We start from the raw sequence: 55,126 nt of genomic DNA on the forward strand, positions 1-55,126 counted from the left end.
CTCCGGCATCGGGATGGTGCCCGCATAGATGAACGGCCACCGGCTGATCTTCGAAGTGTCGAAGCCTCGAAGGAGATCAGCACGATGACCGCACCTGACAGTCTGCCCCTGCACGCCCTCGCGGAAGACAACCTCGCCACGGCGAGTCCGGATCTGCTGCGCGCGATGGTCAAGACGTTCGCCGACGCCCTCATGTCCGCGGAGGCTGATGCCCTGTGCAACGCCGAATACGGGCAGGTCAGCGACGACCGCGTCAACCACCGCAACGGCTACCGCCCACGCGAGTGGGACACGAGGGCCGGCACCGTCGAACTGGCCGTTCCCAAGCTGCGCCAGGGCAGTTACTTCCCGCACTGGCTCCTCGAGCGACGCCGCCGGGCCGAACAGGCCCTCATCTCGGTGGTCGCCACCGCCTACCTGCTCGGCGTGAGTACGCGCCGGGTCGAGAAGCTCGCCGCCTCCCTCGGTGTCACCCAACTGTCGAAGTCCCAGGTCAGCGCGATGGCCAAACACCTGGACGAGCAGGTCGCAGCCTTCCGCAACCGGCCCCTGGACCAAGGCCCCTACACGTTCGTCTGGGTCGACGCGCTGACCCAGAAGGTCCGCGAGGGCGGCCGCATCATCAACATCCACGCACTGATCGCGGTCGGCGTGAACGCCGACGGCCACCGCGAGATCCTCGGCATCGACGTCGCCTCCAGCGAGGACGGCGCCGGCTGGCTCGCCTTCCTGCGCTCACTGATCGCCCGCGGCCTGTCCGGCGTCCAACTGGTCATCTCCGACGCCCATGCCGGCCTCGTCGACGCGATCGGTGCAGTTCTGCCCGGAGCTTCGTGGCAAAGGTGCCGCACCCACTACGCCCGCAACCTGCTCAGCCAGGTTCCGAAATCGGCCCAGCCCTGGGTGGCCACCTTGCTGCGGACCGTCTTCGAACAGCCCGACAGCGACGCGGTCCAGGCCCAGATGCGGCACGTTCTGGACGCGTTGGAGGCCAAGTTCCCCAAGGTAGCAGCCCACTTGGACACCGCCCAGCACGATCTGCTGGCGTTCACCGCGTTCCCGCGGGAGATCTGGCGGCAGGTCTGGTCGAACAATCCGCAGGAGAGGTTGAACAAAGAGATCCGCCGTCGCACCGACGTGGTCGGGATCTTCCCCGACCGCACCGCAGTGATCCGGCTCGTCGGCGCGGTGCTCGCCGAGCAGAACGACGAGTGGACCGAGGCCCGCCGCTACATGGGACTCGACCTCCTCGCCAAAACCCGCCTCCACCCGATCGAGTCAGAAACCGACGACACCGCCTTGCCCACCGAACTCACCGCATAGCCTCAAATCGAGATCACCGAGTGGCCGTCAATACACCACTCCAGCGGACGTGACCCTGAATGTGTGTGTTCCTTGGTCGGAGCACATGTTCAGACGAAGGCCGCCTTCATGTCCGGCAGATACCAAACCGAGTGATCAAGTTCGACGGACCATTCGACGCCGCACGTTAAAGATCAAGCTAAAAGCGTGTTACATAAGGGTGTGGGTGGGCAGGTTGAGCTGCGGTTCGGAGCCTTGCTGGTCATGCCGTGAGGGCGAGGTTGTGCATACGGGCGATGGCCTGGACAGCGTGGTGGAGACTGTCGCCGCACTGCCGGCAGTCGCGGAGGATCTTGTAGTTCTTGATGCGGGCGAAGGCGAGCTCGACGCGGGCGCGGACCTTGCGGTGCTCGGCGTTGTCCGCTTCCTCGCCCGCGAGGAAGCGGACAACCTGGGCGTTTGCGGTGCGGGACGACGAGCCCGGTGTTGATGTAGGCGCCGTCTGCCAGCACGGTCAGGTTTAGGCCGTGTTCGGCCAGGCCGGATTCTCTCCACACGCGGGTGTCTGCCCGGTTGCCGGGCGCGGGACGAGCTGTGGCGATGACCATTTTCGTGGCGGCGTCGATGATGACCTGCACATTCGCCGAGAACCGTCGGTTGCGGCTGGAGGCGCCGACCTGCCGGTCACGGACCAGGATCAGCGTGCCGTCCACGATCCACAAAACCGGTCCGTGGCATCGGCCGGGCGTCGGACCGGCTCGATGGCCAGCACACGACCGAGTCGCTCAATCACCCGGCACACAGTCGCCGGCGAGACGCCGAACAGCGGCGCGAGCTGCCGCATGGTGAGGTTCGTGCGGTAATAGACACCCACCACCAGCACCCGGTCCGCCAAAGGCAGGCACCACGGACGACCAGTCCGCGGACCATCACCACCTCGTTCCCGGACAGCTCTCAGCAGCCCTTCGAACTGCCGCATCCGCAACCCGGTGAACGTCTCCACCCACAACGGCTCAGCCCTCAACACCGCACCCATGCAAGGGAAATGCCCGGCCCAAAGCCTTCTGCAACACGCCTTCAAACGGGTGGCGTCGGCGACCCGTGAGGGTGCCATGGCTATCCGCCTCGTGCACGAGCACCGGGAAAAGAGGGGCAACCTGGTCCGCACCGCGGGCCTCGAGGGCCCCGGCCGGTGGCGGGCCATAGAGAGGCACTCGGCATCGTGCTGGTGTCGGACGAGGGGACGCAACCATTGCGGTGTGAGCAGGAACGCCGCAGTGACATGGACGAGCAGGAACAGCCCGGCGTAGAGGCAGTGATGCCCATGAACAAGGTGATCACGGAGACGAGGTTGAACAGGAGGCGGGCCTGCTGCCGATCGATCTCGTCGCGGTGCCCGGGCTGGCGCGGAGCGGGTGTTCGCGGTGGCGCACGCAACCGTGGCCCGATGGTGGAGCAGGCCCTGCACAGGGAGCACGAGGAAATCTGACCGTACCGCCTGCACCTGCTGGCAGGGGCCAGCGTGTCACGCGGCGTCGGCGATACCTCGGGGGCATCCTGTGGGCACGGGCGGTCGGGGGCAGCCGACGAGAAGGGTCCAGCCATGCGGGTGTCGTCTCAGGGCGTTACGGTCGTAGCTCTCCTGGCGGATCCGGATGCGCCGACGGAGATCGCGCAGCGCATGGCCCAGACACTTACTGCTCGGCTCGCCGACAAGTCGGGCCAGGGGCGACGGTTCGACGTCGAGGTGGTCAGTGAGCCCTTCACCGCAGCGACCGAGGACTTGCCCACCTTGATACGCCGGATCATGGAGCGCGGAAGTTCGGAGGATTGGGACATCGTCGTGGCCCTCACCGACCTTCCGCTGCACACACACGGGCGCAAGCTCGTTGTGAATCTGAGTCACGAACACGGCTTGGCGCTGTTGTCTCTTCCCTCTCTGGGGGGCTTTCGGCTGTATACGAGGGCTCGGCGGGCCGTGGAAGAAGCCGTGCTGGGCTTGGCAGGTCCGAAGGCTACTGCTGAAGGACCTCCGCAGAGTCAGCCGCTGCTAGGGCCCTTTGCCGGTCGACTCGCGCCCATCCACCCGGTCCCGGTCGGTGAGGAAGAGACCGCCGACCTTCGGTACGTCGTCAGCGGGCCGCGCGGTTACCTGCGGGTGCTCGTCGGTATGGTCCGCGCCAACCGACCGTGGCGGTTGGTCCCGGGTCTGTCGAAAGCCCTGGCGGCCGCACTTGCCACGGGAGCAGTCGCCACCGTGAACTCCACTGTCTGGAGCCTGGCCGAGGCCCTGAGCGCGCCGCGCCTCGTGATCGCCATGGTCGGGTCCGTCGGGGTCATGATCGGCTGGCTGATCGTAGACGCGCAGCTATGGCATCGCTCAGCAGAGGGCTCGCTGGAGGCGAGGCAGAGGGCGAGACTCTACAACGCCTCGACGGTCGTGACCGTGGGTCTCGGGGTGCTCGTCTGCTACGTGGGCTTGATGGTCATCAACTTGGTGTGGGCGCTGTTTATCCTCAACGACCAAGTGTTCGCTTCCATGACACGAACCCCGCTGCACGCAACGGGCTACTGGACGTTGTCATGGTTCGTCGCTTCGGTCGCAACGGTGGGCGGCGCACTGGGATCGGGCTTGGAGAGCGACGAGGCGATCCGGGCAGCCGCCTACTCCAAGCGCGAACAGGAACGTCGCCTCATGCTCCAGGACGACCAAGGTGACTATTTAGCATAGTGACCTGAGCCGGAGATGCGTCGCTGGCTTATGGTCGTCCGCGTCCGAAGATTCTGCTGATTGATCGGTGCGTGGCCGTGAAGCGTGGGGGCCCAGCCTGCGCCTTCGCCGACCTCGACCTGGCCCCTGGCCAGGTCCTCCAGCACCTCGACAAGATCGCCTGCGGACTCGAGCACTACATCGCCACCTGTGTCTACGCCGTCTACGACACCCATGATCACCGCTGCCGCATCGATGGAGTCGGACTTGCCGTGCCGGCGTCGGGCGCCTTTGTCGGGTTGGTTGACCTCGGTGACCGTGATGCCTTCTTGGTGCAAATAGCGTGTAAGGGCGGCTCCGTAGGAGCCGGTGCACTCCACTACGGCCTGCCGTAACCGCCCGAAGGCACGTGCCCAGGACAGCAGTTGGCGATAGCCCTCCCGGGTCCTGGGGAAGCTTCGCGTGTCCAGCAGAAGACCGGTGCTGGTGATGACCGCCGCCACGTGGACATCTTCGTGCGTATCGACTCCGAGCAGGACCTGTTCGTGCTGATCAGTTGTGTCGTGACGCGGATGCCTCTGCTGAGTCTTGCTCGGCATGGTCGCCTGTCTCCTGATCGCCTCGGGAACACCAATGGCCGACGCCGGAACGGTGTGGCGGTCAGGACTGTGAAGGTGTCTGTCACGAAGGCCTCTATCGGGACACGCCCACCGTTTCGGTGACAGCACGCACCGCCTCAGGCAGCAGTCTCCGGGCAGACATAGTCGAGGTCGAGGTACTGATGTCGCTGAATTCCGCGAGCAGGTCGCTGGCACGCCTGCCTACGTCCTTGGTTGAAGCGAAAAGACGGCCGCAATAAACGGGCGGAATCCGGGTAAATCAGCCAGCGTTGTCCGCTGTGGTGAACCCGAAACGCGCCCAACTCAATCGTGTTGCCCGCACCGCTGCTCTTCGCGAGCAGAGCCGACGTCCCGTTCCAGGGGTGTGCGGGTCACCGCCGTCGCGAGGTCCTCCAAGGCCCGCTTCTGCAGTTCCGCCCCACGCCGCACCACCGGGCTCCGGTCCCCGTCGGCAGCACCCTCCCACGCGTGGAGCGCCTCCTCCACACGCCCCCAGTCCGGATTCCTGTGCTCGCACACGTCGACTGCCGCCTGCGCGGTGTCCGCCTCCATCTCCAGCACGTTGGCCTGCGAGCCGGCCGGTCCTCGCCACAGGGGACGCAGCCGGATCCCGGGGAACAGCTCACGGACCGGGGCTTCGTCGACAGAGACGAAGGTGTAACCCTCCTGCGCGAGGATCTCAGGGTGCATGCCTGCAACAGTGCCGTGCACGGGCCGCGGCAGGACAGAGACTGCGATGACATCACGGGCTACTTTCCTGCCATGCATCGCGTGGTGGCCCTGGTACGGCCGGTGCAGTCGGTCTTCGAGCTCGGCTGCGCCGTCGAGGTCTTCGGCACCAAGCGGCCCGGGGTGCCGCAGCACTACGAATTCGAATCGTGCACGGAGACACCCGGCTCAGTGCCGACCACGGGCGGGTACGCGATATCCGTGTCACAGGGCCCATCGCGCGGAGCGGTAGATGGTCGATTTGCCGACGCCCCAACGTGGTCTTCTCCGAACTGCCTCAGGACAGCGTCTACGTCGGCGGAAAACCAGGGACGCCCCTCCTGATCGGCGGCTGGGCACGCCGCGGCCACCCGCAGGAGGAAACGACGCGCTTGGCACTCGAACTGTCGGCAGCCGCATCCCGCATCACCGGGATACCCGAGCACGACATCCTGGTGGTGATCCAGGACGGTCCCGCGCGCTCCGCTGTCGAAGCCGGCCAGGTCCTGCCCGACCCGGGTCAGGAGAAGGAATGGCTGAGCCAGCACGAGGAGTAAAACCGGGCCGGTGCGAGGGCCCGCGGGTCCTTGGACAGAGTTCCCTTCGGAGCCATTTGGGAGCCGACCCGCTCCCCGCTTCCCAAGACCACGCGAACCTCTGTGAACCACGAGGGGTTTTTAGGACGCTTCGCGCGCGAGTTCCCCGCATCGACGTTCGAGCCACACCTGGTTCCGCTTCTTCTGGCACCCGTGATTGCCCTGTTTAGGACTGGATAGCAAAGGGTGATCGTGTACGGAAGCGCAAGGCGTGGCGTGTGAACGCCTGCCGCACACGTCACGACGAAGCCCCCGTCCAGACTGGTCGAGGGCTCGATAGCGTGCAGTTACGGTCACCGCTCCTCGCGCTAGCCGGACCGATGACCGCGCATCGAGACCGCCGACCGGCCACCAAACTCGGGAGACTCGACTGGAGACGCGGGCAGGTTGGGGCCGTGGGGCAGCCCGGCGGCGAGGGACTCGCCAAGAAGGTCGGCCACCTCACCAGAGCTCAGCGGGCGCTGGCCGACGGCCCATCAGGTCGAAGCGCGGCCTGCAACTCTTCGAGGGCCGGAGGACCGGGGTCACGGACGGGACGGCCAACGTCGGACGACCAATTAGGACGGAAGCGTTCAACGAAGTCTGCGAAGTCGTGACGCAAATACCGAGAATCGGCCGGCTTCAGCCGGATCTGCTGGCGGCTGTCAGCCCACCAGATCTGGAACTCACCAACTGAGCCTTCCGTCGGCCAGTCCTCACTCTGGTCCGGAAGCAACGCAGCATCGACGAAGCCTCCGACAGTCAGGCCGATGTCTACGAAGATCCCGATCGCACCGGGCCGAGGAACGTTCACGACGGTGCCCTCGAAGACCTGCCCGAAGCGCAGGCACCTGCGAATCCGAACCCACTCGGCGTCTGCTACCACGAACGCATCATCGCACCTTCGCTCGAATCGCGAGCGACTGACTTGGGAAGCAGAGTCCCGCCACGGACATGATCGACCCGTCCGTCTCGACGACACAGGCACTGCCGTCACATCTCGAGCTCTGGCTCATTTTCCGTGATCGGTCACTGAGAGTGTCCGGTGCTGGGAAGAAGCAAACTCCGTAGTACGGCGGCGACTCTGCCGGGCTGGCTGATGAAGGGTGAGTGGCTCGTGTGCCACGTCAATGTGCTGGAACAGCGCCTGCTCATCTCCCTCTGCAGGTCGGGTTCAACCGCGCGATCCTGAGTGCAGATGACGTAGGTGGAAGGCGTGTTCTGCCACGATTGGCGTTCCGGTACGCCGCGTCCACATCCCGGCTTCTGGGGTCGCAGCAACGATGCTGCCCAGGTCGCACGTTCGATCGAGGCGTCGGCGTAGAACACTTCTACGGCAGCTGCGGGATCCACGTGGGTCACGCCGTCTCCGTCGTGCACGATGGAGGAGGCGAGGAGCTTGGTCGAACCACCGAGGCGGGCCGCACTCTCGCCTTCAGCAGGCACAAAGGCTGCCAGGTACACCAAATGAGCAGCACCTGTCAGGCCGGTGGTGACTGACCCGCCGTAAGAGTGGCCTAGAACCAGGGGCGGCTGTTCCATAGCGTCGACGACTGCTTGCACCGCTTCAGTGTCGGCCTGAAGCGAGCCACGATGCAGTTCCGGAACAGCGACCTCGACTCGGGCAGCAGCCAACTCCCCCAAAACCAGGTCGAAGTGCTGGGGGTCGTGGTACAGGCCGTGTACCAACACCACACCACTCACGAAGATCCCCCCATACGGAAGTGATTCTGGCTGGCCTCAGGGTTCGAGGGGTGGCGGTGCCTTATCCCTGATTGCTCATGGCGTGACTGATCGCGGAGGCGACGTCTTTGGCGACGTGGGTTGGGGCCTCCCCCTGAGTGGTGGACACGCTGATACTGGATCTGCTTGATCCGGAGGAAGCGAGAAGACCGCCGATGGCGATGAAGGACTACTCGGACGAGTTCAAGGCCGATGCCGTGGCCCTGTACGAGTCCACACCCGGGGCGACCTACAAGAGCATCGCCGCTGACCTGGGCGTCAACCGGGCGACCCTGCGTGAGTGGGTGCTGCGGGACCGCGAACGCCGTGGCGCCGGCGCCGCGGCTGCGAAGCCGGGCACCCGGCCTCGGGAGGCGGTGCCGTCCGCTGATCCGGACGAGCGGGTCCGGCAGCTGGAGGCCCGGGTGGCCGAACTCGAGGCGAGTGAGCGCAAGCTGGCCACCGAGCGGGACATCCTCCGCAAGGCGGCCAAGTATTTCGCCGGAGAGACGAACTGGTGAGGAGCCGCTTCCAGTTCGTTGACGACCACCGGGACACCTACGAGGTGAAGCGGCTCTGCCAGGTCCTGGACGTGAACCGGTCCAGCTACTACAAGTGGCTCGCCGGCGCCGAGGCCCGGGCCACCCGGCAGCACCAGGACCGGCTCCTGGCCGAGGAGATCCGCGAGGTCCACGGCGAGTCCGGCGGCGCCTACGGCTCCCCGCGAGTGACCGCCGAGCTCCGCGAGAAAGGACGGCGGGTCAACGAGAAGCGCATCGCCCGGATCATGCGGACGTTCTCCATCACCGGTATCCGCCTGCGCAGACACGTGCGCACCACCGTCCCGGACCCGGCAGCCTCACCGGTCCCGGACCTGTTCCAGCGGGACTTCACCGCCACCGGACCCGGACTGAAATACATGGGCGACATCACGTATCTCCCCCTGGAAAACGGGCAGTTCCTCTATCTGGCGACCGTGCTGGACTGCTTCAGCCGCAAGGTCGTCGGCTGGTCCATCGCCGACCACATGCGCACCAGCCTGGTCGCCGACGCACTGCGGATGGCAGCGGCGACCCGCGGCAGCCTGGAGGGCGCCGTGTTCCACTCCGACCACGGGGCCCAATACGGCTCCCGGGCCTTCGCCGGCCTCTGCGACCAGCTCGGGGTCACCCGGTCGATGGGCGCGGTCGGCACCAGTGCCGACAATGCGGCCTGCGAAAGCTTCCACGCCTCCCTGAAACGCGAGACCCTCCAGGGCGCCCACGACTACGGCGACTCCGGCACCTGCCGCAGGACCGTCTTCGCCTGGCTGACCCGCTACAACACCCGCCGCCGGCACTCCGCCAACGGCCACCTCAGCCCCAACGAATACGAACACCGACACCACACCGCTAAACTCACGCTCGCCGCGTGATCAATAACCGCGTGCCCACCTTCACGGGGGAAGGCCCGTTGGCTGGTAGGAGTCCTGGGACCAGGGGCGGCCATCCGTCACCCACACGCTTCGAAGCCCGAGTGCTTCGGCGCCGGCGATGTCAGCATGCGGTGAATCGCCGATCACCCACGCACCAGGTAGAGGAATGCCGACGGTTGCTGCTGCCGCATGGAAGATTTCCGGTTCGGGCTTCTTGTGACCGATGGTCTCGGAGACCACCCAGCCCTGGACGAGTTGGTCGAGCCCGGTGTTACGGATCTTCGCTTCCTGCTGGACAGTGCGGCCGTTGGTGACGATCACGCAGGTCCAGCCGTCGGCCTGGGCCTTCCTCAACGCCTCGCGGGAGGAGCGCGTCAACGCGACGTGGTCGGCGACGCCGTTGTCGAGAAGGGTACGGATAGCGGCGGTTGACACCAGGTCGCCGTATCGGTCGCTCAAGGCTGCGGCGACTTCGTGCCGCGTGGCATAGCCACTGGCGTCGATAGTCGTCACCCAGGTGAGGTCGGAGTCGGGCAGGCCGTGCCGGGCCAGGAAGCCAGCGGCAGCGGCACGGAAGGCCGCATCGCGGTCGACCAGGGTGTTGTCGAGGTCCAGCAGTAACAACGGCATGACCAGCAGTAGATCACGCGCACTGTTTTCGAGCGGGTGGGTTTCCCGCCCCTACATCGATGTGATCGGCTACACGGAACTCGACCGCTACGGTGTCGAACCCTTCTTCCAGCGAGTTCAGTCTCGACGGCCCGCCGCCCTCACGGGCGGCGGGCCGTCCCATGCACTGACGTCATTTCTCGTGAACATTCCCGAGCCTGTCGATCTACATCTGCCGCCCAAAGTGCCGGACAAACGCGGCTGCTGAAAGTGAACGAAGCCAAGCGCCCGGAACGAAAGGAGGACGTCATAGAGCGCGCCGTGCCCGGCGGTGCTCGGCCAGCAGCGTCAGGTCCACCGGCGATGCGTACAGCCGCCCGCCACCACAAGAAGGGCACGGAACCCCGGCACACCGAGGAACGGCAAACTTGACGGCCTGGGCCATGTGCAGCGGGCACGAGGCCGAAAGACTTCATGGGGTGCACCAGTGGATCTCAGCTCAGTGATCATCGCGGTGGCAGGCGTCGCTGGAACCTTAGGAGGATCACTACTCACCCAACGCGGCTCCGAACGAGCGAAGCGTCGGGAGATAGAGCTCGTTCGTGATCATGAAGAGGTCCGCGAGAACCGTGCGCTCCGACGTACCTGCTACGTGGAACTCAACCGAGAGGCCCGGCAGTTCACCACAGCACTCAACCACCACCTGCACGTCATGAGGGAACGAGGCGCGGAGGACGCCGACAGCGACGCACTCGACGAGGCGAAGACCGCGCACCGCGATCGATACTCCGAAGCACAGATGATCGCCCCCGAAGAAGTACTCATGCGAGCGGGCGTCGTCAACCAAACCCTGAACAAGGTATACGGCCAGGTCAAGCGCCTCGAACGCGGTGCACCCGAACCAGGCGAAACGATGGAGACCGCGGCCCAAGCCCAGTACGAGATCTGGGACATGCTCCGAACCATGAGAACCACTATGCGTCACGACCTCGGTGTCGCATGACGATTGAGAGCTGGCACTCAGCTCCATGTGGCCTCTCCTATCTGCCTCGACCAGCCGAAAGCTGACCGAGGCAGAGACTAAAACTCAAGCTGATCTCGAGTCTTAACCTCTGGCTGGCTCCCCGCTCCAGCAGAGCCATGCCTCATCGCCGTCAATGTGCAGGAGGAGTCGGCCGCTGGGGACCGACCGTGATAAGTACGTCAACTCCTGGCATCACGAGGCTTCCACACATCTCGGGTGCTCCGGGAAGGACGGTTGCGGAACATCTGCGGGCCGGCCTGCTGGTGCCCTGGTGTTCCGGAACCTCTTGTCGTCCGCCCCGGATCGGGCAGAACCGGCGGGGGACACCGCGTAGACGAGGCGAGCCAGTCGGTCGGGCTTCACTCCTGCTGAGGCAGCACCCGAGACAGTGGTGAGGGCACAGGTTCAGCCACTGGCCGACGGCGTGCCTTCGGGGGCGCTCAGCATGGCCTGCGGCAGGTAGGCAGATTGGACGCGCAAGTCCCAGCCGTGTGCTTGGACTGCCAGGGCGGCCAGGGCGATGGTCTTGTGCGGCAGGAGGCTGCGGGGCGCCGCATCGGAGGGTGCGCTCTCCCGGTGCTGGACAAGACGATGCTCCAGGGCTTGTTCGAAGGCCAACTGGTCATCCTCCAAAAGCACGTGCAGGAGGCGCTGATCTGGCGTCAGCGCACCGAGAGTATCCAGCTGCCGCTTTGCACCGGTGCGCTCACCGGCATTCGGCTTGCACAGCGTTACCGACGGCCAGTGCCGGGGCAGATGCCCTTCGGCCTGGGTGAGGTAGCCGCACAAAGCGTCCATCTCCGCCAGCTCGCCCGGGTCCGACTTCGATTCCAGCTTCGAGTGCGGCACACCGTTACGGATGTCAGGCGCATAGTCGCCGCGCAGCAGCAGCCCGATGACCAGGCGCTGTTCCCAGACCATGCCGCTGATCACAGACAAAGCGAATGCGTCCAGCCAGGTCCTCGCGGTGGCCGCCTGCTCCACCACAGCCTCGAAGGCTATGTCTTCGCTGCTGAGCTTCTCGTCAATGAGGGTGAAGGAGATCTCTTGGTCGCCGTTGGGGTAACAGCCCAAGCTCAGGAGTCCCAGGGCGCACTCGGCCGCGGTGCGCAGGACGATGCGTGACGGGGCGGTGCCAGGCTCGGGGTCCGCCACCGTGCGGGCGGCTAGGTGGTCGAGGAGTTCGTCGCGCATTCCCTGCAGCTCCTCATCGGAGTAGCAGTCGTATTGCATCGTGTGCCAGCGGCTGCCGGCCCGCCGCCGGACGTTCTCCAGCGCCTGTTCGATCCGCCGCTCACTCACGTCATGCCGGGCTACGTCCTTGATCGTCATAAGCGTCATCCTGGCAGCCGCCACTGACACCGCAGGTACGCCAGCCATGACCACGCCCGAGAAGCCTGATAGTTGCAGGGAGCAGCTCCGCGCGGCTCGCGAACCAGGCAGAGGTTAAAACTCAAGCTGAGTACCTGTGCGAGAACTGCCGGCTGTCTACCTGATCTGGGCTGAAGCCTGCACGACGAAGGAGTTGAGGGACGCCCGCGCCTCGACCGACCTCGTCCGCAGTTCTTCGCGGTCTGTTGCGCGGTGAAGAGCACCGATCATCCCGATGGTCTGCTCGGCCCGCGCATGCAGGTCGCCGTTGGGTAGGAGCAGACGGAGCTGGTGAACGGCCTGGAAGGCCTGGCCGCGGATCCGGAAGGCTTCTGTTCTGGCTGCTGAATGCGCCGTACCATCCTGTTCCTCGTGCTTCCGGTGCCACCAGTCGTGTTGGCTCCGTATGAATTCGTTGGTCGCAGCGGTGAAGGCGAGGACGGCGCTGCGGCGTTCGCTCCGGTCTGCCACACGCTTCTGGAACTGATACCCCAGAAGAGAACCGATGAGTGTTCCCGCCACTGCGATGAAGGTCGTAAGTACCTGGCTCACTGAATTAGTTGACCACGCCAGCTCCAGCACCAACAGGGAACGTAACGAGGTTGATGGGCCGCTGTCGAAGCAGTTGGATGCAGTCGGCGAGTTGGTGCCATTGTTGAGGCAGGGTGAGGCGCGAGCAGCCCGCTACGCCTTGTGGTTGTTCGGGCAGGGTGATGGTGCCGCCTCACAAGCTGCACACGAGTTGGCTGACGGATAGAGCGGCGATTCCATCTCGTGTTTCCAGCTGATTCGGTGGCGTTGCATGACATCGAAGACCAGCAGTTCGGGACCCTGCGATGAGTGATCTTGACGATGACGTCACAGCGTTCGATCCGCCGGCCGTTCTCCTCCCCCTGCTGACGGTGGAGGAGGCGCCGGACGTCCTGGAGGTTCTGGCTGCTGTGGTCGCCGGCGAGCGCGCGGATGTCGACCTGGCGCGCTCGCTGTCGATGCACCTGGCCGCCCGCGTGCCGTCGCGGGAATAGGGACCGAAGGTATTACACGGGTGCCATCTCGTCGGCCTTAAGAGCGGCGATGACGCAATCCGCCAGCAAGTCGCAGTGCTCGGCGCCCGTGATGTCTCGGGCTGTGTTGAGGACGAGCCACGCTGCATCGAGCTGCTGCTTTCGGGTGTCTCCGAACTCGCATTTGAGTGCGGCAGCCAGGTGATCGCGATACATCGGCATGGTCCGACTTCTGAGGTAGGAGCAACTGGCGGCCTCGCGCACGCAGGTGAAGAACCGCAACGCGTCAGTGCGGCCGAGCTGCTGGTAGATGATCTCCATGAGCTTTCGGCCAGGTTTGAAGCCGTAGGGCCAGGAGCCTCTTGGCCCTACCTGCTCCCTGAGTTGGATGTACAGCTCGAAGCTGAAGTCGTACTCGTTCCTCATGGCTGTCTTCGTACCGGCCTTCTTCGGGGAGGCCGCGGCGCCGCGCCTCTCGTACATCCATTCAGCCGCTACTCATGCCACGCTCCGCTCGGCGAGGGGCAGGTCGAGGAGGTCGGCGTGCCCGTGCTGGGTCTGGCAGTTGGGGCAGCGCAGGCCGAGCGCGTCGAGGGTGAGCCGGCAGGGCTGGTGACCAAGCTCGTCGGCATAGAGGCCACAGCGGCAGAACCTGCAGGCGGGGGCGGTGACGTCGTCGAGGGACATCGGCGGGTGCTCCGTTCGGCGGTATTGCAGTTACGGGCTGTGCGTTGGCGCGTTGAACATGCATGAGCAGAAGTCGCAGGTTGCGGGAGCTATCGGGCCCGGCGGCGTTCGACCAGCTGCAGGCACAGTTGGCCCGTGCTGCCGCCGGGATGGCGAGGGGTAAGTCGCCCCGCCGAACAGCCGTTGAGGGGGCGCTTCACCCTCCGGATGGGGAGCAGGATGACAGCCGCGGTGAGGCGGCGCCGCCCGGCTCGGGCTGAAGTCACACGCCCTCCTTCTCCAGAAGCCAACGGCGATCCGTGTCGCGGCATTCGGCGACGCTCGGCTCGTCGTGGGCGGGTGCGATCGGCGCGTCGATGAGGGCCAGGGCATCGCGGGCCTGCTGAATGGCGTGAGCACGCACGGAGACGGCGCGTTGACCTGGCGGTTGCTTCCACGAGGATTGGCGGAGGTTTCGCGCCTGTCCCCGGCGCTCGGCCGAGCCACGGCAACCTCGTGACCCGGCGGTCCCGCCCCGCCTCCGATCGGCGGATTCAACAAATCGTCGCAACACGAGGAGTGTTGGGGTCGTTCATCAGGAGGCTGTTGAAGCGCTCGGCTGGGGTGGCCCAGCCGAGCGTCTTCCGGGGCCTGCGGTTCAAGTCGGCGGCGGCAGCATCCAGATCCTCCTTGGCGTACTTGGACAGATCCGTGCCCTTCGGGAAGTACTGCCGCAGCAGGCCGTTCGTGTTCTCGTTCGTGCCTCGCTGCCAGGGGCTGTGAGGCTCGCAGAAGTAGACCGGGATTCCGGAAGCCGCTGAGAACGCATAGTGATGCGCCATCTCGGACCCTTGGTCCCAGGTCAGGGATCGCTTGAGATTGGCCGGGAGGCCGCTGACAGCATCGAGGAGCGCTCTCCGGAAGAACCCCGGGAGAGGACCCGTCCGGAAGGTGCACCAACAGCGTGTAGCGGGTGCTGCGTTCGAGAGTGCCGATCGCTGAGCCGTTCTTCGTGCCGACGATCAGGTCACCTTCCCAGTGCCCCGGGACGCTGCGGTCGGCGACTTCGGCGGGCCACTGGCTGATCAGGACCATCGGGTGAGTGAACCGAGGGATCCTCTGGTCCGGCCGCCGACGCTGCTTGCGCATGCTTCGGCCCGTCCGTAGGCGCCGCGAGACCTCTCGCATCAGGCCGGTCTTGGCCTGGGCATACAGGGCTCGGTAGATCGACTCGTGCGTCACATACATCTCCGGACGGTCCCGGAATTCCCGACGAAGCACGATCTGCTCGGGGCTCCACTTCTCGTCCCACCGGGCCTGGATGAAATCCCGCAGCTCTGGGCAGCGGTCGACCTTCCGGGGCTTGGGCCGCGGCCGTCGTGCTTGCGCCCGTTTGTGAGCGGTGAACGGGCGGTAGTGGGCCGGATGGTTTGGTCTGGTGTCAGGGTTGCCGTTGCGTCGGATCTCCCGGCTGATCGTCGATGGGCTGCGGTTCAGCTCGCCGGCGATCGCTCGTATCGACTTCTTCTCTCGCCGCAGATCAGCGATGCGCACCCGCTCCTCCTCGGACAGGAAGCGAGTAGAGATTGAGCGTGAGCCGTTCCGTTCCTCCATGCGCGGATGGGGTTCGAACTTACGGGGGTCCCCGACGATCGGCTGGATCGCGGCCCGCGCCGTCTTCCGTCCTGCCTTCGTGGTCTGCACGCGTGCACCGCGCCCGCTGATCCACTGACGATGCGGCTGGCCTCTCTGATACTCACACCTTCGTGTATCAGTTCGAGGAACTTCTGCCTGACCTCGGGGGGCACCCTCTTGCCGTTCGGGCGCCCCCGGCAGTGCTTCTGTCCTCCATCGCCCACCCGGACGTCGGGTGTTGCGACGTTCATTAGAACCCGAGGATCCGAGGCGGGCGTCAGTCCGCGGAGTCCCTCTCCGGCATCCCGTCGTCCACGGTGTCCGGATGTGAGACGCGGCTGGCGGACGGGTCGTCGGTGTGGTCCGCCCCTTGCGGGTCGATAGTGGCCGCCCAGCGTCCCGCCCAGCGGGCGAGGGGGTTCAGGGCGTGGCACGCCTCCTGTCCCAGCGGGGTGAGCCCGTAGCGGCTGTCCGGTAGTTGGTGAATCACCTGGGCATCCAGCAGTTCGGTCAGGCGCTGCCGCATCACGCTGGAGGACATGTCGTCGCACCGCTTCTGCAAGGGACGGAATCCAAGCGGGCCCGCCCGAAGCTCCCACAGGATGCGCAGACTCCACCGCCGCCCGAACAGATCGAGTGCGGCCATGAGGGGGCGGCCGGTGGTCGAGCCGCGAACAGGATTGCCAGGCCTGGGTGTTGCCATGTCGGGAAGTCCAGCTCTCCAGGGTTGATGCTTCGAATACCGACACGCTAGCATCAGTGACCGCTTCGGAAATCGAAACGGAGGAGGCTGTTGTGACACCTGCCCCGACGACCTGGGAGAGAGGCGTTCCTCAAAGCCCGTGTCGACGGAGGCGAGACCGGCCGGGAGGACCGGTACATGCGCATGGTGCCCCGAGTTCGACGTCGGCGCCGAGTCGCACGGACGACTCACTCGGAACTTGTTCGTGGCGGGGGGACGGGTGACCGGCACGCGGGAGATCGAGTACAGGATCCACCAGGTCCTGTGAACCGGCCCAGCGGAACTTCAGTGCTGCCTCGTCGGCGGTTGCCGCCACCAAGCCAACATCCACTCAGAGGTGGAGCCCAGATGACCACGACCGAGTTTCCCTCGGCGGCAGCACGGGCCGCCGCCGCTGCCGCCCTGGCCGAGGACGCGTCAGGGAAGGACGTCACCACCGTGTGGAGCGTTCCCGAGGAACTGGTGGCCACGGCCGAGATCCGCACCCGGCAAAGCGGCATCGCCGCCGGCCTCCCCGTGGTCGCCGAGGTCTTCGCGCAGGTCGACCCCGAGGTCAAGGTCGAGCCGGCCGTCGCCGACGGCGCCCGACTGGCCGACGGCCAGGTCCTGGTGCACCTGTCCGGTTCGGCGCGCAGCCTGATCACCGGGGAGCGTACGGCGCTGAACTTCCTGCAGCGCATGTGCGGCATCGCGACGCTGACCGACCGCTACGTCCAAGCTGTGGCAGGGACCAGGGCGCGCATCCTGGACACGCGCAAGACGGCGCCGGGCCTGCGCGCCCTGGACAAGTATGCGGTCACCGCCGGCGGCGGCCACAACCACCGCCTCGATCTCGCGGCGATGGTCCTGCTCAAGGAGAACCACATCGCCGCGGCGGGCGGGGTGACCGCCGCGATCGAGGCGGTCAGGCGCGGGATGGCGCGCACCGGGCAGAGCGTGGAAAGCGATGTCGAGGTGCAGACCGTCACACAGGCCGCCGAGGCCCTCGACGCCGGAGCCCGCTGGATCATGCTCGACAACATGCCGGTGGCCGACATCGAGCAGGTCGTGAAGTTCCGGGCCGGGCGGGCCGACGCTTCCCGGATCCTGCTGGAGGCCTCGGGCACCATCCGCCTGGACACAGTTCTCGCCATCGCCGGGACGGGCGTCGACCTCATCTCGGTCGGGGCGTTGACGCACAGCGCGCCCGCACTGGACCTGACCATGCTGCTGACCACCGGCCCGGTGCCATGCCCGAGGTAGCGGTCGTCGTCGCGTGTCAGCGAGACGGCGCGGGTGGCAGCCCGACCGCCGTTCTGGATGATGCGCCGTTCACCGACGAGGAGCGATGCCGCATTCCCACGGCGTTGGGAACATCGCACGCCGTCTTCCTCCGCGCGACCGGAATCGAGCGTCGTCAGCCCGCGTACACACTGCGGTTCTTCACCGCCCAGGGCGAACTGCCCGCCTGCGGACACGGCACCGTCGCCGCCCTCGCCGTGCTCGCCGAACGGACAGGCGGCGACCACGACTACCGCGCCGCCCTGCGTACGGCCCACCGCAGCTTCGACGGTCGGGCAAGCCGAAACGGTGACGGCCTGACGGCGTCGTTCGACCCGGGCCCGGTCAGCTTGCGTAGCACCGGTGGACCCGAACTGAGGGCAGTCGTAGGCGGCCTCGCACTGACAGAGGACGCGGTAGCCGGCGACGCCTGCGTGGCGTCGAACGGGCGGCCGAGGCTTCTGCTGCCCATCCGATCCCGCGCCGCACTGGCCGAACTCACGCCGGACTTAACCCTGTTGCGCGCAGCCTGTGACCGCTACGGTCTGCTGGGCTGCTACGCCTACTCGCCCCCGGACCGACACGGCCGAGCAGCAGCCCGGATGTTCGCCCCGTCGATCGGCGTCCCCGAGGACATCGCCAACGCCAACAGCACGGCCTGCCTGGCAGCGCATGCTGCCGGGTTCGGCACACACCGCCTCGCTGTCGACATGGGTGATCACCTCGGCAGCCCGTCCACCATCACAGCGACCGCCCACCGCGACCGCACGGGACACCGGATCCGAGTCGGCGGCCAGGCAGCGATCGTGCGCACGGTCATGCGATGAGGCCTGCGCGCTCAAGGCGAGGGTGCCGGTCCGCAGCAGGTCCAACTGCTCCTGTGAGAGCCCGGCCAGTTCTGGCGGCGTCTGTGGCAGGGGCTCAGGGTTGATGGCCGATCACGTCGTACTGGTGCGACACGTACCTACTTGTCGGCTCCTCTTCGTTCTAGTCCGGGCCGCGGCCCTTCCGGCGAGGCCAGTCATCGACTCGACCGGCTCTGGCTCGTCCTCGCCCGCCGACGCTCACCCGAGACCAATCCGATCGCAGCCCGGCCGGTTGATCGAAGCCGTCCGACTTCGACGCCGTCTCCGTCGGCTCGCTGACCCACAGCGCGCCGGCCATGGATCTGAGCATGCTTCTGATCATCAATTCCGAACACAGGGGGTACCGTGGCCAAGGGCTACTGGGTCAGCGTCTACCGCACCATCGCAGACCCTGAGAGGCTTGCTGCCTACGACAAGCTGGCCGGTCCAGCCGTCAAGGCCGCGGGCGGGCGGCTGCTCTCCCGCGGCAGCCGGGTCGTCGCACACGACGCCGGAATCGCCGAGCGCACCGTCCTGATCGAGTTCGACAGCTTCGAACAGGCGGTCGCCGCACGCGCGAGTGCGGCCTACCAGGAGGCACTGGCCGTACTTGCTGACGGCGTCGAGCGCGACTTCCGCATCATCGAAGGCCTCGACTGACGACCGATGCCGCGTCAGGGAGGAACACGATGCCGGCTGCGGGGATCACCCCGGCTCGTCAGTGCGCCGCACCGTCGCGAAAAGCGTCAGGCCGGTGGCATCGGCGGTGATGTCCGGTCCGGCGACGGTTCCTTCCCGGCGGCGCGGCGGCGCGGACGTCGGCCTCGATGTCGGCGGGGGTGCGTTCGACGAGGTTCCAGCGGCCGATGTCGGTCATCAGGGCGGCGTACGGGTTCGAGGTCGCGATGTTGGAGAAGTAGAACGTGTCTCCGGGGCGCCGGTTCAGGAGATGGGCGAACGCGTCGCTGGCGGTCGCAGGGGGCGCAGACTGCCGATCAGGTTGCCCCGGGCTACCAGTTCCCCCACCAGCGCCTCCAGCCTGTCGGCAGGGGCTTTGGGATGCTCAGCCGCGAGCTTGCCGATAAGGTCGCCGACCCGCAGTGGGGAGCGCGCCAGGGACATGACCGCCCGTACAACGGGGATCAGCCGCACTGACACTTCGGTCTGCGAACCGCCGACGCTGCCATGGGGTGCCCATGCCACCACCAGGCGCTCACCGCGTACGACGGCCAGATTGTTCATGACGACGGGCAGCCGGCGCCGCAGTTCAGCGCATGCTTCCAGGCGCGCAATCACCTGGGCGACCCACGCCGCGTCGGCTCGGGTGCGGAGCTGATGGTCTTCGCCCCACCGCGCCGAAAGGCGCGGTCCGAAGCGTGTGCCGGCCACCCCGGCGAAGAGGCCGAATGGCGCGGCCCGGCCGCGCATCCGCACCCCGTAACGGGCCAATGCCAGCGCCATGCGCCGCGCTTGACCAGCGTCGGTGGGCCGTCCATCGAGCGTGGCGTCGATCTGCCGGGCAAGAACGGGGCTGGCGATCGTGACGGCCTCGGCCACCGGCCGCATTGCCCATGCCGCGGCCAGCCATTCGCACCATTCCTTGCCGTCGGCGTCCGGCCCAGGCCAGAGGGGCATGGTCGACGGCCGCGGCGGCAACGACATCATCTGCGGCGGCGACGGCAACGACGCACTGTCCGGCGGCGACGGCAACGACCGCATCGAAGGCGGCAACGGCGCCGACAACCTCAACGGCAACAACGGCAACGACGCGCTCTTCGGCGGCACCGGCACCAACACCAACGACGGCGTCCCCGGCACCAACGCCTGCTTCAACCCCTCCACCGGCCCCGGCTGCTTCTAACCCCGCACACCCCCCGACCGGGGCATGTTGCGTGACATCAGTAGCTGACATCAACAGAGGCGTACAACCGCGCACCGTGGCACGCCCGTGATCGGTGGACGAGCCGACAGATTCCAGTAGGCGAGCGGTTCGTGATGATGCTGCACCCGTCTACGGATCACAGGACCGAGTTCGGGGTCGGGCAGCGTCTGGTCGGTGGATCGCGGGCGGTATGACGGTGTGTCTGTACGGCCGCGCAGCCGGTGTCCAGCCTTCAAAGGTCGATGTCACCATCGCGCGGGAGATGGTCGATTTGCCGACGCCCGCGGCCGCCGCGACGGCTTCGATGGTCAGTGCCGCGTACCCCTGTCCCGACAGGACATCCCGTGCCGCATCAAGGATCTTTGAAGCAGAACGCGGCCCACCGGCCACCGAACCTGAAGAGAAGACGAGTGCCATGACCAGAGCGATACGGATCGTTTCACTCATGGTTCAAAGCATGCGGCTGTCGCGTTGTCGCCAATGAAACGCTACGTGTCGTTTCGATCGGGTCTCTTCCCGAAGGAGTCGTGTCATGAAGGGTTACACCGTCCCTCTGTCTCCCCGCGGCATCGCGAACCTCGCGTCCGCTCCGCCCTGGCACTACGCCGGCACCGTGGTGAGCGTGGAATTCTTCACCGACCCAGCCGCCGCCGCGGCGACCCTGCCCGAGGGCCTGACGCCCGACCCGGACTCCGCCGGCCGCGGCGTCGCGATGTTCATCGACTGGCAGTACTCCTCCACGGGCCTGGAGTACCTGGACCCCGCACGCTCGCAGTACCGGGAGTTCTTCATCACTCTGGAGGCCCACTACAACGGCGCCCCGGTGGCCTGGTGCCCCTACATCTACGTCGACAACGACTCCGCCATGGCCCGCGGCTGGGTCCAGGGCTTCCCCAAGAAGCTCGGTGCCGTCCACCAGACCCGCACCTACTCCGTCGGCGGCCCCGGCACCCCAGTCCTCGGCCCAGGCGGACAGTTCGGCGCCACCGCCTCCGCCGCTGGACAGCGCATCGCCGAAGCCAAGATCACCCTCGAACAGCCGGTCCCCGACCCCGCCACCCTGATGAACCGCCCCGTGGTCAACCTCCGCCACTTCCCCCGCCTGGCCGCCGGACAACACGACAAGCCCGCCGTCCACGAACTGGTCATGGCCGTCCTGGACGACGCCGCCGTCAGCGACGCCTGGTCCGGCACCGCCGACCTCGCCTTCCTCCCCGCCCACGGCGAAGAACTCGCCGACCTGCCCGTCCAGCGCACCGGCAAGGGATTCCACTTCGACCTCGCCTACACGGTCACCGACCTCAAGACCCTCACCGACCACAGCAACTAACCGACCCACACACCACGAGGGCCCCGCCACCAGCCACCACCCCTATGGCCCCTCGCCGCTCCCCCAAGACGAACCATCCCCAACGCACCCGTGGCCCCGATGCCGTGGGGGCACGCCCACAGCTCTCACATCTCAGGAGTCGACGTGCCCATCTATACCTGCACGAGCGCCCAGGGAACGCTGAGGGCCGGCGCCAAGGGGGAATTGGCCGCCGAAATCACCAGGATCCACGCGGAGATCAATCACGTCCCGCCCGCCTACGTCAACGTGGTCTTCTCCGAACTGCCTCAGGACAGCGTCTACGTCGGCGGAGAACCAGGGACGCCCCTCCTGATCGGCGGCTGGGCACGCCGCGGCCACCCGCAGGAGGAAACGACCCGCTTGGCACTCGAACTGTCGGCAGCCGCATCCCGCATCACCGGGATACCCGAGCACGACATCCTGGTGGTGATCCAGGACGGTCCCGCGCGCTCCGCTGTCGAAGCCGGCCAGGTCCTGCCCGACCCGGGTCAGGAGAAGGAATGGCTGAGCCAGCACGAGGAGTAAAACCGGGCGCCGACAGACAGCGGCACCGCCGTGGACAAGCTCCGTGACTAGGCCCTTCGTGGACGCCCTGCGCTGTGGATCCGCTGGCATGGGGCGCTGCGTGCCAAACTCCCGGCTGGCGTCGCCCGCCTGCACCTGCCGTCACGGTGCACGCGCTCCCCTGCCCGGTACTCACCGTCCCCGGTCACCGGCACGGAGGCAATCACCTTCGGCAGGCCCGCCACCCCCGAGGAGCAAGCAGACGCTCTGCACCGGGACCAAGAGCGGATCACAGAAAACAACGCGTTGCTCCCCTCCCCCAGGTCCAGGCCGCATTATCTGATGCTCTGCCAGTGCAGGCCTGGGATACGGCCTTGCCCCACGTGAGGGCGAGAAAAACTGACGACATTGTCAAGTCCGGTCAGGGGAGAAGGCTGGGCAACCTCGGTGGTGGTGCGGTTCGGCCAGCGAGACACTGACGACACCTCAGCCGCGCTCTCGATAAAGCCGGTGTCGGAAAGTGCAGGTTAGGAGAGAATGGGGCAGTATCAGCTCTATTCTCCACGCGTCCTGACGGCGCCGAGGCGACAGCTGAGGAAGAACATGGGCCAGAACGGCACCCGTCTGATGGCCGTGTCGGCCGCTCTTGCCGGAGCGCTCGCGCTCGTGCTGGCCGCTCCGTCCGCGGCCGGCGCCGATCACCGGACCGGGACCGCGCTCTCGTTCGGCACGGTGGCCGCACCGCAGGCCCCCTCCCCAACTCCACCTCCGCCCCGCCTCCCCCGCAACTTCCGCGGCAAGGGCAAGTGGGTCGTCCGGGACCTAGACATCACGGTGCCCTTCACCTGGGAGGGGCGGGACGGCAACAGCCAAATGACCGCCGGGGGCCCGCAGTACCCAATCTGGTTCACCAACCTGATCTACCACGACACGCTCTACACGCTCACGTACAAATGGCCAGGCCTGTACGAGCACCCCTGCTCACGCATCCCGGGCTTCAACCTGAAGGCATTGAACCAGGGGTTCGAGAAAGCCCGGTTCGTCGGGCGGGAGACCCTCAGGCGCACCACGCCGCGGTACGTGAACCACTGGCGGGTGGGCGTGGTCCTGCCCGAGCTCCCTCCCGGGAACCACCCGCGCCTGCCGCTCGCTCTGGGCGACATCTATGTCGACGAGAACAACCGGGGCACCTTCTGGCAGGTACTGCAGTTCGGCGTCCAGAACCTCTACGACCCCGAGCTGGACGAATGGCTGGTCATGGACACGTTCGAGCACCGCCCCGGAATCGTCACGCTCCCCCAGCGATGCGCACCGCCCCACTGAGCACGGTCCCGATCCACAGCGACCCACGCCGCCCCGGCGCCCGCGCCTGGGCCGCCTCACGACCCAACCTCCTCAACGTCGTCGTCAGCCGCGCCAAACGCCGCCTCTTCGTCATCGGCAACCGCGAAACCTGGCAAGAACAGCGCTACTTCACCACCCTCGCCGACCAACTGCCCGCCCACACCTGGAAGCCGTGACCGACGCCTCCACGCCGCTGCCGGCCATGCCGTAGCCGTCACACGGCGCGGTCCAAAGCCGCGCGCGGCCGGTCGCCCGCCGTCCACGGGCGACGCCCGGATTTCAAGTGCTCACACACCGCACCCGGCTCGGGAAGTTCCACGCCCAGCTCTCCCGCTCCTGGTGTTGGGTCACACCAAGAGTTGGGTTCAAGCGAGCGACGGCCACCGATCGGCAGCCCACTCCAGCCATCCCGACCATCCAGGAGGCGGACCTCCAATCTCATGCCCACCAAGTTCGGCGGCGTCGGGCTCCTCGAAGAGCGTCCTCCAGCGCACGAGGTCCGCTTCACTCATCGGGAAGGTCTGATCCGGGGTGGTCGACTGGCGATGGGCGATTCGAGCACGTTGGGTCTCATGGTCCACCGGCACGTACACAAGGCGGCAGGATGCCCCCACAGACTCCACCAACCAGCGGATCGCGGACCTCTCGTCACGGGACCAGCATCCGAAATCCAGAACCACGTTGGTTCCAAGTCGCAGCGCCTCCAGACCGAGCCAGAGCAGCCGGCCCTCCAGCACGTCGCGCTTCCCATCCGCATCTGACTCGCCGAACAGTGGGTTCATCCACTCATCCGGCGTCAGCCGTAGGGCGCTGTGCCCCTCGGCGAGTTGCCGCGCCCTCGTGGTCTTGCCGGCCCCGGGCAGCCCGATCATCAGAAACAACGTGGTCACAACCAGACCATTCCAGGAGACCAAGTGCTGGGCGACTGCTTTTTGCTGGAATCGCCGGGCCGCACCGCGGCCCAGCAGCGCGAGGACACCCAGTGGCGGTGACGCATGCCGCCCAGTCCTTCCGCTGCTGGTCACGTGATCCGCCGGACAGGCCCGAGTGCTGTGACCGGGAACGTTCGCGGGGTTGGACGGTCAGGCCGCGGCCGGTAGTGGTCTGCCGCCCCATCGGATCTCCGCGCACTGCCACAGCCTGAAAAACAGGTCAGGCCGTTGGCAGATGCCTGCTCGGCGGGCACCTCACGAACAGGTCTTCCGCCTCGGATGTCAAGAGGAACGGCAGGAGCCGACGAAGCGCAACCGCATGCTCACCCACCCGCTTCAGCACAGCCCGCAACGTCGGAGCAGCCCCTGGTACGTGCTGAGCCGGACCGCAGCCCGCGGCGACATACAGGCACTCCAGCCAGGCGGACTGCGTCGTCGCGCCATCGGCACCCGACCGCTGCACCCAGGTGGCAACCTCTGCCTCGCGCCCCGGCAAGAACCACACCTCAACCAGCAGCCCCGGCCGGTGGAATCCCAGCCCGTGCTTGGTCGGCTCCGGCCCGCAGAAACCAGCATCCTCCACCAGAAACGCAAACGCTTCCGCAACAGTGCTGCGGAAGCTCTCCCCTGGATCGGCTCGACGACTCACGCCGCAATGCTCCGCCACTCAGACTGCCACGGGAAGGCCACAACCCGGCGAACCTACGCGGTCACGGCACTAGACGACTGCTCCATCCTGCACAGGCAGGCGGGTGGGGAGGGCCAGTTGGTCAGTCGGGCGTCGGCCGCCGTGATGCAGGGTCGACCGGGCCGCAGCGAGCAGCGTGTCGTCGATCCCGATCGGGTCGAGGCCGGCATCGAGTAGGCAGAGGGCCTCCTGCACGAGGGCGGTGCCAAGGAACGCCAGCACGTGGCGGTCGATGTCGCGCAGGAGCGATGTGTCGGCGGGCCAGCGGCCGAGCGCGTTCGCGGGGGCCGTGTCGGTGTAGGTGGCGGACAGGTGGGCGCAGACAGACGCGGCGGTCAGGATGTCGCGCACGGGGCTGGCCGGGAATACGCTGCGCGCTGGACGGACATAGGGGTAGCGGCAGCCTTCTTGCTTGATCAGCTGGGCGTTAGTCAGGCGGGTCAGTGCCGCGCTGACGGTCGGCAGGGCAGCACCGTATGACTGGGCCTGCGTGCGGAGTTTTTGCCCAGGCGGGATCTTGCCCTGCTGGATCGCCAGGGCCAGGTCGACCGCTATACGGGCGGAGGAAGCGTCGCTGCCGCGTGCCATCCGGTCACCCTAAAGGCATTCACGGGTCTGGACTGCGGCGCTCTAATTTCCCGGTGACTGGCCGCTGCCCTGGGTGCAGTGGGTGAAGGCGGCGGTTGAGCTGGCCGGGACATGGCCGGGATCGATGAGGCGCGCCGGCGGGGTCGCTGCCTGCCGAAGTGCCGTGGACAGCGTCAGGGGCGGGTACCCGGTGTCCGGGTACCCGCCCCTGTAGTGCTCTGGATCTACTTGCCCTTGGCAGCTTCCTTAAGCTTGGAGCCCGCGGCCACCTTCACGCTGTAGCCGGCGGGGATCGTCATCGTCTCGCCCGTGGCGGGGTTGCGGCCCTCCCGCGCGGAGCGGTGGGTGCGCTCGAACGTCAGGAAGCCCGGGATGGTGACCTTCTCATCACCCTTGGCGACGACATCGCCGACCGTCACGGCAAACGCCGCGAGGATGGCGTCGGCGTCCTTCTGGGTCACCTCGGCGCGCTCGGCCAACGCGGCCACCAGCTCACTGCGGATCATGTCAGTACTCCAATATCGTGCTCGGGAGCCCCGCTCGGGGAGCGGGGACAGATCAAGTCGCCCATGCTGTCACCCGCCACCGACAACAGGCACGCACCCCGTAGCCCCTTGCGCCGAACGGCCCAGGTACGAAAAGGGGCCCCGCGCGGCGTGCGAAGCGGTGCGCGGGGCCCCTCAAGGATGGTTGCAGTCCTGTCGCTCATCCCACCGCCGACGGTAATTGACGCAGTGCCACCTCGCACCCGGGCAGGCGCGGTCGCGAGCCGCCCTCTAGAGGAGAACATCTGGCAGGGCACTGGTGGCGTTGCCGAGCCCGAAGTGCGGAGCTTGAGATACAGGGCAACGGGTGGACGCTGCCTCCGTGCAGACCGGCGTACAGGCACTGGGCAGCGGGGTCGATGTCCAGGGTTCGTACGTCGTGCCCAGTCAGTTCGGATTCACCAGGCGTAGAGCAGTTCGCGGATGTCCTGCCAGTCACGATCGATCGCTTTCACCCGCTCGTCCCGCCAGGTGGAGGGGGGGAACGGCTCGGTGGTTGCGGAGTTCCCGCACGAGCAGCACTGCCCGATTCAAGGTGAAAGCAGCACGGGCGGATGAGGATCCGCCTGCTACCAATTCCGTCGAGCGGCACCCCCAGGGCGGCGGCACCGTCGAGGAGGAGTGGGTCGAGACCTCGGCGCTGACCCGGGCCGCGCTGGAGCGCTGGCTGTCCGTGCGCGAGAACCTGGTGCAGCGGGCCCACGGCACCTCGCGGCTGTGGGTGTCGCTCTGGACGAACCACGACGGCGTCCTCGACGACGAAGGGACACGGTGATTCGCCCTCCCGGGATGCCACCGGAGGAGAACGGGCTCGTGACCTCTGGCTTTATTCACGAGTAATGGTTCTGGCTCAACTTCCGTGAAATCCATGCCGACCGGGCTCGTGCCAGCCTCTGGACGAGCCGCTGACCTGCCAGTTCGCCAGGGCCGCCAGCCTCGGACACCGAGGATCGGTTCGACTCCACGGAAGTTGTGCCAGAACCCGAATTTTGAAGGCGCTGGGGTTCTCGCCAGGGGAGCATCGGGATGCTCCTGGCGAAAGGTCCTGTTCATGCCGCAGATGTCGCAGGTTGACGCGGCGATCCGGCGTGATCATCGTGGCGGCATGAAGATGCGGGAGGTTGAGCGCAAGTACAACATGTCGTAGGGGACGGTCTGCAAGGCTTTGACTCCGTCTGGCCCGAGCGCCGGCAGAAGCTCCCGCCAACGGGCGACGGCCTGCCGGAAGGCCCTGTGTCCACTCCGCGCCCGCGATCTCGGGCGTGCCAGAGCCGAGCCGCACGCTGCGGCGGTCCGCGCCCCCGCGCTGCCGCCTTGGCAGGGCTCCGAGGCCGTGAAACGCTCTCTTTATGGCATATCTGTCCCGCGTCTGCACACCGATCTCGAACGGGTGAGCCCGGCTGCCTGTCGGGAGTCCCCCCGGATCCACGCTCCCGTTCGGGAGTAAGGAACAGCCATGACGACGACCGAGCATGCTCACGACCGCGACGACCACAGTGACCCCACCTTGTACCGCACTCCGGCGGACGCCGTCGCCGCGCCCCCGGAGAAACTCGCCTACGTCGTCGGTTTCGACCCCACCGCACAGCGCGCGGACGCGTTGTTCACCGTCGGCACCGACCCCGAATCCCCCGCATACGGCCGCGTGATCTCCCACGCCGAGCTGCCCGACCTGGGCAACGAACTGCACCACTTCGGCTGGAACGCCTGCTCGAGCGCGCTGGCGCATGCCGGTCATCATCACGCTGCGCGGCGCTACCTCATCGTCCCGGGACTGCGCTCCTCCCGGCTGCACGTCTTCGACACCAGCCCCGATCCCGCTCGCCCGCGCCTGGTCAAGGTGATCGAGCCCGAGGAGTTGGCCGCCAAGGCCGGATATTCGCGTCCGCACACGCTTCACTGCGGCCCAGACGGGATGTTCCTGTCCTGCCTGGGGGGCGCGGACGGTGCGGACGGGCCTGGCGGCGTCGCGCTGCTGGACCACGAAAGCTTCGAAGTGCTGCGCGCCTGGGAGAGCGATCGCGGACCGCAACAGCTCGCCTACGACGTCTGGTGGCATCTGCGCCAGAACATCGCCGTGACCAGCGAGTGGGGGAGCCCCTCGATGATCGAGGACGGCCTCGTCCCCGAACTGCTGCTGGGTCGCCAGTACGGCCACTCGCTGCACTTCTGGGAGCTGGACTCCGGCCGGCACCTGCAGCGCGTCGATCTGGGGAATGAGAACCAGATGGTGCTGGAGCTGCGTCCCGCGCACGACCCCGAGGCGACGTGGGGGTTCACAGACACCGTGGTCAACGTGGAGGACCTGTCGGCGTCGGTGTGGCTGTGGAACCGGGAGGGCGAGGACTTCGTGGTCCGCAAGGTGATCACCGTCCCTGCCGAGCCCGCGCAAACGCAGGACCTGCCCCCGGCGCTGCAGCCGTTCGGCGCGGTGCCCCCGTTGATCACCGACATCGACCTGTCGGTGGACGACCAGTGGCTGTACGTATCCGCATGGGGAACCGGCGAGCTGCTCCAGTACGACGTGAGCGACCCGTTCCATCCGAGGCAGACCGCGTCCGTGCGTCTTGGCGGCATCACCGGCCGACAGCCGCATCCCGCCGAGCCGGAAAATCCGCTGACCGGCGGAGCGCAGATGGTCGAGCTCAGCCGCGACGGGCGGCGCGTGTACCTGACGAACTCCTTGTACGCCGCCTGGGACGCGCAGATCTATCCCGCGGGCATCGACCCGTGGATGGTCAAACTCGACGCCGACACCTTGCACGGCGGGCTCTCCATCGACAGCCGCTTCTTCCCACACGGCCCGGACTTCCTGGGCTTGCGCGTGCACCAAACGCGCCTGGAAGGCGGCGACGCCTCCTCGGATTCGTACTGCTACCGCCGCTGACCGCTTGTGCTCCGCGAGAGCCGGCGTCGGCGCTCGCGGCGGTTGCTGCCGCGGTGGCGAGGCCTCTGCCTGTCATGCCGGCTCCCGGGCGTTCCGGGCGGCAAAAACACGGACAGCCTCCACGACACCGGGCCACGCCGATCTCAGGCGTGGCCGCCCCCTGGCATCGCCCGCCCGGAATAGCGCAGCCTGCACAGTGAGTGTCCACACCTGAGCCCGGACACTGCATCGCCGTCATTTCTCACGAACATCCCAGAGCCCTTGGATCGCCAGTCGATGGCCACGCCGTGGTCCTTGGCTGCGACCACTCCGGGCAGGAGGTCCCCGTCACCGGTTGCCCCAGCTCGCGCACCCGACCCCAGTATCTGTCCGCCGCCGGCACGGGCGGCCGATCATCATGGGGCCGTCGAGGACGGCACTCGTCCACTCCTGTTGCCCCGTGCTGAGGTGCTGCAGGAGGGGCAAGCGTGCGTCGTCCTCGGGCTCGTCTGCGCTCGAAGACCATCGCAGGGTCGTGGTCGGCGCGGGGCGGGGCGGGGGCGAGGACGGACGGGGTGGGCGTGGCCGTGGCCGCAGGTTCCGGATCGGGAGCAGGACATCCAGGTGTCCGGCGAGTCTGAGGAGGTGGGGCGAACATTCGCCCCACGATGGGCCGACAGGCTCCCACCTGAGCGGGCGGGAGACCTGCTAGCCCAGCTGCACGGAGGCTTCCCGCGCATCCCTGGTCGGCTCGATGGCGAACTCCTGCGCTACGCAGCGCACTTTGGGACGATCGGTAGTCACAACTTGGATCTCAGCGACGACGACCGTGTCAGATTGCGTCGCGGCTTCTGGGACGGGATCGCCCCTGCCAGACCGTAACGATCGCCCCATTTGCGCCACGATCCGCTGGACACTCGACCTTGCTGCATGGCTTCCGTGATCGGCGACAGTGCAGGTCAGCGGACCTTTGGCGGATCCGGGCGGCGAGTCGTGCCGGCCTTGATGTTCACCTGTGCCGCCACTACGCATGGCGAGGGCTTCGCTCTCGCCGCTGCGCCGCCCCGGTCGCCCGGGGCGCACCTAGCCCCAAGGTTGGGGCCAGTAGTACCATCGGTACCATGGCGAACAATCCGAAGGCCCTGAACTTGCGGTTCCCCGACCCGGCGCAGCGCGAAGCAATCGAAACGGCCGCCCGACAGGAAGGGATGAGCCTGCAGGAGTACATCCTCTCCGCCGCCGTTGATAAGGCGACTGCGGTCGAGCGGAAGTTCCTGGCGGCATTCGAGGAGTCCAAGGCCCGCAGCGGCGACGCCTTCCGCGCCGCGTCCGACAGCTTGGACCCGAGCCCTGAGCACCGGACGGCCGAACAACGCGCGCGGCGCGATCTCGATGCCCACGGGCAGGAGCACGCCGCGTGACCCAGCCCGTCCCTGAGCATCCACTCGACGTGACCTTCCTGCTTCACGCCGCCGAGCTCCTCGATGGCGACCCCCAGGTCGACGACTACGGACCTCTGTACGCGGCCGTCGCACGTGTCAATGCGCGCGCCCTGGAGCACGACATCTACGGAACGCTGAACCTGAAGGCGGGCGCACTCCTGCAGACCCTGGCACGGCTCCCTTGCCTCGAGCACTCGAATGCCGCTTTCGCCTGGCACGCCACTGAGGCGTATCTGATCCTCAACGGAAGTCGTCTCGACTACCCCGTCAAGGCTGCGGTCGAACTCGTCCGCGACGCCGCTTCCACGCAGGTGGGCGTGGCAGGCATCGCTCGTCAGCTCCGCGACTGGACCGTCAGCTGATCCCCCATCGCAGAAGGTGCCCAGAGGAGTCCCACTCTCTGGGGTGCAGGAGGCGATAGCAGTGTTGGTGGATGAGGTCCGCTGGGTGGAAGCGTGGCCGCCTCCTCCCGAGTTCAAGGTGCGTCAGGTGTACGGGATCGTCTTCCACCCTGTCAGCGGCACGGTGGTCGTGCAGGACGACAAGGGCCGGTACAACTTGCCCGGCGGGACGCCTGAGCCTGAGGACAACGCGGACCTGGTGGCGACACTGCGCCGAGAGGTGCATGAGGAGAGCCAGCTCGTCCTCTCGGACTGGGCCCCGGTGGGTTATCAGCTGGTGCGCGAGGACGGACAAGCCCCGTACGCCCAGGTCCGATACTCGGCTCTGCTGGACAAGGCGGATCCGATCACGCCGGACCCGTGCACGGATCGCGCCTACGGGCGGGTGCTGGTGTCACCGGTGTATGCGGCCGAGTTGCTGGGCTGGGGCGAGCGCGGCGCGGCGCAGCTTGCCGCTGTCTCCCGCGTGGCCGCCGAGCGGTGGGGCCTGACCACTGCCGCGGCGGGCACCGCACGGCAGGAGCTGTCTTACTGATCCCCTCGCCGATACGGCTTTCGCCCGCGCCTGCAATACCTGCAGACCAGTGACCACCGAACCCGCGTTCCAGCGCAGCGCCGCGAAGCCGTAGGCGAAGTGCACGACCGGTCTTCCAACCCCCGCTGCCAGCGGTATCGACGGACTGCTGCCCTAGCTGACGGGTCAGACAGGGCAAGGAACTCCACGCTTTGCCGTTGACACGACGTCAGTCTGGCTCAGATCTTCTGGCCAGCCGGCTTGAGGCGAAGGGCGGAGATGAGGAAGAAGACGCCGCCGAGGAAGGCGTAGCCGGCGAGATTGGTGAGAGTAGCGCCGTCCTTGCCGCCCTGGGCAACAAAGGATGCGCCAGCGACGGTGGAGATGGCGCCGCTCGCGATCATCGCCCACTGCCCGCCCATCTGACGCCGGACAGAGCCCACGATGAGCTGAGTGATGCCTGCGGTGATGGCCCAAACACCCCAGACCTGCAGGACGGCAGAGATACCAGACGCGACAGCGACGGCCAGGGCAATGCCGGTGAGAGTACTGAGTGCAATGTTCACGTACAGCCGCCTCCTCACCGCGCTGTCGTCCGCCCGGGCTGACCGCACGTCGGCGACCGCACAGGACGCGTCGAACAGGGGGTAGAGCACCAGGAGCGTCACGCTGAGCGGGCTCAGCGTGTCGGCCGTCGCGAACAGTAGGGCGGCCCAGACCGCGGCGAACGCGAAGCGCAGGAGGTACAGCTTGCGCAGGGCAACCGTGACGCTGGTGGGGGTGGTGGGAGCGGTGCCGTCAACGAAGGTGTCCATGGCGAATCCTGCTTCTGTGAGTACTGGTCCCGGGTAGGGCAGTTCCGACCTTCACGTCCGAGGGAGAACGTTCGGTCTCTTGTTATGATTGGAGGCTCGCCTCCACCTGTCAAGACCGAACGTTCTCCCTCGCGATTGATAGGGTGGAGGCCATGAGCCGGAGTACAAAAAGTGGCGGCCCCTCCGAGGCCCGGTCGAGGTTGCTCAGCACAGCGATCAAAATCTTCTACACGGAGGGGATCCACTCCGTCGGCATCGACCGGATCATCGAAGAAGCTCAGGTGACCCGGGCCACGCTGTACCGGCACTTCTCAGGCAAGGAAGACCTCGTCCTTGCCTACCTCGACCAGGCCGACCAAGGCATCAGGGCACAGATGTCGGCTGCCCAGGAAGGCAATCAATCCGCAAGCGACAAAGTGCACGCCGTCAGCCGTTCCATCGCCGAAGGCATCCAGTCCACAGGCTTCCGCGGCTGCGCCTTCCTCAATGCAGCGGCCGAGTATCCCGATCCCACGCACCCCATCCACCAGGCCGTCCTCGCACACCGACAGTGGTTCCTGGACACCGTCACAAACCTGCTGGCGCAGATCGGTGACGCACCTGCCGAGGCAGCAGGTCGGCACTTCGCCATGCTCCGAGACGGAGCCATGGCCGCCGGCTGCCTCTTCGACCCCAAGCTGATTACCGAGACCTTCCTGCACGGCGTCGAAGGGATTGTGCAGGCGCGCTCCGCAGCCGACTCATTGCATTGAGGCCGCCCACGATCTGCGCTGGGAGTCGCGCGTTGACGCGACATGCTGGGCAGGCCTGTTGGCCCGTCCGGCCAGGCAGGCGCTAACCCTCAGTGGGGGTGCACGAGCAGTAATGCCGTTGCGGCTCAGGGCTGGGCTCAATAGCGTGCAGGACGTGGCTTGATTCTCCGCACCGTCGACGTGTTCGGCGGTCAACGCATTCATCCCGCGGCCGTCGGTAGCCGGCCGCGGCTCGTTTGACTTGCCTCGGAGATCCCACACATGCACCAGGACAACGTGCCCGACCGCACCGATGCGCGCACCGCCCGGACCGTTCTGTGCGAGGCCAACCACGCACACGACACGCGGTTCCAGCTGGTCCACCGATTCGATGACGGAGTCCAGTCAGGCGCCTGGCGCCTGATCGACACAACCGGCCGGCAGGCGGTACTCAAATGGAGCCCTAACCGCGATTGGGCCCCGCAGATCGAGCGTGCCGCAGGGAGGGTGGCGAAGATCCGCGCCGCCGGGTACCCGACCCCGGCATGGCTCGCCGTCGGCACCAGCGAGGATGGCCTCGGCTACCAGATTCAGGAACTCGTGCCCGGTCGTATCCGGAGTCAAGTGACCGCGTGCGAGGCCCAGTTGCTCATCGACGTCCTGGAGATGCACGCCGGTCTCGACCCTGACCCACAACGGTGCTGGTCGCAGATCGTGACAGCTCGCATGGCTGACGAAGCCGCAGAGCTACGGAACACGAGATGGATGATCTCGGGATAGTCGGCGGCGTGCCAACGGGGGTCTGCAGGCGCAGTGATCCAGTCGTCCACCTGCAGCAGGCGTAGCCTGCGTTCGCGGCTGGACGGGCGCAGCCCGTTGCTGAGGCACGCACGCCACGGGTTCGAGCAGTGCTCATAGCAGGCGTCCAGCCGGGCGGGCCCATGCCGACGCAGAAGGCGCCGGTGCCGGTGGAACGCCTGGATGACGCCGGGCACGGGCCGCAGGTCGGCTTGCAGGAGGAAGGCGTTGCCCGGGTGGCCGAGCCACCGGTGGTGGCGCAGGCAGACCTGGTCGTGGAACGTCGACCTCCAGGCGAGCAGGCTGGAGTCTGGCTGTCCTGTGCGTCGAGCGACGCAGAGGCGGCAGGGTCGCCCGGACACCATCGCTGGGTGGAGTGGATGTGGGGCGCCGTCGAGAAGAGGGATGGCCTGCAGCAGTGATTCCCGGGGCTGCCCGCTGACCGTGCTCAAGTACGCGACGAAATCGCGGTGGGGTGGGAGCCATGTGCTGGGGGACGTGAGCATGTTGGCGCTGACGCCGTTGGTCCAGGCGAGGCGTCGAAGGCGCCTCGCGGACCAGATCTGACGCACGGTACAGGCTGTCACCGGCGCACCCAGCTTGACGGCTGGGCCCCTCGTGATGCTGAAGGCCGCTGGCAGCCCCCGCGCCGACTGGGTCGCCATTCGCGATCAGCTGCCGAGGGCGTCGTCAAACGCGAAGGGGTTCTTGGCGAGATGCGGGCCGCCTCCGCGATGCGAGTCGAGAGAGTAACGGAGCCACTCCGGGCAACCGCAGATCTGGGGCTGGACTGGACCCAGCCGCCCGCACCGCTGACCTGTGACGAGTGCGGTCACAAGATGCACGCCGCGTATCCCGTAACGAACCGCCGGTTGCGCAGGGAGGCCGGCCTTGCTGCACGAGCAGCACCCGGGCGCCGACTGGACCGTGCGAATGCTGCACGTCCGCGCGAGACCGCGCGGACGTGCCCACCGGTCAGACGTCCTCGACTCCCAGCATCTCTACGGCCTTGCGGGCCTGGTAGAAGTCCTCGTCGGACACCCGCGGGTCGTCCTCCGTGTCGTGGAGCCAGTCCGCCAGGTCCGCGACGGACCACGTCTCGAACTCCTCGGGCACGTCGAGGGTGGTCGTCCTGCGCAGGTGCGCGGCGACAGCGGCGTCCCGGACGCTGCGCGTGCTCACCTCGGTCATGTTCCGCACCGCCTTCCGGTGTCATCGGGGATCGGACAGGCGACCTTGCCAGACAGAATCCGTACTGTCCAAAACGTCTGCGCGAGGCTGAAGCGGGCTGGCAGGTCTACGACCAGCTTGACTACTTCCTGCTGTACGGGTCCTTCGAGACCGACCGGAACCTGGGCACCTTCTACAAGGGCTGCGGATACACCGCGCACGTCCCCGGCGAGGGATTCCTTCTCGAGCGGATCGAGTTCCCTTCGGAGTTCATGCCGGCCCCGACCCATGCGTGTTCACCCGCTGAAGGCTGCCCCGCTGAGCGGCCGTGGGCTTTTCACCGCGCTACAGACCTGGCCTCGCCACCGTGGTGACCAGTGCGCGGCGGCCTCATTGGGCACGACATCGCGTGCATGAACATCCGATCCCCGCGGATATGCGAGCGAACCCGGGACCGCAGCGGTCCGGGGCTCGCGGGGTCGAACTCGAGGTGCTCGATGTCCGTGAACCGGACCTCTTCCAGGCTGCCGGCGCGGCGACCGCCGTCCTGGAAGTAGACCTCCCTGAGCGCTTCGGCCGCGATCTCCTGGAGCCGGGCGTCGCTGGCACCGGCCTCTTGGGCTTCGAAGAGGCGGGCGGGGTAGACGGGTGGCAGGGCGACGGTCCAGGTGCCGGATGCGGTCCTGGTCCGTGGACCCGATCGGCGCGGTGTAGCCGAGGCGGGCGCGGGTGTCGATATCGATGACGATGCCGTCCGTGGCCGGTGGCGAGGCCGGCCCCGAACCCCGCGTATGCGGGGTATCGCGTCCAGCAGGGGCATCAGTTGGGTGACGTCGTGGCGGTTTCCGCTGGTCAACGACACGGCCAAGGGGTGGTCTCCCTCGTGGTCGAGCCGACCGGATGCCCGAGCCGGACGAGTTCCCCTGGATCCGTCGGCAGCCCCAGCGCGGATTCTCCTAGACCCACCTCCGGGCAATCAGTCTGCGGTGCCACGCCCGCATCGTCGCGGGCGCCACCGGGAACACCTGCGCCCAGCGAGGCCAGCCCTGCGAACCACAGCCGATCCGCCAGCTCGTAGCGCACCGGCTTCGTGAGCTACCTGCGCTGCACCGCGTTCTCGTGCCGCAGCACCAGCAATTCCGCGTCCTTGGCCACGTCCCCGCATAGCAGCACCGCCGGAACCGCGAGCAGTTTCCGGGCCACCCGGTACAGCAGTGAAACGATCAACGGACAGGGTTCCAGCAGACAGTGATGCCGCGCCAGACCACCCCGAGCAGTAGCGATAAGTTTCCGAACGGCACAGGATGGGGGCCTCGGTGCCCCTTGACAGCCCCGTCCCGTTCCGCGCAGGATCACTCACGTGAACCTGTCAGACAGCCAGACAGGTGGGTCGGTGCCGCGGCGCGTCAGCGCGATGGAAGCGGTACTCACTCACCTCCGCGGCGCCATCGAGCGCGGCGAGTACGCCATCGGCGACAAGCTCCCCTCCGAGGCGGAGCTCTGCCGCCGCCTCGAAGTCAGCCGACCGGTACTCCGCGAGGCACTGCGGGCCCTGCAGGTGATGGGGCTGACCGTGTCCCGCACCGGCAAGGGCACCTTCGTGGTCGCCAACACGGTCGACGACCCCACCTTCGGGGACTACGCGGCCAGCGACCTCCTCGAAGTGCGCCGCCACGTCGAGATCCCGGTCGCCGGGTACGCGGCGGTGCGGCGCACCCCGGAGAACCTCGACCACCTCACCCACCTCCTGGAGCGGATGGAGCGGGAGACCGATACCACCGCCTGGGTCGCCATGGACACTTTGTTCCACATTGTCGTCGCCGAGGCCTCGCAGAACCCGGTGTTCCGCCGGGTCATCGAGGAGATCCGCGATGCGCTGGGCCGCCAGTCCGCCTTCCTCAACGAACTCGGCGACCGCCGTGAGCAGTCCAACCGCGAGCACCGCGCGATCGTCGAGGCCCTCATGGACGGCAGCGAACACGACGCGGTGGAGGCCATGGCCCACCATCTCGACCGCGTCCAGACCACCCTCACCTCCATCGTGCGCCCCGAGCGCGCGGCCCCACCCGCGGAAGGCGGACCCCAGGCGTGAGCGAGCGATCCCTTCAGCAAGACGCCCTGCGTAGCGAGAAGTCGGCCTCCGGACACGTCGACGCCGGAGACGCGGGCTACAGCAAGTCCCTGAAGTCCCGGCACGTCAACATGATCGCCATCGGCGGTGCCATCGGCACCGGCCTCTTCCTCGGTGCCGGCGGCCGCCTCGCCGACGCCGGACCCTCCCTCTTCGTCGCCTACGCGGTCTGCGGTCTCTTCGCCTTCCTCGTCGTCCGCGCGCTCGGCGAACTCGTCCTGTACCGCCCGTCGTCGGGCGCCTTCGTCTCGTACGCCCGTGAGTTCCTCGGCGAGAAGGGCGCGTACATCGCGGGCTGGATGTACTTCCTGAACTGGGCCACCACCGGCATCGCCGACATCACCGCCGTGGCCGTCTACACCCACTACTGGGGCATGTTCTCCGACATCCCGCAGTGGGTGATCGCGCTCATCGCGCTCGCCGTCGTCCTCACCGTGAACCTCATATCCGTGAAGATGTTCGGCGAACTGGAGTTCTGGTTCGCGATTATCAAGGTGAGCGCGCTCGTCGTCTTCATGCTCATCGGCATCTTCCTGCTGGTCACCCAGCACCCCGTTGACGGCCACAACCCCGGCCCGTCCCTGATCACCGACAACGGCGGCATCTTCCCCAACGGCCTGCTGCCGATGCTGCTGATCGTCCAGGGCGTCGTCTTCGCCTACGCCTCCGTCGAGCTGGTGGGCGTCGCGGCGGGCGAGACCGAGAACCCCGAGAAGATCATGCCCAAGGCGATCAACTCGATCATGTGGCGCGTCGGCCTCTTCTACGTCGGTTCCGTGGTCCTCCTGTCGATGCTGCTGCCCTGGAGCTCGTACAGCGCCGCCCAGAGCCCCTTCGTCACCGTGCTGTCGAACATTGGCATCCCCGCCGCGGGCGGCGTCATGAACCTGGTCGTGCTCACCGCGGCCATGTCGTCCCTCAACTCCGGCCTGTACTCCACCGGCCGCATCCTGCGCTCCATGGCGATGTCCGGCTCGGCACCCAGGTTCACCGGCGTGATGAGCCGCAGTCAGGTCCCCTACGGCGGCATCCTGCTCACCAGCGGCATCTGCGTCATCGGCGTCGGCCTCAACTTCGTCGTCCCCGCCGACGCCTTCGAGATCGTGCTGAACTTCGCGGCGATCGGCATCCTCTCCACCTGGGGCATGATCATGCTCTGTCACCTGATGTTCTGGCAGAAGACCCAGAACGGCGAGCTGACCAGGCCCAGTTATCGCCTGCCCGGCTCGCCGTGGACCGAGATCGTGACGATCGTCTTCCTGGTCTTTGTGCTGGTGCTGATGTACGCCGACGGAGGCGCGGGACGTACGACCGTGCTGTGTCTGCCGCTGATCGCGGCGGCGCTCGTCGCGGGTTGGTACGGGGTGCGCCGCCGGGTGGCGGGGATACGCGACGGAGCGGACGCGTGAACCAGGCAGTGATGTACGAAAGTTCGGTGGCCGAGGCCCCGGTGATCCGGGAACCGCTCCACGCGCCGGTCGCCCACCTCGTCCGCGGCGGTGTCATCGAGGGCATCCACTACGGCTCGGTGGTCGTGCTGGGCGCCGACGGCAGCGTGGACCTTCAGATCGGCGACATCGAGGCCGCCTTCTACCCGCGCTCGGCCCTCAAGCCCGTCCAGGCCGTGGCGATGCTGCGGACCGGGCTGCCGCTGGACGGCGAGCTGCTCGCGCTGACCGCCGCCAGCCACTCCGGCGAGGAGCGGCACCTGGCCGGGACCCGCCGGATCCTGGAGCTGGCCGGTCTATCGGAGGACCAGCTGCGCAATGTCACGGACCTGCCCTTCGACCCGGTCGTCCGGGAGGACTGGGTGCGCGGGGGGCGGCTGCCCTCCCGCCTCGCGCAGAACTGCTCGGGCAAGCACGCGGCCATGCTCTACACGGCGCGGCTCAACGACTGGTCCCTCGACGACTACCTCGACCCGGCCCACTCCCTCCAGCAGGCCATCGCGGAGATCGTCGAGGGCCTCACCGGACAGCGGATCGCCCAGGTGACCGTCGACGGCTGCGGCGCGCCCCTGTTCTCTGTCTCGCTGCACGGCCTCGCCCGCGCCGCCGCCCGCATCGTCACCGCCGCGCCCGGCACCCCCGAGGCCATGGTGGCCGACGCGATGCGCGAGCACCCCGAGATGGCCTCCGGATCGGGGCGGGACGTCTCCGCGCTGATGCGGGCCGTGCCGGGGCTGCTCACCAAGGACGGCTTCGAAGGCGTACAGGTCGCCGCGCTCCCGGACGGCCGAGCCGTCGCCGTGAAGATCGCCGACGGCGCGGACCGGGCACGCGTCCCGGTGGCCGCGGCCGCCCTCGCGCGCTGCGGAGTCGACCCGGCCGCGCTCGCCGAGTTCGCGACCGCCCCGCTCCTCGGCGGCGGCGAGGTGGTCGGCAGCATCCGGCCCGCCCGTGCGCTCGCCCCGCTCACCCACCCCACGTACACCTGATCCACACACCTCCGAAAGAGGCCCGCACAGCCATGACCGCCGCATCCCACCGCAGCGAGCACGACCTGCTCGGCGACCGCGACGTCCCCGCCGAGGCGTACTGGGGCATTCACTCCCTGCGGGCCAAGGAGAACTTCCCCATCACGGGAACGCCGATCTCCGCCTACCCGCACCTGATCGACGCCCTCGCCGCCGTCAAGGAGGCCGCCGCCCGCGCCAACGAGGAACTCGGCCTGCTCGCCCCGGACAAGGCGGCCGCCATCGTCGAGGCCTGCCGCGAGATCCGCGAGGGCAAGCTGCACGACCAGTTCGTCGTCGATGTCATCCAGGGCGGCGCCGGCACCTCGACGAACATGAACGCCAACGAGGTCGTCGCCAACCGGGCGCTGGAGCTGCTGGGCCACGAGAAGGGCCAGTACGAGTTCCTGCACCCCAATGAAGACGTCAACCTGAGCCAGTCGACCAACGACGTTTACCCGACCGCAGTCAAGATAGCGACCGTCTTCGCGGTGCGCGGGTTGCTCAAGGCGATGGCTGTACTGCAGGACGCCTTCGCCGGCAAGGCCGTCACGTTCCGCCACGTGCTCAAGATGGGCCGTACACAGTTGCAGGACGCGGTACCCATGACGCTCGGTCAAGAGTTCTCTGCGTTTGCCGTCATGATTGACGAGGATCGCAGCCGTCTTGACGAGGCAGTCGAGTTGATCCATGAAATCAACCTGGGTGCCACTGCCATCGGCACCGGCCTCAACGCCCCCGCCGGATACGCCGAGGCGGCGCGCCGCCACCTCGCCGACATCACCGGGCTGCCCTTGGTGACCGCCGTGAACCTCGTCGAGGCGACCCAGGACTGCGGCGCCTTCGTCCAGATGTCGGGTGTGCTCAAGCGGATCGCCGTCAAGCTCTCCAAGAGCTGCAACGACCTGCGCCTGCTCTCCTCCGGACCACGCGCGGGCCTCAACGAGATCAACCTTCCGCCGGTGCAGGCTGGTTCGAGCATCATGCCCGGTAAGGTCAACCCGGTGATCCCCGAGGTCGTCAACCAGGTCGCCTTCGAGGTGATCGGCAACGACGTCACCATCACCATGGCGGCCGAGGCGGGACAGCTCCAGCTCAACGCCTTCGAGCCGATCATCCTGCACTCCCTGTCCGAGAGCATCACGCATCTGCGCACCGCCTGCCTGACCCTGGCCGAGCGCTGCGTCGTAGGGATCACCGCCAACACCGAGGGGCTGCGCGCGGCCGTCGAGAACTCCATCGGCCTGGTGACCGCCCTCAATCCGCACATCGGGTACACGGCTGCCACCGACATCGCCAAGGAGGCCCTCGCCACCGGACGCGGCGTCGCCGAACTCGTGCTGGAGAAAGGGCTGTTGCCGGCCGAGCGGCTCGCCGAGCTGCTACGTCCGGAAGTCCTCGCGGGCAGCGGCTCCGCGCACGCCTGAACCACGAACGCGCACCAGGACCGGCCGGGAGGCAAAATAGTGATCACGACGTCGCCGCTGGCCTTCCAGCCGGTCCTCGAACGCATCGCCACCGAGATCGAGCAGACGCCGGGCCGCGGGCGGCCTGCCGACTACATACCGGCGCTCGCCGCCTGCGACCCGCGCCGCTTCGGCATGGCGGTCGCGGAACTCGACGGCACGGTGTACGGCGTTGGGGACTGGCAGCAGCCATTCTCCACGCAGTCGCTTACCAAGGTCTTCACGCTCGCCCTCGTCCTGGCCCGCGAGGGCGACGAGCTGTGGGAGCACGTGGGCCGCGAACCCTCCGGTAACCCGTTCAACTCCCTGGTGCAGCTGGAGTACGAGAACGGCATCCCCCGCAACCCCTTCATCAACGCGGGCGCCCTCGTCGTCACCGACCGCCTGCAGACCCAGACCGGTGACGCGGCCGGCATCCTGCTGGAGTTCCTGCGCGCAGAGAGCGGCAACCCGCAGCTCGCCTTCGACAGGGACGTCGCCTCCTCCGAGGCCGCGCACGGCGACCGAAATGCGGCACTGGGCCACTTCATGGCCTCGTACGGCAACATCGACAACCCGGTGCCCGCGCTGCTGAAACAGTATTTCCGCCAGTGCTCCCTCGAGGCGTCCTGCGCCGATCTCGCGCTCGCCGCCGGGTTCCTTGCCCGGCACGGCATCCGCGCCGACGGCTCCCGGCTGCTCACCCGGAGCCAGGCCAAGCAGGTCAACGCGGTCATGCTCACCTGCGGCACCTATGACGCGGCCGGCGAGTTCGCGTACCGCGTGGGACTGCCCGGCAAGAGCGGCGTCGGCGGTGGCATTGTGGCGGTCGTGCCCGGCCGCTGCACGCTGGCCGTGTGGGGCCCGGGACTCGACAAGCGAGGCAACTCGGTGGCGGGCGTCGCGGCCCTGGACCGCTTCACGACACTGACGGGGCTGTCGGTGTTCTGAGCCCGATCTCTTTGCGAGCCTGGCGTATCGCGGCGTCCGCGTTCGCCAGAGTCCGCCTGTCCTTCGGCATTATCTGCCACCACGCGTGCAGGCAGTTCCACATCGCGCGGGCGGCGTGCGCCTGCTCGTCGGTGAGGAGATTCTCGGCAGGGGACAGTCCCAGTCGGGCACGGTGCCCGAACTGCCGCTTCTACAAACCGAGTTCACTCATGGCGATCAACCTACAGTTGGTCTGTGTCACCTCGATGAAGCCGAACCCCGATGTCAGAGCCGGCGGCCACGTCGTCCACAGTCTGCACGTCCACTTGGTGTTCGTCACCAAATAGCGGCGCAAGGCGTTCACGGACAAAATGCTGAAGCGCTGCGAAGAGATCATGCGGGAGGTGTGCACGGACTTCGAGGCCGAGCTGAAGCAGTTCAACGGCGAGGAGGACCACGGGCACCTGCTCGTGCACTACCCGCCCAAGGTTCAGCTCTCCAAGCTGGTCAACTCCCTCAAAGGCGTCTCCTCCAGGCGTCTGCGCCAGGAGTACGACGCGCACATCCGCCGCCACCTGTGGGGCGGCCACTTCTGGTCCGGCTCCTACTTCGCCGGAAGCTGCGGCGGTGCGCCCCTGACCGTCGTACGCCAATACATCGAGAACCAGAAACGCCCCGCAGGCCGAGGTGAACAGCGCCGGCCCGTGCTCACCTGCGAGTCAGAGCAGTCCTGAGATGGCCTCACCCCCGGCGTAAACGCCGGAGCACTGGCCAAGATCAAAAGGTAGACCAGAACTCGACCGGGTACACCGGCGTCGACTGCGGCCGAGACGTCCCCTTTCCCTTCCCCTCCCCCGCAGCCCGCCCCACTGCCGCGGAATCCGGCGATCACGTCCCCGGGCGCCCGCCGGGAGTGGGACACACCAGGGAAAGCTGACAACACGTCATGGCGTGTCTGGCGGTTCCGCGGACGCCGCGGAGTCGGTGAGATTCTGCGGGTCGGTGGTCACGGGCCCCGCCTCCGTGGTCATAGGACGGACAGGACGAGCCGACGGCCTCTCGGGACACCGCTCAGCAGCTTCTCCAGCCGCTCGGGTACCGGAGGCATCCATAGCCCCTTCCCCGATCCGTGCGGCGCCTCCCGGCGCGTGGACCGCCCGGGTCATCCCGGACGAGATCAGCGGGCAGCCACCACGCACGCCGATGCCGGTCGGCACGGTGCCCGGTCACTTCTGTTTCATGCCCGTATCTGTTTACTTCACCGCACGATCCCCGTAGCATCCCGGGAAACACGCAGCAGTGGACATGAAACGGATGTAAACCCACATCCGTCTTCAGGGATCCAAACCAGCAGTCAGCAGTCAGCAGTCAGCAGTCAGCAGTCAGCAGTCAGAAAGAGGATCAACTAATGCCTCAGCGCACAGTCGTCATCGGTTCGCGTACCGGGCTGCACGCCCGCCCTGCTTCCGTCTTCGTCCGGGCCGCCTCGAAGCAGCCGGTCAAGGTGACGGTGGCCCGCGAGGGGCAGAGCCCGGTCGACGCACGCAGCCTTCTGTCCGTGCTCGCGCTCGCGGTCAAGCACGGCGACTCCGTGGTGCTCGCCGCCGAGGGCGACGGCGCGGATGCCGCGATCGACGAACTGGCCGCGCTCGTCGCCACGGACCTCGACGCCACGGAGTAGCGGTGACGTAAGCGACGGTTGGCATCCCCGCGAACAACCGACAAGGCGGCGGGCTCGGCGTCCACTCCATGAGCTGTGACGCGGGCCCGCCTTCCTGCGGGAGAAGCTCTGCCGCGATGGGTCCGGGCAGCGCGGAGCGCTGTCGATGCCCCCGTCAATCGCCGCTTGGCCACGCGACCAGTGCCAGCTCGGCCACTCGGGACACCTCGTCCGTATCGGCCCCGTCCCGTGCGCGCTGCGAAAATCCCTGCACGATCGTGGCGAAGTAGGACGCCAGAGCCGACGTATCGGTCCCGGCCGGCAGTTCCCCTTCCTCCTCGGCCCGGCCCAGCCGCTCCTCGATAGCAGCGAGACCAGCGTTGCGCACGTCGCGCAGGAACTTCGCGATCTCCTCGTCCTGCACGATGACGTTGGTGGCCGCGCTGATGGCCAGGCAGCCCGCCGGGTGGGACGGATCCGAGTAGACCACCGCCGCCTCGCGCAGGATCCGGGACACGGCCCCGCGAGCCGTCGACTCCTCGGCCAGCGCGCGCCCGGAAGGACCCCACCGGCGAGCGGCCGTACACGTCAACGGCCTCCGTGAAGAGCGCCTTCTTGTCGCCGAAGGCCGCGTACAGGCTGCCCGGACGGATACCCATGGCCTCCGTCAGCTCGCCCAGCGAGGTCGCCTCGAAGCCGCTCCCAGAACAGCCGGATGGCCGCCTCCAGTGCCGCGTCCCTGTCGAACGTGCGCTGAGGAGCGTTCCTGGCTCGAGTCGGCACAGTAGGTCGGGAATGAGCTGCTGTTCGTGGAGTGACAGCGGACCGGTCGCCGCGGCGAACACCGCATGTGTCCCTTTATCACCTGCGGATACCCGCCTGAGCCGTCGGGGTCCCCCACTCGTTCGGGTGGGGCTGCCGGGCCGGAGGGGAGGGTCGGGTCAGTCCCACTGCTCGTCGGCGAGGGAGGCTACCGGTGCGGGCTTGCCGATGACGGCCAGGGCTATGAAGAAGTTGATCTGGCCGATTGCGATGGTCAAGGTGGCCAGGGCCTTCTCGGCGTAGTGTTTGGCCACTTCCGCGTACAGGTCGTCGGTGACCCGTTCCTGGCCATGCGGGGCAGGCTGGAGGGTGGCTTCCACCAGGGACAGCGCCGCGCGCTCGGCGTCGGTGAAGTAGGGGGCGTCCTGCCACGAGGAAACGGCCGTGATGCGCTCCTCGGACACCCCCGCCTTGCGCAGGAATCCGGTGTTCAGGATGGTCAGGTACGTGTTACCGACGATCTGTCCGGCCCGCAGATGTACCAGGCTCATCGTGGTGCGCGGCACCGATCGGTTGCCCGTGGCACGGAACAGGGCGGCGGTGATGTCGTTCAGCTCGGGAACGAACTCGGTCGGGTTCGGCATCCGGGAGATCGGGGTGCTGGTCACGACTGGACTCCTTCATATCGGCCTGTTTGGCGTTCTCACGGCACTGACGGACCAACTCACCTCGATGTGACCGGAGTCCGGAAAATTTCCTCCCGATGCGTTCCGTCCCTGAGCCCTCCCCGGTGTCTCGCCTCGCGCACCCAGAACTTGGTGGCGATACGAGAGCAGAGCCCTGATCCCCGTTCGGTGCGCCCTCGCAGTATCTTCGCGGCCCCAGATCAACTGAGATTCGGCTCGGCTGCGCGTCTCCCCTGACCTGGTCTCCACAGGTCAGGGGCATGGCATGGGACCAGATCCGTTTTGACCTGCATCCGGCGGGTCGGAGCCCGGCCTGTCAAGGACGAGTCGTGACCACGCCGACCAGCCTTGCCGCCGTCGTGCAGGCAGGAGACGTGATCGGCTACGAGGGTCAGTGGCGCAAGGCGCAGGCAATCAAGACGGTGGTGTTGCGAGCTGCTGCTCGCTTCCCCACCTGCCCGCATAGATCGTCCCGGGATCCGGCGGGACTGCGAAGCGCACGAGACCTCGCCCCGGCCTCCCAGGCCCTGCGGGCATACGAGAGCTGCCCGGTGATGTCTCCGGGGGACAAGTGGGTCAATCACGACCTGAACGACTTGTACTTTCTCGCCTGCGCTGCGGGATACGCCGACTATGTCGTCGCGGAGAAGAAGACGGGCCACCTCCTCCAGAACGCCAACAGGGCACTGAGTCAACTACCCGGTCGTGAAACGACCGGGCTTGCTGCTCGAGTCATCACTGGCTGTGATGGGTTCGGCTGCGTCCAGGACTCACGCGATGAGGGTGAGTTCAGGGGCCGTTGACTGAGCCCCGCAGACCCACACCATCCAGCCGCGTTGGCGGATGTTGTGGGACGCGTTGTGGTCCGCGTGCTCAACGAAGCCGCAGACCCGGCACGAGAAAACAGCCTGGGCAGGCCGGTTTCCGCGTTCGATGTGATGACACTGCGAGCATTCCTGGCTGGTGTACGCAGGATTGACATGCACGACCGGCACCCCGGCCCGCTTCGCCTTGTAGACGATGAACGAGCCGAGCTGGGCAAAGGGCCAGGAGTGGAGCGTGGTGCGTTGGGGCTTTCTCAGCCGTACCCGCTCGCGGATGCCCGTGAGTGTCTCCAGGGCGATCCCGCGACCGGTGCGTTCAGCCTCCGCCACGATCCGCTTCGAAATCTTGTGGTTGATGTCCTTGTTCCGCCGGGCTTCCCTGCCCGCGTACCTCTTCGCCCGCCGCTTGGCGGACTTGGTCTGCTTCTTCTGCAGCTTGGACCGCAGGTCGCGGTCCTGTTCCCGCTTGCGGCGGACGCGGCGACCGCAGTGTCGCGCCCCGTCGGAGGTGACCGCGATGTTCACGATCCCCAGATCCACCCCGACAAAGCCGACCGGGTGAGTGTTCGCCGTCGCTTCGTCGATGTCGCAGGTGGCGATCAAGAACCACTTCCCGCCCTGACACACCAGGTCGGACTCACCCCTGCGGTGCGCGGCCAGGACTTCCAGCTGCTCGGCCTGTCCGGTGAACGCCACGTTCTTCAGCCGTCCGGCCGTGCTCCAGATCGATACCGTGCGTGCCTGGTGCTGCCAGGACAGCATCCGGTCGTCGTAAGGCTGCGCAGCCTCGGGCCGGAAGACCACCGGCTTGTCCGAGGCCCGGGCATGACGCCTGGAACCGGGCCGCCCGTACCGGCCGTTACGCAGGTTCGCCTTCAAGGTGGTGTAGGCGTCGCAGGTCTTCTTGATGGCGTGCTGGGCGGCCTGCGCGCCCAGCCTCCACCGCTCCCGGATCTCGGCATAGGTGTGCTTGCGCAACTCCAGCGGACGTCGCGCGTTTTCCTCGAAAGCAACCCCGGCCGCCCAGGTCGCCGCTTGATTGCAAGCATGCAGGGTCGCCTCAAGTGCCGCCGCCTGTACGGGCGTCGGCAGCAGCTTCACCCGCACCACCAGCTTCACGATCAGCGAACCTATACACCTGGACGAAGACCCACCACACGTTCGCCCCGCCTCACCCGAACGAGCGATACCCGCTCCGGCCCTGCCCGCGCACACCGCCGTGGCCCGGCTCCGCCGGAACGCCCCGGGCCGCTCCGCGGCCGTCATGGCCTGCGGCACATCACGGCGACGCTCCGCGTCGCACCCCGTGGATGCGATTCCTCCCGGGCGCGAACGCCCGGGGTTCCTCGCAAGAATCCGCTGAACTAGCGCGTCTTCGGGCTCCGTTGGCTCTGCCGACCGGCCTGCGGCAAGGGCCGACGTCGGCAAGGACGCTCTACGGACACGTGAGATTGAGCGGTGCGACTCTCTCGGCAACCGGCTCCAGATTGGCGCTCGGCGCCGCAAGCATGCCAGTCATTGGCTCAGGGCGCGTAGCCGCGCAGGAGGACTGCGAACGTCTCGTCCGAGCCCTCCTCCATCGTGTCGGCGGGGAGAGCGCCGCTCCGAGCTAGCTCAGGCGGGAAGTTCGGTGATGCTGAGGGCGAAGTCCAAGTTCCCCACGCCGTGGTTGGCGAGGCCCACCGTGACCACGCCCGCTCCTTCCAGCCAGTGCGCCATTGTGAGGCCGCCGACGTCCAGCGGGCGCAGCCCGAGGCTTTCGATGAACGCTTCCACACTTGCCTTGGCCTGCGCATTGTCGCCGGCGATGAAGACGTCGGGCCGGCCCTTCTCCAGGACGTGGCGGAAGATGGTGTTGAACGCCTTCACCACGCTGGCGCTGGCCGGGGCCGCTTTGGCGGCTTCCTGCGCGATCGAGGTCTCCTCGCGGTGGGCTAGCCCGTCGAAGGTGGAGTTGAAGGGGTTGCTGATGTCGACGATGACCTTGCCCGCGAGAGCGTCTCCGTACTGGGCGATGGCCGGCACGACGCCGTCGTACAGCAGGGCCACGATGACGATGTCCCCGGCCGGGGCGGTGCCCCATTCTCCCGTGGTGGCGCCGCCGCCGAGAGCCTTGGCCAGGTCAGTGGCCTTGGAGTGATCGCGGCCCATGACTTCGACGGTGTTGCCGCCCGCTATCGCCCGCGTTCCGATGGTGCGGGCCATGTTCCCGGTGCCGATGATGCTGATGTTGCTCATGAGGTGTCCTGCCCTGGTTGTGGTTGTTCGGTTTAGATGGCAGTGGTGCCGCCGTCGGCGACGAGTTCCATGCCGTTGACGTAGCTGGAGTCGTCGGATGCGAGGAAGAGGGCGGCGGTGGCAATTTCGTCGGGGCGGCCCATCTGGCCGCGGGGTATGAGGGACTCGAACTGGCGCTTGGTGGCCTCGTCGAAGAGTTCTTCCTGCTTGGCTGTGGCGACCTGGCCGGGGGTCAGGACGTTGACGCGGATGCGGCGGTCCTTGAGCTCGTTGAGCCAGACGCGGGCCCAGGCCTGCTGGACGGCCTTGCTGCCGGCGTAGACGCTCCAGCCGGGGAACGCGCCGAGGGAGGCGTTGGAGCCGGTCATGAGGATGGAGCCGCCGTCGTTGAAGAGCGGGAGGGCCTTTTGGACGGTGAACAGGGTGCCGCGGGCGTTGAGGTAGAACGCGGCGTCGAAGTGGGCCTCGGTGATCTCGCCGAGCGGGGCGGGCTCGCCCCCGCCTGCGCTGGCCCACAGCACGTCGAGGCTTCCCTTCTCCCGCTTGACGGTGTCGTACAGGCGGTCCAGGTCGTCCAGGTCGGCGGCGTCGCCCTGGACGCCGGTGACGTTGCGGCCGATCTGCTTCACGGCCTCGTCCAGGGTGTCCTGGCGGCGGCCGGTGATGAAGACGTGCGCTCCCTCGTCGACGAACAGCTTCGCGCCTGCCAGCGCCATGCCGGTGGTGCCGCCGGTGATGACCGCGACCTTGCCGTCGAGCTTTCCCATAGTCATTCCCTTGGGTCGGTGGTGCCGTGTGTACCTGGGGCGACGGTGTTAAGTACACCGTCCTGTGTGCTTACGGTACGGGGCGGGTGGCCGGGGCGCAAACTATGTACACCGGTCGTTACCTAGCTGCGGTACGATGGAGCCATGACGGAGTTGGAGAAGGGCCCCACGGGCCGCCGCCGCGGCCGGGGCGCTCGCGAGCGCATCCTCAGCGCGTCCCAGCAGCTGTTCCGCGAGCAGGGCATCAACGGCACGGGCATGGACCAGCTCTGCGCGGTGGCCGAGGTGTCCAAGCGCACGGCCTACCAGCACTTCACCAGCAAGGACGAACTCGTCGCCGAGTACCTGCGCCGGTTCGACCCCTCCGTTCTGTCCGGCGTGTTCGACCGCACCGACCTCACGCCCCGCGAACGGCTCCTCGCCGCCTTCGACATCCCCCCCACCACCCCCCTGTGCCCCTACATCGGCGCCGCCGTCGAACTCCACGACCCCCAGCACCCCGCATCCCAGTACGCGCGCGACTACAAGAAGGCCGTCGCCGCGCGGCTCGCCGACACCGCCCGCGAAGCCGGCGCCGTCGACCCTGAACGGCTCGGCGAGCAGCTCGCGTTGCTCATCGACGGCGCCGCGGCCCGCACCCGGGTCCTCAACGCCGACGCCTTCCCCACCGCCGCCGCCATCGCCGCCGTCCTCATCGACAACGCCATCCCCGCCACAGTCAGCGATGACCGGCGACGGCAGGAAGTGTCGAGTTGACGTGGCACCTCGCGGCCGGTCTGGGCGCGTGGGCATAGGGAGAACGGTGAAGTCGAGTTACTCCCTGCCGGACGATGTGCATGAGCTTGCCCTGCGCGCGCGTTGGCGCGTCCTGGAGCGGGATCTTGAAGCCCTTGTCTCCGTGATCAGGACAGAGGCTGAGGGTGCCGAGCCCGCAGGCGGGGGCCGGTTGGCGCGACGGGGTGGAGTGGGCACTGCGTTTCATCCAGGAGCAGCGCCGTGAACGGCTGATGGGGCGCTGAACGCCTTCACCCAGTGCATGCCGAGGCACGACGCAGCCACCGAGTCCACCTCGCCCGTTCGGCCCGGACAGATCACTCAGCGCCGTGCGTCGCCGGACGCCAGGAGGCTGGTCAGCTCCGAGACCGCCTCAGGGGAGGGCTTGAAGTAGCGGCGGACGTTCTCCGGCGCCGTGTGCCTCGACTTCGCCCGCCGGTCGGCGAGCCGCACCGACCCTGGGGCGTTCACGAGAGGGGCTGATCAGCAGCGATTCGACTCTTCAAAGATCATTCCCCGTCTGGCCAGTGATCGTTCCCCGCCGGAGAGCGCGATGAGCTGCGGTGGGGATCCCAGCGCGAGGGTCATGTCGGACCCTGGCAATAGCGTGGCCACATGCCCCTTGACGACGATCTAGCCGCCCGAATGGCGGAGCCGGACTTCTGGCCCCTGTATCTCTTCGACGACCAGCCGGCCGGGTTGCGTGTCCAAGACGCCGTCCGGTGCGCGAAAGTCTCGCCGTGATGCCGGAAAGCGGCCCACCGCCGGATGTCACCACCCGGCGGGGGCCGCTCTGTCGTACAGGTGCTCAGCGCCTCACTTGAGGGCGTATGCCCGGGTGATGGTCTGGGTCGTGTGGCTGCCTCCCGCGTCCCAGGCCTCGGTCTTGAGGGTCACGTATCCGTTGGTGTCCGCGAGCTTCGGGTGCCGCAGCAGGGCCTGGAAAGAGTTGCTGTCCTTGCGGAGCACCTTCGCCTCCTTCCAGGTGGCGCCGTCGTCGTACGAGACGGAGACCTTGGCGCCGGCCATCGCGGTGGAGCCGGTCCAGCCCTTGGGGCGACCCGCGTCCACGGTGAAGGTGTACGGCAGTCCGGCCCGTGCCTGGTTGAGCACGTTCAGCGGCAGGTCGTAGTCGAGCAGGATCACGGGCATGGACTCACAGACCTTGGGCGTGGGGATGAACGCCGTGTCGCAGTCCTTGATGGCCATGGTGGTCGGTGCCGCCTGGCTGAAGTTCCACTCCGTGCGCATCTGGCGGCCCAGGGTGACGCCCGGGACGTCGGTGGTCAGCTTCTGGTCGAGGACGTACCGGTAGTCCGCCTTCTCCTGCGCCAGCTGGCCGAAGCCGGTGATCGGCTTCCCGTTGAGGTAGTAACTCCAGGTGCCGGTCAGGCCCGACAGGGTGTGGGTGGGATCGTTGTCGGCACCGTTGCTGCCGGGCAGCTTCTGCCAGACGTCGGTGCGGCAGAACACACACGGCCCGAACTCGTACGGGGACAGGCGCATCGGCGCATCGAACCAGCTCCGGGTGTAGGCCTTGCCCGGGGTGAGGTAGGTGGCGCGCTGACCGTTCATCTGCCAGGTCGAGGAGTTGAAGTTCGCCGACACGCTCGGCTGGTACGTCACCCCGGTGCCCGCGAGGAAGTAGTCGTCGCGGGTGGTGCCCTGGTAGAGGGGCTGGCCGACGGAGCCGGTGCTCACCTGCAGCGGGCCCCAGACGTTCATGTACTCGGCGCCCAGGCGCCGGGCGCCGTCGGAGTGGAACGTGTTGGTGACCTTGGCGAAGTCCTTGACGTCGACGGTCTTGGCCAGGTCGGCGGGGATCCGGTCGTCGGTGAAGTGCGGGTTGTAGGTGTAGCCCGACTCCAGGACGCCCTTCAGGGCGATCCGGACCTTGTGCTTGGCCAGCAAGCCCTTGAGGGTTGCGGCGTTGTCGTACGTGGCGTGGGCGACCGGGATGGTCTGTCCGGCGGGGACGCCGCTTCCGCTCGGCCCGGGGTCGGCAGGGGCCACGATCATTGCGACGGCTCCGGCAGCCGCGGCCCTGGTGGCCTGGTCGTCGGCCTTGCTGACATCGGGCACGGAGACCAGAACGGTCTTGCCCTTGACGTCGGCAGCGGCGAAGTCCTGCTCGGTGCCGGCGCCGAGGTCGACCAGCTCGGTGCGCTTGGTGCCCTCGAAGCGCTTCGCGTTCACCGAGGACTTCAGCGGGATGGTCACGTGCCCGGGGCCCGTCACCTCCAGCTGGACCAGCGGTTCGCGCCGGGCCAGGGAGGTCTCCAGGCGCAGCGCACCGGTGGTGGCGCCGGCACTGGGGATGGCACCTTGCCTGGTGTCCGCGAGGTTGAGCAGGTTTCCGATGCCGGAGAAATTGGCGTGGCCGTTTGCGGTGCCGTCGTCACGGACGATGAACGTGGTCACCTGGCCGTTCTCCAGGGGCCGGTTCTCACCCTTGATCTTCACGCTGAGGTCGGTGGCGGTGGTGCCGTCGACGGTGAAGGTCTGGTCCCGGTCACTCACTTCGATGTTGGGCACGTCGAACAGGTCGGCCGCGTAGGAGACCGCGCCCCCGGCGGGGTCCGCCGAGTAGAGCGAGCCCTCGATGGAGTACTTGCCGAGCGGTACCGACAGGGTGGCGGTGCCGTTGTCGTACAGGGTCTGGCTCTGCCAGACGTTGTTGTCCATCCCGTGCAGGGTGAACTTGAGCGCCTTGGGGGCCTTGCCGAAGCGGTCGGTGACCTTCAGCGTGACATCGTGCTGCTCGACGGAGGTGACGAAGCCGAGCGCGGCGTGCACCGACTCGCCGCTGTCGGAGGTGGCGGTGACGGATCCGCCGTACTGGCCGGTCTTCAGGCCGTTGTTGTCGAGCGTGACGGTGACCTCGGCGGTGCCACCGGCCGGGACGGTGACCCGGCCGTCGGACAGGCCCGCTCCCGACAGCGACAGCGTGCCGGCCGGGACCGCGGTGCCGCTCGCGTCCTTGGCGGCGGCCGTCACGGTCACCACGGTGTCGGTCGCGGCGTCGTTGTGCAGCGTCAGGGTGCGGCTGCGGGTGGGGTAAGTACCCTTCTGCCACGGTATGACGCGGAAGTCGGCGGTGCCGGACAGCTCCAGCGACGGGTCGAGTGCGGCGGGGATGTCGACCCGGCCGTACCCCTGCTGGTAGACGGTCTGGTCGGCAGCGGACTTGGCGTGCGCGGTCAGTGCGTCCTTGATGCGCTGCCCGGTCCAGTCGGGGTGGCGCTGCTTGAGGATCGCAGCGGAGCCGGCCACATGCGGGGTGGCCATCGAGGTGCCGCTGGCGGTGGTGTAGTTGGCATCCACGGGGGTGCCCATGGTGGTGCCGGTCGCGCGGGCGGCGACGATGTCCACGCCCGGGGCGGTGATCTCCGGCTTGATCGCCATGTCGCCGAGGCGCGGGCCGCGGCTGGAGAAGTCGGCGAGCGCGTCGGACTTGTCGACGGCACCGACGGTCAGGGCCGCGTCGGCGGCGCCGGGGGTGCCCAGGGTGCTCTCACCGGGGCCGCTGTTGCCGGCGGCGATGACGAAGAGGGTGCCCGAGGAGGCGCTGAGCGAGTTGACCGCGCTGGTCAGCGGGTCTTCACCGGGGGCGTCGGGACCGCCGAGGCTCATGCTGACGACGTCGGCGCCCTGGTCGACCGCCCAGTCCATGCCGGCCAGGATGCCGGAGTCCAGGCCCTGCCCGCTGTTGGCGAGCACCTTGCCGATGAGCAGGTCGGCGCCGGGGGCGACGCCCTTGTACTTGCCGTCGGAGTTGGCGCCACTGCCCGCGATGGTGGATGCGACGTGGGTGCCGTGACCGTGACCGTCCTGGACCGTCTGGCCGTTGACGAAGCTCTGGCTCTGGACGATCTCGGACTTGATGTCGGCGTTGTTCAGGTCGGCACCGGTGTCCAGCACGGCGACCTTCACGCCCTTGCCGTCGTACCCCTTGGCCCATGCCTGCGGAGCGCCGATCTGCGGCACGCTCTTGTCCAGTGCGGCCTTTACCTTGCCGTCGTACCACAGCTTGGAGACCCCGGCAGTGCCGGGGACCGTGGCGGCCTGGGCGCCTCTGCTGCGTGCCTGGACGGGTTTGACGGCCTGCCAGAAGCCCTTCGCGCTGTGCTTGTCGACATGCACCGCGGACAGCCCCAGTCGGGGCATGACCCGCTCGTTGTCGCTGCCCGGCAGGTCCTCGGTCTTCTGCGTCAGGGCAGCGGCGGTCGGTTTCCCCTGGAAGTCGACGATGGCGGGGACCTCGTCGGTCTTCGCGTCGCCGTACCCGTCCCGGACCATCCGGCTGACGTTGAACAGTTCACGGTCCACCGTGCCCGAGGCGACCGCGGCCGTGGTGTCGTCCGGGTAGACGTACAGGTCGCCGTTCTGTCCGCTGACGGTTTCGAACGTCTTGGACGTCCCCGCCCCGGAGATGACGGAGACCGCCTGCCTGCCGTCGGGCTCGGTGGTCAGCGAGACCGTGTCGCCGGTGATCAGAGTCACCGCCGCCGCCGTCGCCGCCTGCTTCTGCAGCGTCGGGCGGCTGCTCAGGTCGAGAGGCGCCGAGGGTATGGCGGCTGTCGCGGTTCCGAGCTGGCTCGTCAGTGACAGGGCGACTGTCACCGCGATCCCGCTGACGAGGGCGGTGCGCCCCCGTCTGAGACGGGCCTTCTGCATCGGTTGTCCTTTCACGCTCAACTGGTGGACGCTGCGGGGCAATTGATACCGAGGGGGACCGACCGAACGTCCGGCCGACTCCGCGCGCCGCTCGGAACCTAGCTCTCCGGCCGGTGCGTCTTCCAGAGGTGGTGTGGCGGATACGCGCCACATGGCGCACACCCGCCACGTGGGTCCGCGACGTGGGCGGCGCCGGGCCGCCGATGCGGCCCTATGTGTCCTGGCCGATGCCCGGCGGCTGCAGCCCGTCCAGGTCCCCGGCCGTGACCCAGCCGCGTTCGCAGGCGTGCCACCCGAGTTGCATCCGGCTCGAAGCGCCCGCCAGATCCATCAAGCCGCGTACCCGGCGGTTGACGGTCCGCTTGCCGATCCCCATGAGGCGGGCGATCGCGTCGTCGGTGAGACCGGACAGGAGCAGGAGTAGCAGATGAGTGTCCGAGCCGGAGAGTTCGCCGCGGTGCGTCTCGCCGGTTGACGGATCCAGAGGAAGCGCGGTGACCCACATCAGCTCGAACAGTGCGACGAGAGCGTCGAGCAGGGGGCCTTGGTGGATCTGCACGACGGCGCCCGGTGGCCGCCCGTCGTCCGTCCGCACCGCGAGCATGGCCGTGGACCGGTCTACGATGATCAACTTGACCGGGAGTCTGGCCAGCACGCGGGCCTGTTCACCTGCGTCCATGTACCGGCGGATCTCCAGCTGCACCGCGTACCCCTCGATCGCGGCCCGGTCGTACACCGTCCGGAAGCGCACCCCCGCTGCCAGTTGCTCCAGCTCCGCGACGTTGAACTCCTCGATCAGCAGATAGGGCGGAGCGTCGAAGCGCAGGACTTCCCGGCGGGCGCGGAGCTGGAGCTGCTCGTACCGCTGCGCCAACGCCTCGGCCGGCACGATTTCGGCGATCTCCTCCAGGGCCGCCGGCCGGAGCGCCTCGCGGTACTCCTTGGTGAGTCGCTGCAGAACGCCTTTGGCGGACTGCAGTTCGTTCATGCGCGCCAGCA

Annotated in this window: 61 protein-coding genes and 5 pseudogenes (1 of these 66 only partly in view); 32 read left to right on the top strand and 34 right to left on the bottom strand. The window is 67.5% G+C overall.

What is annotated here, in order from left to right:
* The first annotated feature begins 84 nt into the window (after positions 1–84).
* Positions 85–1,323 carry an IS256 family transposase gene (locus OG574_RS01445; protein WP_326771469.1) on the top strand — a complete coding sequence of 413 codons (1,239 nt, stop codon included), beginning with the start codon at positions 85–87 and terminating at the stop codon, positions 1,321–1,323.
* A gap of 173 nt (positions 1,324–1,496) precedes the next feature.
* Here the strand turns inward: OG574_RS01445 and OG574_RS01450 are convergent, their stop codons facing one another.
* On the bottom strand, positions 1,497–2,015 hold the full coding sequence (locus OG574_RS01450) for a transposase (RefSeq protein ID WP_326771470.1): 519 nt from the start codon (positions 2,013–2,015) through the stop codon (positions 1,497–1,499).
* Positions 2,000–2,305, bottom strand: coding sequence for a helix-turn-helix domain-containing protein (locus tag OG574_RS01455; protein ID WP_326771471.1), 306 nt, complete (start codon positions 2,303–2,305; stop codon positions 2,000–2,002). The genes OG574_RS01450 and OG574_RS01455 overlap by 16 nt, the downstream gene beginning before the upstream one ends.
* Before the next feature lie 600 nt (positions 2,306–2,905).
* Between OG574_RS01455 and OG574_RS01460 the strand changes: the two genes are divergently transcribed.
* Positions 2,906–4,033: a hypothetical protein gene (locus OG574_RS01460; RefSeq protein ID WP_326771472.1), complete on the top strand. Its 1,128-nt coding sequence runs from the start codon at positions 2,906–2,908 to the stop codon at positions 4,031–4,033.
* On the opposite strand, the gene OG574_RS52595 is transcribed toward OG574_RS01460, so the two are convergent.
* Positions 4,021–4,611: an IS110 family transposase gene (locus OG574_RS52595; RefSeq protein WP_442816785.1), complete on the bottom strand. Its 591-nt coding sequence runs from the start codon at positions 4,609–4,611 to the stop codon at positions 4,021–4,023. The two genes, OG574_RS01460 and OG574_RS52595, sit on opposite strands and share 13 nt — an antisense overlap.
* A 324-nt stretch (positions 4,612–4,935) precedes the next feature.
* Entirely contained in the window at positions 4,936–5,322 is a 387-nt protein-coding gene (locus tag OG574_RS01470) for a hypothetical protein (RefSeq protein WP_326771473.1), read from the bottom strand.
* Positions 5,323–5,732: 410 nt separating this feature from the next.
* Here OG574_RS01470 and OG574_RS01480 point away from each other — a divergent pair, with 410 nt between their 5' ends.
* Positions 5,733–5,897 carry a hypothetical protein gene (locus tag OG574_RS01480; RefSeq protein WP_326771474.1) on the top strand — a complete coding sequence of 55 codons (165 nt, stop codon included), beginning with the start codon at positions 5,733–5,735 and terminating at the stop codon, positions 5,895–5,897.
* A 490-nt stretch (positions 5,898–6,387) separates the two neighbouring features.
* Here the strand turns inward: OG574_RS01480 and OG574_RS01485 are convergent, their stop codons facing one another.
* Positions 6,388–6,801 (bottom strand): hypothetical protein, encoded by a 414-nt coding sequence (locus OG574_RS01485; RefSeq protein WP_326771475.1) that lies wholly within the window; start codon positions 6,799–6,801, stop codon positions 6,388–6,390.
* A 143-nt stretch (positions 6,802–6,944) separates the two neighbouring features.
* Positions 6,945–7,619: an alpha/beta hydrolase gene (locus tag OG574_RS01490; RefSeq protein WP_326771476.1), complete on the bottom strand. Its 675-nt coding sequence runs from the start codon at positions 7,617–7,619 to the stop codon at positions 6,945–6,947.
* 194 nt (positions 7,620–7,813) lie between these two features.
* On the opposite strand from OG574_RS01490, the gene OG574_RS01495 reads away from it, so the two are divergent.
* A protein-coding gene (locus OG574_RS01495; RefSeq protein ID WP_326771418.1) for an IS3 family transposase occupies positions 7,814–9,051 on the top strand; the annotation gives its coding sequence in 2 pieces (ribosomal slippage) (positions 7,814–8,137 and positions 8,140–9,051; 1,236 coding nt in all).
* A gap of 21 nt (positions 9,052–9,072) precedes the next feature.
* Here the strand turns inward: OG574_RS01495 and OG574_RS01500 are convergent.
* Positions 9,073–9,681: an HAD family hydrolase gene (locus OG574_RS01500; RefSeq protein WP_326771477.1), complete on the bottom strand. Its 609-nt coding sequence runs from the start codon at positions 9,679–9,681 to the stop codon at positions 9,073–9,075.
* Here OG574_RS01500 and OG574_RS01505 point away from each other — a divergent pair.
* Together OG574_RS01505 and OG574_RS01510 are read left to right on the top strand one after the other, a co-directional pair.
* Positions 9,680–9,928, top strand: a complete 249-nt coding sequence (locus OG574_RS01505) for a hypothetical protein (RefSeq protein WP_326771478.1) — start codon at positions 9,680–9,682, stop codon at positions 9,926–9,928. The two genes, OG574_RS01500 and OG574_RS01505, sit on opposite strands and share 2 nt — an antisense overlap.
* Positions 9,929–10,162: 234 nt before the next feature.
* Complete coding sequence (locus OG574_RS01510) at positions 10,163–10,663, top strand: hypothetical protein (RefSeq protein ID WP_326771479.1); 501 nt, start codon at positions 10,163–10,165, stop codon at positions 10,661–10,663.
* Positions 10,664–11,089: 426 nt separating this feature from the next.
* On the opposite strand, the gene OG574_RS01515 is transcribed toward OG574_RS01510, so the two are convergent.
* Complete coding sequence (locus tag OG574_RS01515; RefSeq protein WP_326771480.1) at positions 11,090–12,016, bottom strand: immunity 49 family protein; 927 nt, start codon at positions 12,014–12,016, stop codon at positions 11,090–11,092.
* A 156-nt stretch (positions 12,017–12,172) separates the two neighbouring features.
* A complete protein-coding gene (locus OG574_RS01520; protein WP_326771481.1) occupies positions 12,173–12,607 on the bottom strand; it encodes a hypothetical protein in 435 nt (144 codons plus the stop codon).
* 284 nt (positions 12,608–12,891) lie between these two features.
* On the opposite strand from OG574_RS01520, the gene OG574_RS01525 reads away from it, so the two are divergent.
* Positions 12,892–13,080 (top strand): hypothetical protein, encoded by a 189-nt coding sequence (locus OG574_RS01525; RefSeq protein WP_326771482.1) that lies wholly within the window; start codon positions 12,892–12,894, stop codon positions 13,078–13,080.
* A 12-nt stretch (positions 13,081–13,092) separates the two neighbouring features.
* Here the strand turns inward: OG574_RS01525 and OG574_RS01530 are convergent, their stop codons facing one another.
* From OG574_RS01530 to OG574_RS01550, 5 genes and pseudogenes are all read right to left on the bottom strand, one after another.
* Complete coding sequence (locus OG574_RS01530; RefSeq protein ID WP_326771483.1) at positions 13,093–13,485, bottom strand: hypothetical protein; 393 nt, start codon at positions 13,483–13,485, stop codon at positions 13,093–13,095.
* 72 nt (positions 13,486–13,557) lie between these two features.
* Positions 13,558–13,746 (bottom strand): hypothetical protein, encoded by a 189-nt coding sequence (locus tag OG574_RS01535; protein ID WP_326771484.1) that lies wholly within the window; start codon positions 13,744–13,746, stop codon positions 13,558–13,560.
* A gap of 262 nt (positions 13,747–14,008) precedes the next feature.
* Positions 14,009–14,149 carry a hypothetical protein gene (locus OG574_RS01540; RefSeq protein WP_326771485.1) on the bottom strand — a complete coding sequence of 47 codons (141 nt, stop codon included), beginning with the start codon at positions 14,147–14,149 and terminating at the stop codon, positions 14,009–14,011.
* Positions 14,150–14,279: 130 nt separating this feature from the next.
* Positions 14,280–15,611, bottom strand: a pseudogene (locus tag OG574_RS01545) (IS30 family transposase).
* A gap of 26 nt (positions 15,612–15,637) precedes the next feature.
* Positions 15,638–16,117, bottom strand: coding sequence for a winged helix-turn-helix transcriptional regulator (locus OG574_RS01550; RefSeq protein ID WP_326771486.1), 480 nt, complete (start codon positions 16,115–16,117; stop codon positions 15,638–15,640).
* Positions 16,118–16,450: 333 nt separating this feature from the next.
* On the opposite strand from OG574_RS01550, the gene nadC reads away from it, so the two are divergent.
* From nadC to OG574_RS01565, 3 genes are all read left to right on the top strand, one after another.
* Positions 16,451–17,344, top strand: a complete 894-nt coding sequence (gene nadC, locus OG574_RS01555; protein ID WP_326771487.1) for a carboxylating nicotinate-nucleotide diphosphorylase — start codon at positions 16,451–16,453, stop codon at positions 17,342–17,344.
* On the top strand, positions 17,332–18,189 hold the full coding sequence (locus OG574_RS01560; RefSeq protein WP_326771488.1) for a PhzF family phenazine biosynthesis protein: 858 nt from the start codon (positions 17,332–17,334) through the stop codon (positions 18,187–18,189). Before nadC ends, OG574_RS01560 begins: the two co-directional genes overlap by 13 nt.
* A gap of 384 nt (positions 18,190–18,573) precedes the next feature.
* Positions 18,574–18,867: a DUF1330 domain-containing protein gene (locus OG574_RS01565; protein ID WP_030978521.1), complete on the top strand. Its 294-nt coding sequence runs from the start codon at positions 18,574–18,576 to the stop codon at positions 18,865–18,867.
* Positions 18,868–18,925: 58 nt separating this feature from the next.
* On the opposite strand, the gene OG574_RS01570 is transcribed toward OG574_RS01565, so the two are convergent.
* Positions 18,926–19,084: a hypothetical protein gene (locus OG574_RS01570; RefSeq protein WP_326771489.1), complete on the bottom strand. Its 159-nt coding sequence runs from the start codon at positions 19,082–19,084 to the stop codon at positions 18,926–18,928.
* 65 nt (positions 19,085–19,149) lie between these two features.
* Positions 19,150–19,764: a lantibiotic dehydratase gene (locus OG574_RS01575; protein WP_326771490.1), complete on the bottom strand. Its 615-nt coding sequence runs from the start codon at positions 19,762–19,764 to the stop codon at positions 19,150–19,152.
* 76 nt (positions 19,765–19,840) lie between these two features.
* Between OG574_RS01575 and OG574_RS01580 the strand changes: the two genes are divergently transcribed.
* On the top strand, positions 19,841–20,068 hold the full coding sequence (locus OG574_RS01580; protein WP_326771491.1) for a hypothetical protein: 228 nt from the start codon (positions 19,841–19,843) through the stop codon (positions 20,066–20,068).
* Positions 20,069–20,218: 150 nt separating this feature from the next.
* On the opposite strand, the gene OG574_RS01585 is transcribed toward OG574_RS01580, so the two are convergent.
* Positions 20,219–20,536, bottom strand: coding sequence for a TetR family transcriptional regulator (locus OG574_RS01585; RefSeq protein WP_326771492.1), 318 nt, complete (start codon positions 20,534–20,536; stop codon positions 20,219–20,221).
* A gap of 85 nt (positions 20,537–20,621) precedes the next feature.
* Between OG574_RS01585 and OG574_RS01590 the strand changes: the two genes are divergently transcribed.
* From OG574_RS01590 to OG574_RS01605, 4 genes are all read left to right on the top strand, one after another.
* Positions 20,622–21,419, top strand: a complete 798-nt coding sequence (locus tag OG574_RS01590) for an acetoacetate decarboxylase family protein (RefSeq protein WP_326771493.1) — start codon at positions 20,622–20,624, stop codon at positions 21,417–21,419.
* A gap of 144 nt (positions 21,420–21,563) precedes the next feature.
* Positions 21,564–21,965 carry a tautomerase family protein gene (locus OG574_RS01595; protein WP_326771494.1) on the top strand — a complete coding sequence of 134 codons (402 nt, stop codon included), beginning with the start codon at positions 21,564–21,566 and terminating at the stop codon, positions 21,963–21,965.
* A gap of 516 nt (positions 21,966–22,481) precedes the next feature.
* A complete protein-coding gene (locus OG574_RS01600; protein ID WP_326771495.1) occupies positions 22,482–23,267 on the top strand; it encodes a hypothetical protein in 786 nt (261 codons plus the stop codon).
* Positions 23,249–23,464 (top strand): hypothetical protein, encoded by a 216-nt coding sequence (locus OG574_RS01605; RefSeq protein ID WP_326771496.1) that lies wholly within the window; start codon positions 23,249–23,251, stop codon positions 23,462–23,464. The genes OG574_RS01600 and OG574_RS01605 overlap by 19 nt, the downstream gene beginning before the upstream one ends.
* A 189-nt stretch (positions 23,465–23,653) precedes the next feature.
* Here OG574_RS01605 and OG574_RS01610 read toward each other — a convergent pair whose 3' ends face one another.
* The 4 genes from OG574_RS01610 to OG574_RS01625 all read right to left on the bottom strand — a co-directional run bounded on the left by OG574_RS01610 (position 23,654) and on the right by OG574_RS01625 (position 26,002).
* Positions 23,654–24,178, bottom strand: a complete 525-nt coding sequence (locus tag OG574_RS01610) for an AAA family ATPase (protein WP_326771497.1) — start codon at positions 24,176–24,178, stop codon at positions 23,654–23,656.
* Between the two features lie 262 nt (positions 24,179–24,440).
* Positions 24,441–24,869, bottom strand: coding sequence for a hypothetical protein (locus tag OG574_RS01615; RefSeq protein WP_326771498.1), 429 nt, complete (start codon positions 24,867–24,869; stop codon positions 24,441–24,443).
* A 69-nt stretch (positions 24,870–24,938) separates the two neighbouring features.
* On the bottom strand, positions 24,939–25,496 hold the full coding sequence (locus OG574_RS01620; protein WP_326771499.1) for a hypothetical protein: 558 nt from the start codon (positions 25,494–25,496) through the stop codon (positions 24,939–24,941).
* A gap of 224 nt (positions 25,497–25,720) precedes the next feature.
* Positions 25,721–26,002: an HU family DNA-binding protein gene (locus OG574_RS01625; RefSeq protein ID WP_326771500.1), complete on the bottom strand. Its 282-nt coding sequence runs from the start codon at positions 26,000–26,002 to the stop codon at positions 25,721–25,723.
* 574 nt (positions 26,003–26,576) lie between these two features.
* Here OG574_RS01625 and OG574_RS01630 point away from each other — a divergent pair.
* From OG574_RS01630 to OG574_RS01650, 5 genes are all read left to right on the top strand, one after another.
* Positions 26,577–26,816, top strand: a complete 240-nt coding sequence (locus OG574_RS01630) for a hypothetical protein (RefSeq protein WP_326771501.1) — start codon at positions 26,577–26,579, stop codon at positions 26,814–26,816.
* A gap of 681 nt (positions 26,817–27,497) precedes the next feature.
* A complete protein-coding gene (locus tag OG574_RS01635) occupies positions 27,498–28,928 on the top strand; it encodes a selenium-binding protein SBP56-related protein (protein WP_326771502.1) in 1,431 nt (476 codons plus the stop codon).
* A gap of 1,100 nt (positions 28,929–30,028) precedes the next feature.
* Positions 30,029–30,328 (top strand): type II toxin -antitoxin system TacA 1-like antitoxin, encoded by a 300-nt coding sequence (locus tag OG574_RS01640; RefSeq protein ID WP_326771503.1) that lies wholly within the window; start codon positions 30,029–30,031, stop codon positions 30,326–30,328.
* On the top strand, positions 30,325–30,711 hold the full coding sequence (locus tag OG574_RS01645; RefSeq protein WP_100598740.1) for a fic family toxin-antitoxin system, toxin component: 387 nt from the start codon (positions 30,325–30,327) through the stop codon (positions 30,709–30,711). Before OG574_RS01640 ends, OG574_RS01645 begins: the two co-directional genes overlap by 4 nt.
* A gap of 61 nt (positions 30,712–30,772) precedes the next feature.
* Entirely contained in the window at positions 30,773–31,285 is a 513-nt protein-coding gene (locus tag OG574_RS01650) for an NUDIX hydrolase (RefSeq protein ID WP_326771504.1), read from the top strand.
* 218 nt (positions 31,286–31,503) lie between these two features.
* On the opposite strand, the gene OG574_RS01655 is transcribed toward OG574_RS01650, so the two are convergent.
* Complete coding sequence (locus OG574_RS01655) at positions 31,504–32,079, bottom strand: hypothetical protein (protein ID WP_326771505.1); 576 nt, start codon at positions 32,077–32,079, stop codon at positions 31,504–31,506.
* Positions 32,080–32,231: 152 nt separating this feature from the next.
* On the opposite strand from OG574_RS01655, the gene OG574_RS01660 reads away from it, so the two are divergent.
* From OG574_RS01660 to OG574_RS01670, 3 genes are all read left to right on the top strand, one after another.
* On the top strand, positions 32,232–32,831 hold the full coding sequence (locus OG574_RS01660) for a TetR/AcrR family transcriptional regulator (protein ID WP_326771506.1): 600 nt from the start codon (positions 32,232–32,234) through the stop codon (positions 32,829–32,831).
* A 276-nt stretch (positions 32,832–33,107) separates the two neighbouring features.
* Complete coding sequence (locus tag OG574_RS01665) at positions 33,108–33,590, top strand: phosphotransferase (protein ID WP_326771507.1); 483 nt, start codon at positions 33,108–33,110, stop codon at positions 33,588–33,590.
* A 161-nt stretch (positions 33,591–33,751) separates the two neighbouring features.
* On the top strand, positions 33,752–34,030 hold the full coding sequence (locus tag OG574_RS01670; protein WP_326771508.1) for a hypothetical protein: 279 nt from the start codon (positions 33,752–33,754) through the stop codon (positions 34,028–34,030).
* 553 nt (positions 34,031–34,583) lie between these two features.
* Here OG574_RS01670 and OG574_RS01675 read toward each other — a convergent pair.
* From OG574_RS01675 to OG574_RS01690, 4 genes and pseudogenes are all read right to left on the bottom strand, one after another.
* Positions 34,584–34,799, bottom strand: a complete 216-nt coding sequence (locus tag OG574_RS01675; protein WP_326771509.1) for a hypothetical protein — start codon at positions 34,797–34,799, stop codon at positions 34,584–34,586.
* A gap of 457 nt (positions 34,800–35,256) precedes the next feature.
* A pseudogene (tpg, locus tag OG574_RS01680) lies at positions 35,257–35,536 on the bottom strand (telomere-protecting terminal protein Tpg); the annotation flags it as partial.
* Positions 35,533–35,634, bottom strand: a pseudogene (locus OG574_RS01685) (IS5/IS1182 family transposase); the annotation flags it as partial. The pseudogenes tpg and OG574_RS01685, both read right to left, overlap by 4 nt.
* Positions 35,635–35,873: 239 nt before the next feature.
* Positions 35,874–36,005 (bottom strand): hypothetical protein, encoded by a 132-nt coding sequence (locus OG574_RS01690; protein ID WP_326771510.1) that lies wholly within the window; start codon positions 36,003–36,005, stop codon positions 35,874–35,876.
* A 187-nt stretch (positions 36,006–36,192) separates the two neighbouring features.
* On the opposite strand from OG574_RS01690, the gene OG574_RS01695 reads away from it, so the two are divergent.
* The 7 genes and pseudogenes from OG574_RS01695 (at position 36,193) to OG574_RS01730 (ending at position 43,420) form a co-directional block, all read left to right on the top strand.
* A complete protein-coding gene (locus OG574_RS01695) occupies positions 36,193–36,870 on the top strand; it encodes a FadR/GntR family transcriptional regulator (RefSeq protein WP_116502170.1) in 678 nt (225 codons plus the stop codon).
* Positions 36,867–38,318 carry an amino acid permease gene (locus tag OG574_RS01700; protein ID WP_326771511.1) on the top strand — a complete coding sequence of 484 codons (1,452 nt, stop codon included), beginning with the start codon at positions 36,867–36,869 and terminating at the stop codon, positions 38,316–38,318. The genes OG574_RS01695 and OG574_RS01700 overlap by 4 nt, the downstream gene beginning before the upstream one ends.
* Before the next feature lie 11 nt (positions 38,319–38,329).
* Entirely contained in the window at positions 38,330–39,346 is a 1,017-nt protein-coding gene (locus OG574_RS01705) for an asparaginase (protein WP_326778324.1), read from the top strand.
* A 32-nt stretch (positions 39,347–39,378) separates the two neighbouring features.
* Positions 39,379–40,791: an aspartate ammonia-lyase gene (gene aspA / locus OG574_RS01710; protein WP_326771512.1), complete on the top strand. Its 1,413-nt coding sequence runs from the start codon at positions 39,379–39,381 to the stop codon at positions 40,789–40,791.
* Between the two features lie 36 nt (positions 40,792–40,827).
* Positions 40,828–41,760: a glutaminase gene (locus OG574_RS01715; RefSeq protein ID WP_326778325.1), complete on the top strand. Its 933-nt coding sequence runs from the start codon at positions 40,828–40,830 to the stop codon at positions 41,758–41,760.
* Between the two features lie 245 nt (positions 41,761–42,005).
* Positions 42,006–42,473: pseudogene (gene tnpA, locus OG574_RS01725) on the top strand (IS200/IS605 family transposase).
* Positions 42,474–43,147: 674 nt separating this feature from the next.
* Positions 43,148–43,420 carry an HPr family phosphocarrier protein gene (locus OG574_RS01730; RefSeq protein WP_116501785.1) on the top strand — a complete coding sequence of 91 codons (273 nt, stop codon included), beginning with the start codon at positions 43,148–43,150 and terminating at the stop codon, positions 43,418–43,420.
* Positions 43,421–43,574: 154 nt separating this feature from the next.
* Here the strand turns inward: OG574_RS01730 and OG574_RS01735 are convergent, their stop codons facing one another.
* Together OG574_RS01735 and OG574_RS01740 are read right to left on the bottom strand one after the other, a co-directional pair.
* Entirely contained in the window at positions 43,575–43,916 is a 342-nt protein-coding gene (locus OG574_RS01735; protein WP_326771513.1) for a TetR family transcriptional regulator C-terminal domain-containing protein, read from the bottom strand.
* Between the two features lie 424 nt (positions 43,917–44,340).
* Positions 44,341–44,805 carry a carboxymuconolactone decarboxylase family protein gene (locus OG574_RS01740; RefSeq protein ID WP_398379955.1) on the bottom strand — a complete coding sequence of 155 codons (465 nt, stop codon included), beginning with the start codon at positions 44,803–44,805 and terminating at the stop codon, positions 44,341–44,343.
* A gap of 371 nt (positions 44,806–45,176) precedes the next feature.
* Here OG574_RS01740 and OG574_RS01745 point away from each other — a divergent pair, with 371 nt between their 5' ends.
* A complete protein-coding gene (locus tag OG574_RS01745) occupies positions 45,177–45,650 on the top strand; it encodes a hypothetical protein (protein ID WP_326771515.1) in 474 nt (157 codons plus the stop codon).
* Here the strand turns inward: OG574_RS01745 and OG574_RS01750 are convergent.
* The 3 genes from OG574_RS01750 to OG574_RS01760 form a co-directional block, all read right to left on the bottom strand.
* Positions 45,618–46,790 (bottom strand): RNA-guided endonuclease InsQ/TnpB family protein, encoded by a 1,173-nt coding sequence (locus tag OG574_RS01750; RefSeq protein WP_326771516.1) that lies wholly within the window; start codon positions 46,788–46,790, stop codon positions 45,618–45,620. The genes OG574_RS01745 and OG574_RS01750 overlap by 33 nt on opposite strands.
* A 495-nt stretch (positions 46,791–47,285) precedes the next feature.
* Positions 47,286–47,909 (bottom strand): NADPH-dependent F420 reductase, encoded by a 624-nt coding sequence (locus OG574_RS01755; RefSeq protein ID WP_326771517.1) that lies wholly within the window; start codon positions 47,907–47,909, stop codon positions 47,286–47,288.
* Between the two features lie 32 nt (positions 47,910–47,941).
* Positions 47,942–48,676, bottom strand: coding sequence for an SDR family NAD(P)-dependent oxidoreductase (locus OG574_RS01760; protein WP_326771518.1), 735 nt, complete (start codon positions 48,674–48,676; stop codon positions 47,942–47,944).
* Between the two features lie 144 nt (positions 48,677–48,820).
* Between OG574_RS01760 and OG574_RS01765 the strand changes: the two genes are divergently transcribed.
* A complete protein-coding gene (locus OG574_RS01765; protein ID WP_326771519.1) occupies positions 48,821–49,432 on the top strand; it encodes a TetR/AcrR family transcriptional regulator in 612 nt (203 codons plus the stop codon).
* Positions 49,433–49,771: 339 nt separating this feature from the next.
* On the opposite strand, the pseudogene OG574_RS01770 reads toward OG574_RS01765, so the two are convergent.
* The 3 genes and pseudogenes from OG574_RS01770 to OG574_RS01780 all read right to left on the bottom strand — a co-directional run.
* Positions 49,772–49,882: pseudogene (locus tag OG574_RS01770) on the bottom strand (site-specific integrase); the annotation flags it as partial.
* Positions 49,883–50,266: 384 nt separating this feature from the next.
* Positions 50,267–54,127, bottom strand: coding sequence for a S8 family peptidase (locus OG574_RS01775; protein WP_326771520.1), 3,861 nt, complete (start codon positions 54,125–54,127; stop codon positions 50,267–50,269).
* A gap of 211 nt (positions 54,128–54,338) precedes the next feature.
* Positions 54,339–55,126 carry the 3' portion of a helix-turn-helix transcriptional regulator gene (locus tag OG574_RS01780; RefSeq protein ID WP_326771521.1) on the bottom strand. Its footprint extends 226 nt past the window's final position, so the window shows 788 of its 1,014 coding nt (coding positions 227–1,014); the start codon falls outside the window, past its right edge; it ends in the stop codon at positions 54,339–54,341.

The sequence above is a fragment of the Streptomyces sp. NBC_01445 genome (assembly GCF_035918235.1).
Taxonomy (GTDB): domain Bacteria; phylum Actinomycetota; class Actinomycetes; order Streptomycetales; family Streptomycetaceae; genus Streptomyces.

Bases quoted from the DNA above. Each gene is read 5' to 3' on its own strand.
- OG574_RS01445 (WP_326771469.1), top strand. From the start codon at position 85: ATGACCGCACCTGACAGTCTGCCCCTGCACGCCCTCGCGGAAGACAAC.
- OG574_RS01460 (WP_326771472.1), top strand. From the start codon at position 2,906: ATGCGGGTGTCGTCTCAGGGCGTTACGGTCGTAGCTCTCCTGGCGGAT.
- OG574_RS52595 (WP_442816785.1), bottom strand. From the start codon at position 4,611: ATGCCGAGCAAGACTCAGCAGAGGCATCCGCGTCACGACACAACTGAT.
- OG574_RS01470 (WP_326771473.1), bottom strand. From the start codon at position 5,322: ATGCACCCTGAGATCCTCGCGCAGGAGGGTTACACCTTCGTCTCTGTC.
- OG574_RS01505 (WP_326771478.1), top strand. From the start codon at position 9,680: ATGACCAGCAGTAGATCACGCGCACTGTTTTCGAGCGGGTGGGTTTCC.
- OG574_RS01500 (WP_326771477.1), bottom strand. From the start codon at position 9,681: ATGCCGTTGTTACTGCTGGACCTCGACAACACCCTGGTCGACCGCGAT.
- OG574_RS01515 (WP_326771480.1), bottom strand. From the start codon at position 12,016: ATGACGATCAAGGACGTAGCCCGGCATGACGTGAGTGAGCGGCGGATC.
- OG574_RS01525 (WP_326771482.1), top strand. From the start codon at position 12,892: ATGAGTGATCTTGACGATGACGTCACAGCGTTCGATCCGCCGGCCGTT.
- OG574_RS01530 (WP_326771483.1), bottom strand. From the start codon at position 13,485: ATGAGGAACGAGTACGACTTCAGCTTCGAGCTGTACATCCAACTCAGG.
- OG574_RS01535 (WP_326771484.1), bottom strand. From the start codon at position 13,746: ATGTCCCTCGACGACGTCACCGCCCCCGCCTGCAGGTTCTGCCGCTGT.
- OG574_RS01550 (WP_326771486.1), bottom strand. From the start codon at position 16,117: ATGCTAGCGTGTCGGTATTCGAAGCATCAACCCTGGAGAGCTGGACTT.
- nadC (WP_326771487.1), top strand. From the start codon at position 16,451: ATGACCACGACCGAGTTTCCCTCGGCGGCAGCACGGGCCGCCGCCGCT.
- OG574_RS01560 (WP_326771488.1), top strand. From the start codon at position 17,332: ATGCCCGAGGTAGCGGTCGTCGTCGCGTGTCAGCGAGACGGCGCGGGT.
- OG574_RS01570 (WP_326771489.1), bottom strand. From the start codon at position 19,084: ATGACCGACATCGGCCGCTGGAACCTCGTCGAACGCACCCCCGCCGAC.
- OG574_RS01580 (WP_326771491.1), top strand. From the start codon at position 19,841: ATGGTCGACGGCCGCGGCGGCAACGACATCATCTGCGGCGGCGACGGC.
- OG574_RS01585 (WP_326771492.1), bottom strand. From the start codon at position 20,536: ATGAGTGAAACGATCCGTATCGCTCTGGTCATGGCACTCGTCTTCTCT.
- OG574_RS01590 (WP_326771493.1), top strand. From the start codon at position 20,622: ATGAAGGGTTACACCGTCCCTCTGTCTCCCCGCGGCATCGCGAACCTC.
- OG574_RS01600 (WP_326771495.1), top strand. From the start codon at position 22,482: ATGGGGCAGTATCAGCTCTATTCTCCACGCGTCCTGACGGCGCCGAGG.
- OG574_RS01605 (WP_326771496.1), top strand. From the start codon at position 23,249: ATGCGCACCGCCCCACTGAGCACGGTCCCGATCCACAGCGACCCACGC.
- OG574_RS01620 (WP_326771499.1), bottom strand. From the start codon at position 25,496: ATGGCACGCGGCAGCGACGCTTCCTCCGCCCGTATAGCGGTCGACCTG.
- OG574_RS01625 (WP_326771500.1), bottom strand. From the start codon at position 26,002: ATGATCCGCAGTGAGCTGGTGGCCGCGTTGGCCGAGCGCGCCGAGGTG.
- OG574_RS01635 (WP_326771502.1), top strand. From the start codon at position 27,498: ATGACGACGACCGAGCATGCTCACGACCGCGACGACCACAGTGACCCC.
- OG574_RS01640 (WP_326771503.1), top strand. From the start codon at position 30,029: ATGGCGAACAATCCGAAGGCCCTGAACTTGCGGTTCCCCGACCCGGCG.
- OG574_RS01655 (WP_326771505.1), bottom strand. From the start codon at position 32,079: ATGGACACCTTCGTTGACGGCACCGCTCCCACCACCCCCACCAGCGTC.
- OG574_RS01660 (WP_326771506.1), top strand. From the start codon at position 32,232: ATGAGCCGGAGTACAAAAAGTGGCGGCCCCTCCGAGGCCCGGTCGAGG.
- OG574_RS01670 (WP_326771508.1), top strand. From the start codon at position 33,752: ATGCCGACGCAGAAGGCGCCGGTGCCGGTGGAACGCCTGGATGACGCC.
- OG574_RS01675 (WP_326771509.1), bottom strand. From the start codon at position 34,799: ATGACCGAGGTGAGCACGCGCAGCGTCCGGGACGCCGCTGTCGCCGCG.
- OG574_RS01695 (WP_116502170.1), top strand. From the start codon at position 36,193: ATGGAAGCGGTACTCACTCACCTCCGCGGCGCCATCGAGCGCGGCGAG.
- OG574_RS01705 (WP_326778324.1), top strand. From the start codon at position 38,330: ATGTACGAAAGTTCGGTGGCCGAGGCCCCGGTGATCCGGGAACCGCTC.
- aspA (WP_326771512.1), top strand. From the start codon at position 39,379: ATGACCGCCGCATCCCACCGCAGCGAGCACGACCTGCTCGGCGACCGC.
- OG574_RS01730 (WP_116501785.1), top strand. From the start codon at position 43,148: ATGCCTCAGCGCACAGTCGTCATCGGTTCGCGTACCGGGCTGCACGCC.
- OG574_RS01740 (WP_398379955.1), bottom strand. From the start codon at position 44,805: ATGCCGAACCCGACCGAGTTCGTTCCCGAGCTGAACGACATCACCGCC.
- OG574_RS01755 (WP_326771517.1), bottom strand. From the start codon at position 47,909: ATGAGCAACATCAGCATCATCGGCACCGGGAACATGGCCCGCACCATC.
- OG574_RS01760 (WP_326771518.1), bottom strand. From the start codon at position 48,676: ATGGGAAAGCTCGACGGCAAGGTCGCGGTCATCACCGGCGGCACCACC.
- OG574_RS01765 (WP_326771519.1), top strand. From the start codon at position 48,821: ATGACGGAGTTGGAGAAGGGCCCCACGGGCCGCCGCCGCGGCCGGGGC.
- OG574_RS01775 (WP_326771520.1), bottom strand. From the start codon at position 54,127: ATGCAGAAGGCCCGTCTCAGACGGGGGCGCACCGCCCTCGTCAGCGGG.